The organism is Gracilibacillus oryzae (assembly GCF_009498735.1).
GTDB classification, from domain to species: Bacteria; Bacillota; Bacilli; order Bacillales; family Amphibacillaceae; genus Gracilibacillus; species Gracilibacillus oryzae.
Map to the genome: position 1 here is coordinate 13591 of NZ_ML762444.1, position 49698 is coordinate 63288.

Annotated in this window: 46 protein-coding genes and 1 pseudogene; 37 read left to right on the plus strand and 10 right to left on the minus strand. The window is 40.5% G+C overall.

The window, feature by feature from the left end; genetic code table 11:
- Window positions 1-1377 (minus strand): efflux RND transporter permease subunit (locus F9U64_RS23175; RefSeq protein WP_228275790.1); only part of this gene is annotated, 1377 nt, incomplete at its 3' end.
- A gap of 212 nt (window positions 1378-1589) precedes the next feature.
- Here F9U64_RS23175 and F9U64_RS18150 point away from each other — a divergent pair.
- Together F9U64_RS18150 and F9U64_RS18155 are read left to right on the plus strand one after the other, a co-directional pair.
- Window positions 1590-2822, plus strand: coding sequence for an aminopeptidase (locus F9U64_RS18150; protein ID WP_153406324.1), 1233 nt, complete (start codon window positions 1590-1592; stop codon window positions 2820-2822).
- A gap of 182 nt (window positions 2823-3004) precedes the next feature.
- Window positions 3005-4027, plus strand: coding sequence for an acyltransferase family protein (locus tag F9U64_RS18155; protein ID WP_153406325.1), 1023 nt, complete (start codon window positions 3005-3007; stop codon window positions 4025-4027).
- A 332-nt stretch (window positions 4028-4359) separates the two neighbouring features.
- On the opposite strand, the gene F9U64_RS18160 is transcribed toward F9U64_RS18155, so the two are convergent.
- The gene (locus F9U64_RS18160) at window positions 4360-5217 is read right to left on the minus strand and encodes a fructosamine kinase family protein (RefSeq protein ID WP_153406326.1); all 858 of its coding nucleotides are present in this window, start codon (window positions 5215-5217) and stop codon (window positions 4360-4362) included.
- An 89-nt stretch (window positions 5218-5306) separates the two neighbouring features.
- Here F9U64_RS18160 and F9U64_RS18165 point away from each other — a divergent pair, with 89 nt between their 5' ends.
- The 3 genes from F9U64_RS18165 to F9U64_RS18175 are packed head-to-tail and all read left to right on the plus strand — an operon-like array spanning window position 5307 to window position 7326.
- Window positions 5307-6644 carry a sodium-dependent transporter gene (locus F9U64_RS18165; protein ID WP_153406327.1) on the plus strand — a complete coding sequence of 446 codons (1338 nt, stop codon included), beginning with the start codon at window positions 5307-5309 and terminating at the stop codon, window positions 6642-6644.
- A gap of 28 nt (window positions 6645-6672) precedes the next feature.
- The gene (locus F9U64_RS18170; RefSeq protein WP_153406328.1) at window positions 6673-6942 is read left to right on the plus strand and encodes a DUF5327 family protein; all 270 of its coding nucleotides are present in this window, start codon (window positions 6673-6675) and stop codon (window positions 6940-6942) included.
- A 15-nt stretch (window positions 6943-6957) separates the two neighbouring features.
- The gene (locus F9U64_RS18175; RefSeq protein ID WP_153406329.1) at window positions 6958-7326 is read left to right on the plus strand and encodes a DUF423 domain-containing protein; all 369 of its coding nucleotides are present in this window, start codon (window positions 6958-6960) and stop codon (window positions 7324-7326) included.
- Here F9U64_RS18175 and F9U64_RS18180 read toward each other — a convergent pair.
- The 3 genes from F9U64_RS18180 to hemQ form a co-directional block, all read right to left on the minus strand.
- Window positions 7319-7564 (minus strand): hypothetical protein, encoded by a 246-nt coding sequence (locus tag F9U64_RS18180; RefSeq protein WP_153406330.1) that lies wholly within the window; start codon window positions 7562-7564, stop codon window positions 7319-7321. The two genes, F9U64_RS18175 and F9U64_RS18180, sit on opposite strands and share 8 nt — an antisense overlap.
- A 79-nt stretch (window positions 7565-7643) precedes the next feature.
- Complete coding sequence (gerQ, locus tag F9U64_RS18185) at window positions 7644-8111, minus strand: spore coat protein GerQ (RefSeq protein WP_153406331.1); 468 nt, start codon at window positions 8109-8111, stop codon at window positions 7644-7646.
- 208 nt (window positions 8112-8319) lie between these two features.
- Entirely contained in the window at window positions 8320-9066 is a 747-nt protein-coding gene (gene hemQ / locus F9U64_RS18190; protein WP_153406332.1) for a hydrogen peroxide-dependent heme synthase, read from the minus strand.
- Window positions 9067-9283: 217 nt separating this feature from the next.
- Here hemQ and pta point away from each other — a divergent pair, with 217 nt between their 5' ends.
- Both pta and menC read left to right on the plus strand, forming a co-directional pair.
- Window positions 9284-10255 (plus strand): phosphate acetyltransferase, encoded by a 972-nt coding sequence (pta, locus tag F9U64_RS18195; protein WP_153406333.1) that lies wholly within the window; start codon window positions 9284-9286, stop codon window positions 10253-10255.
- An 898-nt stretch (window positions 10256-11153) separates the two neighbouring features.
- Window positions 11154-12269 carry an o-succinylbenzoate synthase gene (menC, locus tag F9U64_RS18200; RefSeq protein WP_153406334.1) on the plus strand — a complete coding sequence of 372 codons (1116 nt, stop codon included), beginning with the start codon at window positions 11154-11156 and terminating at the stop codon, window positions 12267-12269.
- On the opposite strand, the gene F9U64_RS18205 is transcribed toward menC, so the two are convergent.
- Window positions 12262-13083, minus strand: a complete 822-nt coding sequence (locus tag F9U64_RS18205) for a lipoate--protein ligase family protein (RefSeq protein ID WP_153406335.1) — start codon at window positions 13081-13083, stop codon at window positions 12262-12264. The genes menC and F9U64_RS18205 overlap by 8 nt on opposite strands.
- Window positions 13084-13160: 77 nt before the next feature.
- Here F9U64_RS18205 and F9U64_RS18210 point away from each other — a divergent pair, with 77 nt between their 5' ends.
- Window positions 13161-14456, plus strand: a complete 1296-nt coding sequence (locus F9U64_RS18210) for an HD domain-containing protein (protein ID WP_153406336.1) — start codon at window positions 13161-13163, stop codon at window positions 14454-14456.
- Between the two features lie 14 nt (window positions 14457-14470).
- A complete protein-coding gene (locus tag F9U64_RS18215; protein WP_153406337.1) occupies window positions 14471-14965 on the plus strand; it encodes a YwgA family protein in 495 nt (164 codons plus the stop codon).
- Between the two features lie 648 nt (window positions 14966-15613).
- Here F9U64_RS18215 and F9U64_RS18220 read toward each other — a convergent pair.
- A complete protein-coding gene (locus tag F9U64_RS18220) occupies window positions 15614-15805 on the minus strand; it encodes a DUF4083 domain-containing protein (protein ID WP_153406338.1) in 192 nt (63 codons plus the stop codon).
- A gap of 85 nt (window positions 15806-15890) precedes the next feature.
- Entirely contained in the window at window positions 15891-16073 is a 183-nt protein-coding gene (locus tag F9U64_RS18225) for a 2-hydroxymuconate tautomerase (protein WP_153406339.1), read from the minus strand.
- A 160-nt stretch (window positions 16074-16233) separates the two neighbouring features.
- On the opposite strand from F9U64_RS18225, the pseudogene F9U64_RS18230 reads away from it, so the two are divergent.
- Window positions 16234-16746: pseudogene (locus F9U64_RS18230) on the plus strand (YwhD family protein).
- A gap of 601 nt (window positions 16747-17347) precedes the next feature.
- Here F9U64_RS18230 and F9U64_RS18235 read toward each other — a convergent pair.
- Complete coding sequence (locus tag F9U64_RS18235; RefSeq protein WP_153406340.1) at window positions 17348-19492, minus strand: transglycosylase domain-containing protein; 2145 nt, start codon at window positions 19490-19492, stop codon at window positions 17348-17350.
- 176 nt (window positions 19493-19668) lie between these two features.
- On the opposite strand from F9U64_RS18235, the gene speE reads away from it, so the two are divergent.
- The 5 genes from speE (at window position 19669) to argS (ending at window position 24993) form a co-directional block, all read left to right on the plus strand.
- Window positions 19669-20511, plus strand: a complete 843-nt coding sequence (gene speE / locus F9U64_RS18240) for a spermidine synthase (RefSeq protein ID WP_153406341.1) — start codon at window positions 19669-19671, stop codon at window positions 20509-20511.
- 1 nt (window position 20512) lies between these two features.
- Window positions 20513-21388, plus strand: coding sequence for an agmatinase (gene speB, locus F9U64_RS18245; RefSeq protein ID WP_153406342.1), 876 nt, complete (start codon window positions 20513-20515; stop codon window positions 21386-21388).
- 399 nt (window positions 21389-21787) lie between these two features.
- Window positions 21788-22837 (plus strand): AimR family lysis-lysogeny pheromone receptor, encoded by a 1050-nt coding sequence (locus F9U64_RS18250; RefSeq protein ID WP_153406343.1) that lies wholly within the window; start codon window positions 21788-21790, stop codon window positions 22835-22837.
- A 42-nt stretch (window positions 22838-22879) separates the two neighbouring features.
- Entirely contained in the window at window positions 22880-23311 is a 432-nt protein-coding gene (locus tag F9U64_RS18255; protein WP_153406344.1) for a YwiB family protein, read from the plus strand.
- Between the two features lie 14 nt (window positions 23312-23325).
- Window positions 23326-24993 carry an arginine--tRNA ligase gene (gene argS / locus F9U64_RS18260; RefSeq protein ID WP_153406345.1) on the plus strand — a complete coding sequence of 556 codons (1668 nt, stop codon included), beginning with the start codon at window positions 23326-23328 and terminating at the stop codon, window positions 24991-24993.
- A 40-nt stretch (window positions 24994-25033) separates the two neighbouring features.
- On the opposite strand, the gene F9U64_RS18265 is transcribed toward argS, so the two are convergent.
- The gene (locus tag F9U64_RS18265) at window positions 25034-26191 is read right to left on the minus strand and encodes a phospholipase D-like domain-containing protein (protein WP_153406346.1); all 1158 of its coding nucleotides are present in this window, start codon (window positions 26189-26191) and stop codon (window positions 25034-25036) included.
- 188 nt (window positions 26192-26379) lie between these two features.
- Here F9U64_RS18265 and F9U64_RS18270 point away from each other — a divergent pair, with 188 nt between their 5' ends.
- The 22 genes from F9U64_RS18270 to F9U64_RS18375 all read left to right on the plus strand — a co-directional run bounded on the left by F9U64_RS18270 (window position 26380) and on the right by F9U64_RS18375 (window position 49331).
- Complete coding sequence (locus F9U64_RS18270; protein WP_153406347.1) at window positions 26380-26967, plus strand: P-loop nucleotide/nucleoside kinase family protein; 588 nt, start codon at window positions 26380-26382, stop codon at window positions 26965-26967.
- A 622-nt stretch (window positions 26968-27589) separates the two neighbouring features.
- Entirely contained in the window at window positions 27590-28153 is a 564-nt protein-coding gene (gene rpoE / locus F9U64_RS18275) for a DNA-directed RNA polymerase subunit delta (RefSeq protein ID WP_153406348.1), read from the plus strand.
- A 238-nt stretch (window positions 28154-28391) separates the two neighbouring features.
- Window positions 28392-29990 carry a CTP synthase gene (locus F9U64_RS18280; protein WP_153406349.1) on the plus strand — a complete coding sequence of 533 codons (1599 nt, stop codon included), beginning with the start codon at window positions 28392-28394 and terminating at the stop codon, window positions 29988-29990.
- A gap of 251 nt (window positions 29991-30241) precedes the next feature.
- Complete coding sequence (locus F9U64_RS18285; protein ID WP_153406350.1) at window positions 30242-30622, plus strand: response regulator; 381 nt, start codon at window positions 30242-30244, stop codon at window positions 30620-30622.
- Between the two features lie 218 nt (window positions 30623-30840).
- On the plus strand, window positions 30841-31695 hold the full coding sequence (fba, locus tag F9U64_RS18290; protein WP_153406351.1) for a class II fructose-1,6-bisphosphate aldolase: 855 nt from the start codon (window positions 30841-30843) through the stop codon (window positions 31693-31695).
- A 448-nt stretch (window positions 31696-32143) separates the two neighbouring features.
- Window positions 32144-33430, plus strand: coding sequence for a UDP-N-acetylglucosamine 1-carboxyvinyltransferase (locus F9U64_RS18295; RefSeq protein ID WP_153406352.1), 1287 nt, complete (start codon window positions 32144-32146; stop codon window positions 33428-33430).
- A gap of 454 nt (window positions 33431-33884) precedes the next feature.
- The gene (gene rho, locus F9U64_RS18300) at window positions 33885-35168 is read left to right on the plus strand and encodes a transcription termination factor Rho (RefSeq protein WP_153406353.1); all 1284 of its coding nucleotides are present in this window, start codon (window positions 33885-33887) and stop codon (window positions 35166-35168) included.
- A gap of 136 nt (window positions 35169-35304) precedes the next feature.
- Complete coding sequence (locus F9U64_RS18305) at window positions 35305-35550, plus strand: type B 50S ribosomal protein L31 (protein ID WP_153406354.1); 246 nt, start codon at window positions 35305-35307, stop codon at window positions 35548-35550.
- A gap of 153 nt (window positions 35551-35703) precedes the next feature.
- The gene (locus tag F9U64_RS18310; protein WP_153406355.1) at window positions 35704-36276 is read left to right on the plus strand and encodes a thymidine kinase; all 573 of its coding nucleotides are present in this window, start codon (window positions 35704-35706) and stop codon (window positions 36274-36276) included.
- Window positions 36277-36761: 485 nt separating this feature from the next.
- Window positions 36762-37871, plus strand: a complete 1110-nt coding sequence (locus F9U64_RS18315; protein ID WP_153406356.1) for an SDR family oxidoreductase — start codon at window positions 36762-36764, stop codon at window positions 37869-37871.
- A 388-nt stretch (window positions 37872-38259) separates the two neighbouring features.
- A complete protein-coding gene (prfA, locus tag F9U64_RS18320) occupies window positions 38260-39330 on the plus strand; it encodes a peptide chain release factor 1 (protein ID WP_153406357.1) in 1071 nt (356 codons plus the stop codon).
- 1 nt (window position 39331) lies between these two features.
- Complete coding sequence (gene prmC, locus F9U64_RS18325) at window positions 39332-40213, plus strand: peptide chain release factor N(5)-glutamine methyltransferase (RefSeq protein ID WP_153406368.1); 882 nt, start codon at window positions 39332-39334, stop codon at window positions 40211-40213.
- Window positions 40214-40336: 123 nt separating this feature from the next.
- On the plus strand, window positions 40337-40951 hold the full coding sequence (gene spoIIR / locus F9U64_RS18330; protein ID WP_153406358.1) for a stage II sporulation protein R: 615 nt from the start codon (window positions 40337-40339) through the stop codon (window positions 40949-40951).
- Between the two features lie 56 nt (window positions 40952-41007).
- Complete coding sequence (locus F9U64_RS18335; protein WP_153406359.1) at window positions 41008-41427, plus strand: hypothetical protein; 420 nt, start codon at window positions 41008-41010, stop codon at window positions 41425-41427.
- An 856-nt stretch (window positions 41428-42283) separates the two neighbouring features.
- Entirely contained in the window at window positions 42284-43294 is a 1011-nt protein-coding gene (locus tag F9U64_RS18340; RefSeq protein WP_153406360.1) for an L-threonylcarbamoyladenylate synthase, read from the plus strand.
- Between the two features lie 71 nt (window positions 43295-43365).
- Window positions 43366-43905 carry a manganese efflux pump MntP gene (locus tag F9U64_RS18345; RefSeq protein ID WP_407647344.1) on the plus strand — a complete coding sequence of 180 codons (540 nt, stop codon included), beginning with the start codon at window positions 43366-43368 and terminating at the stop codon, window positions 43903-43905.
- Window positions 43906-43960: 55 nt separating this feature from the next.
- A complete protein-coding gene (locus F9U64_RS18350; RefSeq protein WP_153406362.1) occupies window positions 43961-44524 on the plus strand; it encodes a low molecular weight protein arginine phosphatase in 564 nt (187 codons plus the stop codon).
- A gap of 24 nt (window positions 44525-44548) precedes the next feature.
- Window positions 44549-45847 carry a methyl-accepting chemotaxis protein gene (locus F9U64_RS18355; RefSeq protein WP_153406363.1) on the plus strand — a complete coding sequence of 433 codons (1299 nt, stop codon included), beginning with the start codon at window positions 44549-44551 and terminating at the stop codon, window positions 45845-45847.
- A 29-nt stretch (window positions 45848-45876) separates the two neighbouring features.
- A complete protein-coding gene (gene rpiB, locus F9U64_RS18360) occupies window positions 45877-46317 on the plus strand; it encodes a ribose 5-phosphate isomerase B (RefSeq protein WP_153406364.1) in 441 nt (146 codons plus the stop codon).
- A 24-nt stretch (window positions 46318-46341) separates the two neighbouring features.
- Window positions 46342-46884 (plus strand): TIGR01440 family protein, encoded by a 543-nt coding sequence (locus F9U64_RS18365; protein ID WP_153406365.1) that lies wholly within the window; start codon window positions 46342-46344, stop codon window positions 46882-46884.
- 181 nt (window positions 46885-47065) lie between these two features.
- Window positions 47066-48304: a serine hydroxymethyltransferase gene (gene glyA, locus F9U64_RS18370; RefSeq protein WP_153406366.1), complete on the plus strand. Its 1239-nt coding sequence runs from the start codon at window positions 47066-47068 to the stop codon at window positions 48302-48304.
- A 100-nt stretch (window positions 48305-48404) separates the two neighbouring features.
- Window positions 48405-49331 (plus strand): nuclease-related domain-containing protein, encoded by a 927-nt coding sequence (locus tag F9U64_RS18375; protein ID WP_153406367.1) that lies wholly within the window; start codon window positions 48405-48407, stop codon window positions 49329-49331.
- Window positions 49332-49698: the final 367 nt, after the last annotated feature.

Sequence of the window (49698 nt, forward strand, 5' to 3'; positions counted from 1 at the left end):
GATAGGAAGTGCTCTGATAAACTCCCCATTACTTCCTGATAAAAAGGTTAACGGGAAGAAACTGAAAACAATTAACAAAGTAGAAGATATAATAGAAGCCCTGACTTCTTTTACTCCCTGTTTTGTCCCATCCAAAGCATTATCGCCAAGCTGATAACGTCTCGTAATATTATCATTTACAACAATCGCATCATCAACTAGAATACCAATCGCGACAATAATACCGATGATCGATATCTGGTTTAAATCGACACCAGTGTAAGGAAGCGGGATTAATCCAATGATGATGGAAACAGGAATGGCAAGACCTACTACAATTGCTGATGAGATCGGCAGCCCAAGTACCATAATCACAATAACGGCAAAGAATGAAATCGCAAGTGAAACCAATAAACTATTATAGACTTCACTAATAACCGTGCTTTGCGAGTAAAATTGGTCAACAGATACATCTGCTGGCAAGTCTTCAGCTAATGTCTCGACCTCTTGATCAATCTTGTTTTGTAAGCTTGTTATATTACTGGCATCCTCTGCAAAAACCGTGATCGAAACAGCTGCTTTGTTTTCATATGTAATCATATCTGTCAGTGCTTCTGTTTCCAGGTTTATTGTTGCAATATCAGACAGATACACTTGCTCATTGTTCTGATTTGATGCAATGAACAGGTTGTTTATTTTCTCCATATCCTCTGGTTCAGCAAGATTTAGTAAATAGTTCCGTTCATCTGTTGACTCTGTGCCGAGAGCGGCAGGGCTGAATTCTGCAGAAATGGCGTTTATCACCTGATCTGGTTGAATTCCTGCATCAACTAATAGATTCTGATCAAGGGAAATCAATACTTTTTGGTCAGGAATCCCTTTAATTTCCACACTGTCAACACCATTTATTTCTGTTAAAGATTCTTCCCATTCTTTGATTTGGTCCCGTAATGCAAGAAGGTTAGATCTGTCTTCACTTAATAAATGATAGGTAGCAACACTTGAAGTTACCAGATCTGTTTTGACAGTTGGTGACATGACTTCATCAGGAAAAGATTCCTGCACACTTTGAACAGTCTGTCTTATAGCAGAATAGACAGAATCTGAGTCTTTTGAGTCCTCTAGTGTAACCGTTATGGTTGAGAAGCCATTTGTTGAAGCGGAAGTTACCTGGTCTATTCCTTCCACATTCATAAGCTCATCTTCTATTGGACTTGTTACCATTTGTTCCACAATTTCAGGATTGGCACCAGGATAAACAGTGGAAACAGATGCGATATTTTGACTGATCTCCGGAATGTCCCGTTTTGGAATTTGTATGTACGTAAATATTCCGACAGTAATAAGTAATAAAAGTAAGATCCAGATGATTTTTTTATATCTCAGCAAAACTTCCATTCATACACCTCATTTCAATCGATATAGAGGATGTTCAAAAAGTCACGCAGACTTCCTGAACACGCACTTCTAATATTATTATGTTCTTCCATACCCTCTTAAGCAATAAATATGCAGAGAAAATAGCCAGTTTAACAAAAATAATGAAGAAAGCATTCGGCTTGACTTCTTCGGCAGAAATACTATCCTGTTAACAGAAGGAGGAATAGATAATGAACAATCAATTAGAAAAGTATGCAGACTTAGCATTGCAGACAGGTGTGAATTTGCAAAAAGGCCAAGGGTTACTGCTGCAAGCACCAATTGAAGCAATCGAACTTGTTCGTATTGTTGTAAGAAAGGCATATGAAATGGGTGCGAAAAATGTTCATGTTGAATGGAAAGATGATGAACTTACATATTTAAAGATGAAGCATGCACCGATGAGTGTGCTGGAGACTTTTCCAGAGTGGCGCAAAGAAGCAATGACAAGCATGGTGAAAGAAGGATATGCTGTATTAAACATATATGGAGAAAATCCCGATCTATTACAGGATATTGATGGAAAAAGAATGGCTGCAGTAATGAAAGTAAGTTCTGAAGCATTGAAAGAATACCGGGATTATATGATGAATGATCGTGCGCGCTGGTCCATTGTCGGTTATCCGGCAAAAGACTGGGCAGTAAAAATTTATCCAGAGCTTGAACTGGATGAAGCACAACAGAAGCTGTGGCAGGAAATATTCCGCATTGCGCGTGTCGATCAGGAAGATCCAATAAAAGCATGGGAAGACCATAATCAGACATTAAGAAATGCGAGAGAATATTTAAATGAAAAGAAATACAAAGAGCTGCATTTTACTGCTGAAGGAACGGATCTGACTATTGGATTGACAGAAGGGCACATTTGGCATGGCGGGGCAGCGAAGGCAACAGATGGTGTGTCATTTAATCCAAACATCCCGACAGAGGAAGTATTTACAATGCCGCACAAATATAAGGTAAATGGAACGGTAGCAAGTACGAAGCCATTAAGTTTCCAAGGCCAATTAATCGAGAACTTCACATTAACTTTCAAAGATGGAAGAGTAGTCGATTATACTTGTGAAAAAGGGGAGGAAGCTCTGAAAAATCTGTTAGAAGCAGACAGTGACGGTGCTGCCCGTTTAGGTGAAGTCGCTCTTGTGCCGCATGAATCACCTGTATCACAATCAGGACTGATTTTCTTCAATACCTTATTTGATGAAAATGCTTCCTGTCATATTGCGCTTGGAAAAGCATATCCGACGAATATCGAAGGCGGTTCAGACATGGATGAAGCAGCGATGGATGCTAATGGTGTTAATGACAGTATTGTTCACGAAGACTTTATGATCGGTTCAGAGAAAATGAATATTGACGGAATTACAGAAACTGGTGAACGTGAAGCAATCTTCCGTAATGGAACATGGGCATTTAAACTGTAAAAAGGTGGATGACCAATAATGACTGGAAAATGAAAAGCAGCGAGTTGTAACAGCAAAGAAACAATATTTCTTCTGCATTACGACCAACTTACATTCCAATAACAATAGGGCAAATGCAGTTTTGATGGATATGCTCCCGGGGTATGATAAAGGAAAGTGCAAAAAAAGGGAGAGCGAAAATTATGCAGCGAGAAGCCTATTTTGATAATGCTAAGCTCCTTTTCATTTTTCTAGTCGTGTTTGGACATTTAATCCAGCCATTAAAGCATGATATTGCGGTGGTGGATGCATTGTATCAGACCATTTATTTGGTGCATATGCCTGTGTTCATTCTGATAAGCGGCTTTTTTGCCAAAGGAGCAAGTGACAAAGGTTATCTAGTGAAATTAATGAAACGAATCTTATTGCCTTATTTCTTATTTCATATCTTTTATTCGGTTTACTTCTATGTAATCGGTAAAAGTAACTGGGATTCAACGATTTATGATCCTCATTGGGGATTATGGTTTTTGCTGAGTTTATTCAGCTGGCATTTATTGTTGATTGTTTATAAAAAAATCCCGCCATTTATCGGGATCACGCTGGCTTTTGCTATTGGGATATTGGCTGGCTATATTCCTTATATCGGGGAAGCATTCAGTCTTTCACGGACATTTGTCTTTTTTCCGTTTTTTCTTATTGGTTACTGGTTAACGAAAGAAAGAATTTTCAGGTGGAAAACTCGTCTAACCCAATCGGTTTCGGCCATTTTTCTGGCGGCAGTCTTTCTGGTAAGCTATGTAACTCCGAAAATACCTGCCCACTGGTTATTTGGATCAGTTTCGTATCAAGGATTGGATATGCCTGTATACGGAGGTTTGGCTCGTATTGCTTTATATGGTGCGGCAATAATGATGGTCTTTGCATTGTTAATGATTGTGCCAAGGAAAACGTATTCCTTCACAACTCTCGGCAAACAGACAATGTACGTTTATTTACTTCACGGTGTAATTATTCAATATGCCCGCCAGGCCAATCTGCTCCAGCTTGATCACAATCTCGATACAATTGGTTTGGCAGTTATTTCCGTAGCCATAGTCTGGTCCTTATCATCCAAATGGGTCATGACATTTACACAGCCTATTGTGGAAGGGAAAACAGAGCTGTTTAATGGCTGGACAGAGGGAAGAAACAAAAGTTATCGATATGAAGAAAAGTCATCTTAAGATGGCTTTTTTTCTGTGTCAAAATAAGTTTATCCTGCGTGTTTTGATACGTTGACTAGTGTTGAGGGAAATTTAAAATATTCCGGGAGATGAAAAACTGAAGAAAGTAGCAGTGAGTGTAAATTTATCCGGTATATTAGCATTTTCGGTTTGGACAGGAATAAATCTGACAGTTGAATACGGAGCCGTGCCATGAGATTTGTTTGTAAAGCCAATATAATCGACAAATCTTGGGCGCTGACATATGAGATTTGTTCCTGGTCACCTATCAACAAATAAATCTCAACTGCTGATCCCAAGATTTGTTCTTATCCCCTCAAGAAACACCTCATTCACACATATCTTCCAACAATCCGATCAACTGAACCGCCGTATCCTTCGCCAAACAGGTTCAGGTGCACGAGTAAGTAGAATAATTGATAGAGCGGTTTCACTTCTTCATAATAGTCTGCTAATGGGAAGGAGTCCTGATAGCTTTGGTAAAAATCTGCCGGAAATCCGCCGAACAATTCGGTAAAGGCTATTTCAAACAAATGGTCACCATAAACTACAGAAGGATCGATTAAATAAGGTTCGCCGCCAGGTCCAGTGATCCAGTTTCCGCCCCACAAGTCACCATGAAGTAATGAAACTCGCGGGTTTTTCGGTATATAATTTTCGAGCTTCATCAATAGTTTTTCCAATTGCTTCCGACGTTCCCCTCGAATGGTTCCATTTCTTGTCCCCAATTCCAGCTGAGCTCCTAACCGCTTCTCACGATAATAATAAAGCCAGTCATCATCCCAGTCATTCTCCTGGGTGATTTCACCAACAAAAGTAGTACCACTCATTCCATATAATCCATCCGTTTCGCTTAAATGAAGCTCTGCCAGTTTCTCGCCTAATATTTTACCTGTCGCAGTGCTTTTTTCGCCTCCCACCCATTCCATGATTAAATAAATCTCTTCATTTCCTGAAGCAATATCAACATGATAAACTTCTGGAACGCGAATGGTTTCTGTTGCCCGTAACCGCTCTAATCCGTCCGCTTCTATTTTGAAAAAATCTGCTGGTACATTAATATTTTTTTTTACAAAATATTCTCTTATTTCTGTCTTCACATAAAAAGCCTTGTTAATATCACCACCGGAAATGGAGGTGATCTCCTTAATATCTGTATTGTCACCAATTTGCTTAAGCCTTGCTTGCATTGTTTTTCCTCCTTCCGCACAAAGTATAGCATGACTTCTATCAAGTTTTCATGTAAAATAGGTAACGTTTGAAAGAAAGAGGTGTAAAAATGCAAAGAGAAAATTGGGCTTCTCGACTTGGTTTTATGTTGGCTGCGATGGGATCAGCTGTTGGCTTAGGAAACATCTGGCGCTTTTCTTATGTGGCTGGTGAAAGTGGCGGGGGAGCATTCCTTATTTTATATATAATTAGTGTGCTCGTCATTGGTATCCCTCTATTATTAGTAGAGGTAAGTATTGGAAGAAAGGCTCAGCAGGATGTTGTTGGTTCTTATAAGAAACTTGTGCCAAACAAACCCTGGTTTATGGTTGGTTACTTAGGTGTTTTAGGTACAATGTTAATTTTGAGCTTTTACAGTGTGGTGGCAGGCTGGTCACTTTATTATTTGTGGGGGTATATAACAGGTGCGATGGTGCCGATGCCGGAAAATGGGTATGGTGCAGCATTTGATTCTTTTATCACACAAGACTATGCGCCGATTTTTTGGCATGGACTGTTCTTAGCGTTAACCATGCTGATTGTTTTGGTCGGTATTAAAAATGGAATTGAACTTGCTAACAAAATATTAATGCCTGTTTTAGCATTATTAATGATTGGATTAGCTGTATACTCTGTCACGCTTCCTGGAGCTGGTGAAGGGCTCGCCTTCTTATTTCAGCCGGATTGGTCTGTGTTAAAGGATCCATCTGTCTATTTTTCAGCAATGGGACAGGCATTTTTCTCCTTAAGTCTTGGAATCGGGACAATGCTGACATATGGCAGCTATTTATCAAAATCACAAAAGCTTCCAGGTCCAGTAGTGGGGATTGGGGTACTGGATACACTATTTGCGATAATTTCAGGGGTAGTTATTTTCCCGGCGGTTTTTGCTTTTAATATTGATCCAAGCTCTGGTCCGACATTAGTGTTTATTACATTACCGGAAATATTCCATCAGATGAGCTTTGGACATGTAATTGCCATTATCTTTTTTACAGCATTAAGTTTCGCAACTATCTCTTCTTCTATCTCTTTACTGGAAGTTCCGGTGGCTTATCTTATGCGTGCAGCGAAATTATCCCGTCCGCTTGCTTCCTTTCTTGTCAGTATTGTGATCTTTATTCTTGGTGTGACCGTATCGCTAGGAATGGGGAAATGGAGTGGCATAACGCCAATTGGCGATCGTAATATTCTAGATTCGATGGATTATATCGCATCTAACATTTTTATGCCTGTCGGGGGCTTGACAATGGCACTGTTAATGGGCTGGTACTGGAACAAAAGTGAGGCACTTTCTTCTACCGATTTATCCGAGAAGAAGATTGGAGATGTGTGGTATCTGCTGATAAAATTCAGTGCTCCAATTCTTATCCTAATTATTTTCTTAAATCAGATTGGAAATGTATAATGATAGTAAATGATCGGGAGGAATAAGAATGGCCATTACAGATAAACAGATTTTAACAAAAATCATCCGTGAATGTGAACAGGCATTGCAAAATGGTAAAACGCGGGAGCATGCGAAAGCTGTCCAATCATTGGCTGATCTGCTGCTTGACAGCACTGAACAGCAAATAGAAACAACCAGTGTAAATGAGCAAATCTCAGCAAGCGAATGGCGGAAGATGGTAGGGGACAAACCATTAAAACGCACATCAAATGTGGAGCTCGATGAAGAGAATAGTGATTCTTTACTTGATTTTTAGAGAGGAGAGAGTAGGTTGAAAATTTTTCTATTATTAGGGATTATTAATGGATTTCTTGCCGTAGCTTTAGGTGCATTCGGGGCACACGGTCTTGAAGGTAGATTATCAGAGAAACAACTGGCAACATATGAAAAAGCGGTGCAGTACCAGATGTTCCATACAGTGGCGCTGCTTGCTGCAGGTTTTCTTATGCAAAAAATTTCAGCAGCAAGCATCTCCTCTGCCGGTTGGTTCTTTTTTGCCGGAATTGTATTGTTCTCAGGCAGTCTCTATATTTACTCAACAACCGGAATAAAAACGTTTGCCATGATTACACCCGTCGGCGGTCTGGCATTCTTAATCGGCTGGGTTCTATTAGGCTATGCTGTAGTAAAATTTATCTGAACATAAAAAAGCATGTAATAAGGATAATGCCAATTCCGCGTAACAATTGCTGAGAGAAGGCATATTTATCGTTTTTAAGGTATGCTTGTACTGCTTCCAATACGAGAATAGCAGCGATCATCAGAAAAGAACAGAATAAGAGTATGCTGGATTGCAATTGCCATCCAACGAAAAGAAAAGGTATTGTCAATATGATGAAAGAAGTTGCAATATCGTTTATATTCGCTTTTTGCTTCAATGCAGATCGCCTCCAAAATACAGAAAAGCACAAGTGTGAGCGCTTGTGCTTTTTCTCATAATGATGTATAAGGAAATGTCTATCTAGGAGAATAGTTTACCATTGGCTGATTATATGGATATTCATACTCAATTTCTTCATCAAACGTAATGTAATCTAAGTATACCATTAATAAAATATATCGCTTGCCTGTCTCAGGATCACTTAAAATAATATGGTCACGCCCAGCCGCTTCAATAATTCCTTTAAAAATTTTTGCATTCCAGCGTTCGTTGTTTTCAAATGTCATATAAACTGTGGCACGCTTTCCTCTGTTTAACCGTAAAATATTCTCAATATAAGATTGTTCGACAGGCAGCATTCCTGGTACATCGGATACATTTGGCTGCTGGCCTTGCATCTGCATCTGTCCCTGCATCGGGATCTGAGCTGGTGTTTGATAATAAGACTGCTGGGGATACCCGCTTTGCATGCCATAATAATTTTGTGGATTATATGTCATCCCGGCTCCTTGTTGTTGTCTCACCTGACTTTGCTCTTGATTCATTTCATCGAACTCCTCTCTAGTTCAGAAAATTTATCGTGCTTTTCCATTTTCCTACTAGCCATATGTATGCACAGGATGAAACAATCATGCATGAAAAAAAGAAAAACTCGGCATAGCGAGTATCGAACTTTTTCCTATACATTATACTTTCTGAGTGAATTCCCGCTTCCCTTAAAGAATAAAAAAAGCACACGAAAAAGACGTGTGCTTATACATGTAAATATGCTGGAATTTTTTCAATTGGCAAAATGTTGCCGACATAGAATTTACCGAATTCGCCATAGCGGGCGCTGACTACATCAAAGCGCATTTCATAAACGATTTTCTTTAATTGGAGAACATCTTTGGCGAATAAGGTAACACTCCATTCCCAATCATCGAAGCCCATGCTACCTGTAATAATCTGTTTTACCTGGCCGGCATATTTACGGCCTGTGAAGCTGTGTTCATACATTAACTGACGTCGCTCATCGAATGGGAGCATATACCAGTTGTCATTACCTTCCCGGCGCTTGTCCATTGGATAAAAACAGATATGTTCCCAGTCAGGCAATTTCGGCTTCAGACGTGCACGAACGCCAGGATTTTCTTCCGGAACTTCGCCTTCTTTTGTCATATATTTGGATAACTCTACGACAGATACGTAAGAATAGCTTGGTTTCGTAAACTCAGCAAATTTTGATTTATTAAACGTAAGTTCAATCTCACCAAGTTCCTGCATTGTAGGTCTTAAGATCATCAGAAGGATATCTGCTTTCTGTCCCATTATCGAATAAAAGGCATGGCTTCCTTCGCGGGCTTCCGCAACTTCTTCCCATGATTCAAGCATGGACTGCAGCTCTTTTGTCGCCTGTTCACGTTCTTGTTCTGTTGCCTGTTTCCATTTTGCCCAGTCAATTGTTCTAAGGTCATGCAAACAATACCAGCCATCCATTGTTTCTACTGCTTCTGGCATGATTCATCTCTCCTTTTCCATCCAACTCTAGTTTTAATATAACATATTTAGGGAAAAATAAGCACAAGATAGAGCAGTGATACTGATTTGAATTTGTCAGAAATATGAACAAATAAAAATTTTAAAGCTTTAAAACGCATTCATATAAGCTTTTGCTTTTATTATTACACAAAATGGCGTAGTATATAATACAGATGAAAAATTGGAGGGTTTATTAATGAGCGATTTATTTACAGATGTGAAAAACAAATTAGCTGGAACTTCAAGAAAGATCGTATTTCCTGAAGGTTTAGATGAACGGATTCTGGAAGCTGCAAGCCAATTGGCGACGGAAGGAATAGTGGAACCTGTACTAATCGGAAATGATGAAAAAATAGAACAGAAGGCGAAAGAATTAAAGCTTGATATTTCTAATGCTACCATTATCGACCCAAATAATTATGGAGAATTCGAGCAGATGGTCACAGCATTTGTTGAACGCCGTAAAGGGAAAGCAACAGATGAAGAAGCACGCAAGTTTTTAGTTGATGAAAACTATTTTGGCACAATGCTTGTTTATATGGACAAAGCAGACGGCTTAGTAAGTGGTGCAGCACACTCTACTGCAGACACGGTAAGACCTGCTTTACAGATCATTAAAACAAAAGAAGGTGTGAAAAAGACATCTGGTGTTTTCATTATGGTGCGTGAAGAGGAGAAGTATGTTTTTGCTGATTGTGCAATCAATATCTCGCCAGACAGCCAGGATCTGGCAGAAATCGCGGTAGCAAGTGCAGAAACAGCACAATTATTCAACATCGACCCACGTGTAGCGATGCTGAGTTTCTCAACAAAAGGTTCGGCAAAATCACCGGAAACAGAAAAAGTAGCAGAAGCAGTTACTGCTGCAAAAACGTTCGCACCAGATTTAGTAGTAGATGGCGAATTCCAATTTGATGCCGCATTTGTTCCCTCAGTAGCAGCGAAGAAAGCACCAGACTCTGTGATCAAAGGTGACGCAAATGTATTTGTATTCCCAAGTTTGGAAGCAGGAAATATCGGCTACAAAATCGCTCAGCGCCTAGGCGGATTTGATGCAGTAGGCCCGATCCTACAAGGATTAAACAAACCAGTTAACGATTTATCCCGCGGCTGCAGTGCAGACGATGCTTACAAATTAGCGCTTATTACAGCAGCACAAGCACAGTGAGTTTTTACTCGCTGTGTTTTTTTCTGTGCAGTGATTGAGAGTGTTGGAGGGATGGAGAGGGATTCTGAATGCCGTGAGTGGGGATCTTTTGAGGAGTGAAGGAATTGAGAAGGAGTCTGAATGCCATGAGTGTTGACTTTGTGCAGAGTGAAGGAATTGAGAGGACAGCTGAATGCCAAGAGTGTGGGATTTTTGAGGAGTGAAGGAATTGAGAGTGGGGCTGAATGCCATGAGTGTTGACTTTGTGTAGAGTGAAGGAATTGAGAGGGCAGCTGAATGCCAAGAGTGTGTGATTTTTGAGGAGTGAAGGAATTGAGAGGGAGTCTGAATGCTAAGAGTGTCGGATTTTTGAGGAATGAAGGCATTGAGAGGGAGTCTGAATGCCATGAGTATTGATTTTGTGCAGAGTGAAGGAATTGAGAGGGGCAGCTGAATGCCAAGAGTGTGGGATTTTTGAGGAGTGAAGGAATTGAGAGTGGGGCTGAATGCCAAGAGTGTGGGATTTTTGAGAAGTGAAGGCATTCAGAAGGAGTCTGAATGCCATGAGTGTTGACTTTGTGCAGAGTGAAGGAATTGAGAGGGCAGTTGAATGCCGTGAGTGTTGACTTTGTACTGAGTGAAGGAATTGAGAGGGAGTCTGAATGCCGTGAGTGTTGACTTTGTACAGAGTGAAGGAATTGAGAGGGAGTCTGAATGCCGTGAGTGATGACTTTGTGCAGAGTGAAGGAATTGAAAGGGCAGCTGAATGCCGTGAGTCCAGCTTTTTTCCAGACTCAAAGCATTGAGAGCTAGTTTAAAATGCCAAATGTGACGCAAGATCACCACACCAAGTTTAACAGTTAAAATCACTTATGCTACTATAACAATAACACTCTGAAAAAATCAGGAGGAACCAACTATGATCCAAGTCCAGCAGCTTATCCTGCATCGGCTAAAGATGCCGCTTCTCCAGCCATTTGCGAACAGCAGACATACCGTAACAAGCAAAGACTTTTATATAATCGAACTGATCGATCAAGATGGCTATCGAGGGTACGGTGAAACAGTTGCATTTGATTCCCCGTGGTATACGGAAGAAACAACCAGCACAGCCAGGGAAACTATCGAGCGGGAACTGGCACCACTGTTAAAAGAACCAATCGATCACCCGAGCACATTTACCACCACAAGAACAAATAAAATCAGACGTCACCATATGGCGAAATATTCAATAGAAGGTGCATTATGGGATCTATATGCAAAAAGACAGAATAAACCATTATATAAAGCAATCGGCAGTAACAGAAATCAGATTGAAGTCGGTGCTGCAATTGGCCGAAAAAAAGATATCCCGACATTGCTTGATGCCATCCGAACAGCCGCTCACAATGGTTACAAAAGAATCAAACTGAAAATAGGCAGAGAAAATGATATACATATCCTGGATGCCGTCCGCTCACATTTTCCAAAACTTCCATTAATGGTTGATGCCAACTCAGCTTATTCGCTAAATGACATCGATCATCTCAAGCAATTTGATCAATTTCAGCTTATGATGATCGAACAGCCTTTTGCCCATGACGATTTTGTCGATCATGCTAAACTTGCGCAAACAATCGAAACACCGATTTGCCTTGATGAAAGTATTCACACACTAGCAGATGCCAGGACGGCGATTGCACTGAACAGCTGCCAAATAATCAGTATCAAGCTGGGGCGAGTTGGCGGCTTCCACAACGCACTTGCCATCAACAGCCTATGCCAAGAACATCATATCCCAACATGGAGTGGCGGCATGCTCGAAGCTGGAGTAGGGCGGGCCCAGAGCCTTGCCATGGCAACAATGCCGAATTTCATTTTCCCTGCAGACCAGGCAGCATCCGACAGATATTGGCAGAATGATATCATCACACCAGCAATCACAGCACAGAGCGGCACCATCACATTACCAGACAAACCAGGCATCGGCTATGAAATCGACCAGGAAGCGCTCGAATTTTTCCGGACAGAACGAAAAAGCATTCCAATTACTTGAATGCTTTTTCGTTTCGATCCACCATTTGCTTCATTCTTTTTTCAAAAACAGGCAGCTCTGCTGCTGTAATGTCCTGTTCATACCAGTCGCCCAGCAGATCAAGAACACGCCGCTTCCCATCCTCAACAGTTAACGGAACACCAACAAGATCAGCCAAAGACCGCATCGTATCAGGTTCCACCACAGGATAATCAAACCGCTCATCAAATGCAGCCTGACCCCGCACATAAAATTCCCGCACCAAATCCGCACGAGCCTGTCCGCTTCCTTCGATGCACAGATAAATTTGCACCGCAATCCCGTTTTTCACCCTGCGCTGCGAAATTCCGGCAAACTTTTTCCCGCCAATACTCAAATCATAATCACCAGGACAATACGAACCAGTCACCTCAAACGCCTCAATCTGATCCGTCACATCCCGATACATCTCCTGCACGAACGCCGTCATCAGCTCATACCCAGAATGAATCCCCATCTCCTTCGAATCAGGCAGAATCAGCGAGAAGTTCAGCACACCACGATCAAGCACAACCGCAAGCCCGCCGGAATTCCGGACAACCGCCTTAAACCCTTCTTTTTGTAAAAACGCAACAGCCTCCGCCAGATGCGGCAATCGACTGTCAATAATCCCGAGTACAACCGTATTGTCATGCACCCAGAACCTGCACGCCACCGAATCAGATGTTCGGCCGACACTCTCGCACAACGTATCATCCACCGCAAAAGAAGCGATCGCTGTCCCGAGTGAGGCAGGATCACTATGATCAATCATTCGGATTTTTTTGTCATTAAAAAAATTTTGCCAATCCTTCATTTTGTTCCTCCGTCCATTTTGCTTTCACTTAGATTTATATTATACTAATACTAAGAAAAAAGAGGAAGGTTTTTGTGATGGCTTATAGAGATGAAAAGTTGCATGAGGAGAAAGTATTTAAAGATCCTGTCCATCGTTATGTACACGTCAGAGACCGCGTGATATGGGACTTGGTCGGGACAAAGGAATTCCAGCGATTACGACGGATAAAGCAACTTGGGACAAGCAATCTTACTTTCCATGGCGCTGAGCACAGCCGGTTCAATCATTCATTAGGTGTTTATGAAATCGTCAGGCGGATTCTGATCAATTTTGCTGACAGACCAAACTGGAATAAGGAAGAGCGGCTCTTGTGCATGTGTGCAGCATTGTTGCATGATTTAGGTCATGGTCCTTTTTCCCATTCGTTTGAAAAAGTTTTTAAATTAGATCATGAAGATTATACTAAACAAATTATTTTAGGGAATACAGAAGTAAACCAGGTATTATTGCGAGTAGGTCCGGATTTCCCGCAAAAAGTAGCAGATGTGATTAACAAAACTTACAAGGACAAGCTTGTTGTCAGCCTGATTTCCAGTCAAATTGATGCTGACAGAATGGATTACCTGCAGCGTGACGCTTATTTTACCGGAGTAAGTTACGGTCATTTTGATATGGAACGGATTCTGCGTGTGATGCGGCCATATGAAGACCAGGTTGTTGTGAAAGAATCAGGCATGCATGCGGTGGAAGATTATATTATGAGCCGCTACCAGATGTATTGGCAAGTCTATTTTCATCCAGTGACAAGAAGTGCAGAAGTGATTCTGACCAAGATTCTTCATCGTGTGAAAGCATTGTATGAGGAAGGATATCAATTCAAAATGGAGCCGACCCATTTTATCTCATTTTTTGAAGAAAAAGTTTCTTTAGAAGATTATATACGATTGGACGAAGCAGTGGTATACTATTATTTTCAAATGTGGGCGGACGAAGAGGATTCCGTCTTAAAGGATCTGGCGTACCGTTTTATTAACCGGAAATTATTTAAATACGTTGAATTTAATCCAAACCTGCAAATGAAGGAATGGATGGAGTTATATCAATTATTTCATAAGATTGGCTTAGATCCTGATTACTATTTAGTAGTAGATTCCTCATCTGATTTACCTTATGACTTTTACAGACCGGGAGAAGAGGAAGAGCGGCTGCCGATTCATTTATTAATGCCAAATCGGGAATTAAAGGAGCTCTCCCGTCAGTCAGATATTGTGGAAGCAATTTCAGGAAAAAGACGAACTGATCATAAATTATATTATCCACGAGACACGATCCTGAAGTTAAGTGATGATCGTCCAGAGAAAAAGAGAATATTTGAATTATTATATCAATAATAGGGGTGTTATCATTGTTAGACAATCATGCAAAGTTGGTTAAGGTGATTGCTTCATCTGCGGGAATCGTTGGCCGGAAAAAGCTGCAGAAGATCATTTATATAATGAAAAAGCTAGGCTATCCTTTTGAAGAGAAGTATACCTTTCATTTCTATGGTCCATATTCTGAAGAATTAAGCTTGCGGATGGAAGAACTGACAAATCTGGGGTTTGTATCAGAAGTGAAAGAAAAGAAAAGCAATTATTATCAATACCGTTATCAAGTAACAGAGCAGGGGGAAGATTTCTTAACACACTCCCCTGTCAAAATACCAGAAGTGGACGAAATCGTGAGCAATATGAAAGAAAGAAGCTCCCGATTCCTCGAACTAGTCGCAACAATGCTATATTTCGATGACTTATCAAAAGAAGAAGTCGAAGCAAAAGTGCAGGAAGTAAAGAAAAAATCAAACTATACAATAGAAGATATGCAGGAAGCCTGGCGTTTTATTCATGAATTGAAGCATTAATGTAATGATGGTGCTCGGTTTTTGTTTTAAGGCACAATCTTGTTAAAGGTTCACCAGGGACAGATTGGCAGTTTTATTAGTAAACTTTCTAATAGACGCAATCTGTCTGATGGTGAATTTTTTTGTCTGCAACCTGGACTGAATATAAAGTGGAAAACAAGAGAGTAGCGAGAGTCGATTTCCCGTTAATCGGGATATAAAGTGGAAAACAAGAGAGTAGGCAGTCGAGATTTCCTGTTAATCGCAATATAAAGCGGAAATCAGGAGAGTAGCGAGAGTCGATTTCCCGTTAATCGGAAAATAAAGCGGAAATCAAGCGGATGGCCAGAGTCGATTTCCCGTTAATATGGATATAAAACGAAAATCAGGAGAGTAGCGAGAGTCGATTTCCCGTTAATCGGGATATAAAGTGGAAAACAAGAGAGTAGGCAGAGGCAATTTCCCGTTAATGTGGATATAAAGCGGAAAACAGGAGAGTAGGCAGAGGCAATTTCCCGTTAATGGGGATATAAAGCGGAAAACAGGAAAGTAGCCAGATTCGATTTCCCGTTAATCGCAAAATACAGCGAAATCTGGTGTATGACCAGACAAGAATTCACCTATATCACTGTAAAAAAAGACGACAGCCTCCGATTCTTCCAAGCAAGGCTATCGTCCTTTTTCTTTTAATACCTGATCAAGTTTGTTCTCGATCCGTTCCAATTGCTCTCTTTTACTCTTTCTCCGGAATGTAATAATCAATTCAGTTATACTGAGAATAAAAGCCAGAAATATAAAAAACGCAAAAAGCATATCCCCAATCCGAAAACCGCTGATTGATGCAAAAAGGGTTTGAAACATTTCATTCACATCCTTTTACCAGAATTATACCACGAATGGAATAATGAAGAAATGGCCAGACAATAACTGTTCTGACCATTTTTCATTAATCAACTAATCTTTTTCCGCCAACACCATAATTACGTTTGTCGATATCTTCTACAAAAACAACAACTTTCTCGCGTGTAGCACCTGTTGTTTCAACAACAGCGTCTGTCACTTTTTCAATTAGTGCTTTTCTTTGTTCATCTGTTCGTCCTTCAAGCATTTGAACTGTAACATAAGGCATATGTATCTCTCCTTTGTGGAAATATAATTTTAACCCTTCATTATCGAACGTAAGACCCCTGAAAATGGAAGTCTCACTTAATTGTACCTGCAAAAATGAAATTAGCAAAACAAAATGCTACAATATGGTTACACCGTAAAGGAAGTAGGAGGTTTTTCCAATGAGTGAAGAAAAAAAACAAAAGAAATCTAATCCTTTTACCATAATGAAAGATGATTCAACAGATGGTCACGGCGGTTATGGAGTAGGTTCGATCAGTTTAGAAAATATCTCTCCTGTCATAATTGACCCAAATGAAGATCGTGCGTTTGTTGATATGGGTGCGATGCATGCCAGAAGTGAAGTAGAAAGACGCGTGAAATTTCTTCCCCACAAAGAAGAAGTGCCAAACGGAAAGTTATACTGGATTGTCTGGGTAACCGTGGAGCGCGGGGAAAATGGACCGTATTATTATGGAGTTGCAGGAAGTGAAATCCGTGTGGACCGTTCCATCAAGCGTGCTTATAAATAAATGCCGGAACATGTCAATCACATGGATAAGTCGATGAAAGGCCACTTTATTGTAGAACATATGGATGAAAAATCGCAGAAATTGCTGGGTGATTTTCTGAAACAATACAAGCCGGAATTATGGGAAAACTCATCTGATGAATTAAAGAAAATTTTCCCATAATGATGAATATTCTGTGAACATTTTCTGACAATTATTGTTTTAACTTGTACAAAAAGCGCTTTATTATTAAAATAAAACTCACATGGTAACTCTTATGTTGCTAGGACTGGAAAAAGGCCGGGCGAATGTCCGGCTTTTTTTCATGGATAAAAAATTCCGTCTGGTCAAAGCAGTTTTTTCGGAAGAGAGCGGAAACTCGCAAGAAGCGCGCCCAAAGTCGCAAGAAGCACGCCCAAACTCGCAAGAAGCACACGCAAACTCGCAAGAAGCGCACCCAAAGTCGCAAGAAGCACACGCAAACTCGCAAGAAGCACCCCCAAAGTCGCAAGAAGCACCCGCAAAGTCGCAAGAAGCACGCCCAAAGTCGCAAGAAGCACCCGCAAAGTCGCAAGAAGCCCCCGCCAAGTCGCAAGAAGCACCCGCAAAGTCGCAAGAAGCGCCCGCAAGCTCGCAAGAAGATCGCCAAACTCGCAAGAAGCACCCGCAAACTCGCAAGAAGCCCCCGCAAGCTCGCAAGAAGATCGCCAAAGTCGCAAGAAGCACCCGCAAACTCACAAAAAAAGCAGGAAACCGAAAAATACGCCTTCCCGCTCAAAAACAACTATTGCTCTTCCACACCCTCAGGCGCTTCTTCTCCAAGCCACAGCCATTGCCACCATTTTTCAATAAATGGGTCATCTGTATTCACTTCTTCTACATCAATAATCTCTTCCGAATTTTCTAAGTCGCCTGTACATTGTTTTTCCGGCTCTGTGCCTTTCACAAAAAGCATGGGATAAGATTTTCCGCAGCTGTCTGATGCAAGCAGTCCTGTACTTAAATCAATATTTGCTTCGACAATATTATCTGGCCTGACCATATGGGTGACAGGTACGTTTTCATGCGCTTTTTCCATAAAACTTGCCCATATGTTCTTGGCAAATTCATGTTCGGCCGTTTTGACCATTTCCCTGTTATCATCATAACCAATCCATACCCCTGCTGTAACGGAAGGGGAAAAGCCGACCATCCAGCTGTCCGAATTCGTTGTTCCGGACTTGCCGGCATATTCGTGTGTTAACTGATTGGAAATGGAAGCACCTGTTACACTCATATAGCCGTTTAATTCCTGTTGGAACATCCCTTTCATCATATCTGCCAGGATATAGGTAAGGTCTGCTCGCAATACTTGATTATCATCTTTCTGCCGGGAGAAAAACAGGAATCCGCTGTTTTCTTCTTCTTCCTTTTCTGCTTCTTTTTCTCTGTCATAAAGGACATTGCCTTGTGAATCTGTCACTTTATTAATGGTATACTCATCGACTTCCTTGCCGCCGTTCGCGATCATGCTGTAAGATGACACCATTTCTTTCATACTGACAACTTCTGTCCCTAAGGCAAGTGATGCGACTGGTTTCAGTTTGCTTTCAATATGAAACTTCTCTTTTGCAATTCTGACAAAACGTTCTGGTGTTACATATAAGTTGGTTTTTACTGCAAAAATATTATCAGACAGTGCCATTGCCTGTGTCATGGTAATTGGTTCGTTCGCATAATAATTGTTAAAATTACTTGGCTGATAACTTTGTCCATCTTCCAGTGCAAAGGTTGTCGGTTTACTCATTAAGGCAGTGGCCGATGTCATGCCATTTTCCAGTGCCGCATAATAGAGAAACGGCTTAAACGATGAGCCTGGCATCCGCTTTGCCTGCACCGCACGGTTATACGAAGATTCCTCATAGTTTTGGCCGCCGATTAATGCCGTGATGGCGCCAGAGTCTGGTTCCATTGCCATTGCGCTGACTTGAATCTCACTATTGGTAATCGTAGACTCTGTCGATGTCTGCAATGCAAGCTGCTGTTGCTCATTTAATGTTGTGTAGACCTGATAGCCGCCAGATCTTATTGTTTCCAAGTCTATTTCTAGTAAATCTTGCAACTCTGTTTCGACAACATCGAGAAAATAGGGCGCAATACTGTTTTTGACAATCATTCTGTCATCAGAGAAATTAAGCTCCTCATTTACTGCTGCAAGATATGTCTGTTCATCAATGACCTCTTTATCGCGTAAATTAGCTAAAATAATGCTTTGCCTTTCTTTAGCATTTTCCAGATTATGAAATGGGGAATAGATCGACGGTCCTTTTGGGATTCCTGCAAGGATACTAGCTTCCGCCCATGATAGATCGGAAGCGGATTTATTAAAATAATATTTGCTTGCTGCTTCAATACCGTACGCACCATGACCGTAATAAATGGTGTTTAAATATCCTTCCAGCAAATCGTCTTTATCATAAAACATTTCCAGCCTGATCGTGTAAAATGCTTCATAGATTTTCCGCTTCCATGTTTTTTCATGGGAAAGAAAGAGATTTCGGGCATATTGCTGTGTGATCGTACTTGCACCCTCTTTTAATGACATTGTCTGAATATCTTTGAGAATAGCGCCAGCCATCCGTTTGAAATCAAATCCGAGATGCTCATAGAATTTCTGATCTTCTGTCCAAATCGTTGCATCTATTAATTTTTCATCTATGTCCTCAAGTGGCACCCAATATCTTTTCTCTTTGCCGTATTCTTCACCGATGACATTGCCGCCCGCACTGTAATATATCGTATTTTGTTCCCGCTCTAATGAAGGAGGACCCAGTACAAAACTGGCACCTAATAAGAAAACGACAAATGATCCACTTAAAAAAATCAGAAAAAGAGTGAATTTGATCAGTCGTCTTATCTTCTTCCTTTTTCTTTGTCTCCTTCTTTGCATGCTGATTTCCTCCCGATTTTTTTGTTTCTATTTCGTATTATGGGGAAAAAATAAGTAGAATAAACATCCGTAAAAGAAATACTTGCTTTTTTACAAAAAATCTCTAGAATAGTATTGTTTACTGTATATAAAATAAAATGGACAATGTTTAAATATAGATAGGAGAAGATGAAAAGATGGGTTTATGGTTCACGGAAAAACAGACAGATAATTTTGGGATAACAATGAAAATCAATCGTACATATCACTCAGAACAAACAGATTTCCAGAAGCTTGATATGGTGGAAACAGAAGAGTGGGGCAATATGCTCTTGTTAGACGATATGGTAATGACAACAGAGAAGGATGAGTTTGTTTACCATGAGATGGTGGCACATGTTCCATTGTTTACCCATCCTAATCCTAAACATGTTCTTGTCGTTGGCGGTGGCGATGGAGGGGTAATTCGTGAAATTTTGAAACATCCATCTGTTGAGAAAGCGGTCTTAGTGGATATTGATGGAAAAGTAATCGAGTTTTCAAAAAAATACTTGCCAACAATTGCAGGGAAATTAGAGGATCCAAGAGTAGATGTGCAGGTTGCCGACGGATTTCTGCATATTGCGGAAAGCGAGAAAGCATATGATGTGATTATGGTTGATTCCACAGAGCCTGTAGGACCTGCTGTTAACTTATTTACCAAAGGATTTTATTCAGGGATTGCTAATGCGTTAAAAGATGATGGCATTTTTGTCGCCCAAACAGACAATCCGTGGTTTAAAGCAGATTTAATCCAGCAGGTATTTCAGGATGTTGCTGAAATTTTTCCTGTGACAAGACTGTATACTGCCAATATTCCAACATATCCAAGTGGACTGTGGACATTTACATTAGGAAGCAAAATTCATGATCCATTAAAAGTGAAAGAAGAGCGTTTTACGGAAATGGAGACAAAGTATTATACAAAAGCACTCCATTTTGCTAGTTTTGTTTTACCTAAATTTGTAGAAGATTTGACGAAGAAACAGGGAGGAAAGTAAGATGCGCTTTGATGAAGCTTATTCTGGTAAAGTGTTTATCATGTCCCGCGACACGCATGAAGATGCGGATGCAATCATCTACGGCATGCCAATGGACTGGACTGTCAGCTTCAGGCCGGGCTCGCGTTTTGGTCCGAACAGAATCCGTGAAGCATCGATTGGACTGGAGGAATACAGCCCATACCTTGATCGTCATTTAGAAGAAGTGAAATATTTTGATGCAGGTGATATTCCGCTTCCGTTCGGTAATGCACAGCGCAGCTTAACAATGATCCGTGACTATGTCCGCGAGATTATTGCAAAAGATAAATTTCCGCTCGGACTTGGTGGTGAGCATCTTGTCAGCTGGCCGATTTTTCAAGCAATGTATGAGAAATATCCGGATATGGCTGTCATTCATATTGATGCCCATGCCGACTTACGACTGGAATATGAAGGGGAGGAGTTATCCCACTCGACGCCAATCCGTAAAGTTTGTGAGAATTATGGTGCAGAAAATGTCTATTCTTTTGGAATTCGCTCAGGTATGCGGGAAGAATTTCAATATGCGAAAGAAAGCGGCATGTATATGGCAAAATATGAAGTGGCTAAACCTTTGGCAGAAGTTTTGCCAAAATTAGCAGGGCGCCCTGTTTATGTGACAATTGATATTGATGTATTGGACCCTGCCTATGCACCAGGCACAGGAACAGCGGAAGCAGGTGGCATTTCATCAAAAGAATTGCTTGAAGCGATCCACTTAATTGCAAACGCAGATGTGAAGGTAGTTGGAGCAGACCTTGTCGAGGTTGCGCCAGTTTATGATCCGACAGAGAAAACACCGATTGCTGCAAGTAAATTTGTGCGCGAAATCTTGTTAGGCTGGGTGAAGAAGTAAGCAGCGGATCCCCTATTTTCCATTAGCAGATATGCCACTAAAGTGAAACTTTGATCAGTGGGGGATTCGGATCCCCACTGATCATTAGCGAAACGTATCAGGATGTGTAGTGTCTGTTTATCACCCAATTACTCCATTGCGTTACTTGAAGCTATGGGGTTATTGCAGACGGTTAGCACTGTGATAAATCATAAAATATGATAGAATATGATAAAAGAGGTTATTCAAAAAGTCCGGTAAAAATGACATATCGTTTCTTCGTTGGCCTGGTTATCCGCAGCTCATGAATGAAAAAGTACGTTCCGCTGCTCAAACCTGCGCCGCCTTGAACTCCTCGGTCCTTTTTATCTTCCTTTTTGAACACGCACTAATAGAAAAAGAAAATAGGGGATAATATTGATGAATCATGAACAGGCATGCAATCATATTGTCGAGCAATTCCTGACTAGTGAGGAAGAATTGCCGCTTTATGTTGTCTACTATCAGTTAAAAGGAAGGCCGGACGAATTAGAATCAATGCGTCTTCTTTCCATACATTGCAAAAGTGAAGCAAATCAGCGCGTGGCAATGGAATTTTTGTATAATAATGGATTTTTCAGTGACCTGCTTTCATTAATTGAGAAAAACGAGCAATCTCTTAACATAAGGAATAAAAGCAGGGCAATTGCGTACAGAATTATGTATGACCGCAAAGCATTGCCAAAAAAACAGCTTAAACCGGACACTCCGGCAAACTATCTTAATCAAATTACTCAAGTAGAGTCGTCATCAGATGATGAGGCTTTTCTTATATTAAAAGACCTGATTCATATTTATTGCTATTTTGATATGCACCAGTATGGCAAGATTGGTACATATAATGAAAGATTGAAGCAGCGTATCGATCAATTGCAGGATCCATTATTACAGCAGTTATTGGAAGCGAGATTAACGGAATCCCTGCTGATTTATCATTGGAAACGAAATGAAGTCATCTTAGCAAGAAAATATGGCTTTACATTGCTTTCGGCAACAGAAAATAAAAGAAAAAAAGTAGATCTTCACAATATTCTGGCACAAACCTATTTATTTGAGAGTTATCAGCAGGCGATCCAGCATGCCTTTTTTGCTCTCGAACTTGCCCGCGAAATGGACGATGAGCGCGCAATATACGGGTTGAAAAACTACACGATTCCATTTATCTCATCCCACTTTTCAAAAACGGATGGAATTCATACAGAAGATAAGGCAGAACAAGCCCACCAGGCATTAGCAAAGGGTGAACGAAAGATCTGTATTGATATACTGGAGGAATTCCGCTCACTGACACCATTCCAGCAATATTATCTAGGAGCAGCTAAAGAAGATAAGCAATTGCTTCAGACAGCTTACAGACGCTTTATTGTGGAACGTGATGACTACTTTTATGCAAGACTTCCACTTAAAGTATTAAATGCACTCGATCAATAGCTTCAGGATGTCTCCTGTCTGTGCAAAAAGGATGATGAATCAATGACAATAAAAAGCCCGGTCTCATTAAAAATGACGATGGAAATAAATGATCGTGGTACAAAAGATGTAACAATTATTGAAGAAAAAGGACAGCTGCTGGAAAAAGACACAACAGCCATCCTTACATTCAGTGAATCGAATGAAAATGACGAGCAAATTCATTCATTTATTACAATTAAACCTGATAGTATCAGTGTCAAACGGTCCGGTGCGGTGAATATGCATCAGAAGTTTATCAGAAAACAAATCACTGAAAATGTATATCGCCATGAATTCGGCACAATACATATGGAAACAACAACTGATCAAATTATCTATCAGCCTCCTGAAGGTCAGAAACAAGGCAAACTATTTATCAGTTACAGCACAAGTTTAAACGGAGATACCCCAAGAAGGCACAGACTTACAATAACATTGAACAAACAATCATAATGGAGGTAACTAATATGAATGTCATGCAAGAGATGCAGGAAAAATTAAAGCAGGCCATCAAGCAGGCCGTTCTGGATGCTGATTTGGCAAATCAGGACGAAATTCCTGACATTATTCTGGAGAAGCCAAAAGAAAAAGCGCATGGAGATTATGCAACAAATATCGCCATGCAGTTAGCTCGTGTAGCGAAAAAGGCACCACGCCAAATTGCGGATGATATTGTCGCGAAGCTTGACCATTCCAAGGCAGTAATCAAAAGTGTAGAAATCGCAGGCCCTGGGTTTATCAACTTTTTCATGGATAATCAGTATTTAACCAATTTAATCCCGACAATCTTAAAACAGCAGGAAGCGTACGGTTCTTCTGATACAGGTAAAGGGGAAAAAATTCAGGTCGAGTTTGTGTCGGCAAATCCTACTGGTGATCTTCACTTAGGACATGCCCGCGGTGCGTCTGTTGGTGACAGTCTCTGTAATATTCTTGATAAAGCAGGCTACAATGTATCACGGGAATATTATATCAATGATGCGGGAAACCAGATCAATAATCTGGCAGCATCAGTGGAAGCTCGTTATAACCAGGCGTTAGGCAAAGATTTCCCAATGCCTGAAGATGGTTATCATGGGGCGGATATTAAAGAGATCGGCAAACAGTTAGCCGCAGAACATGGGGAAGAATTGTTAAACAAAGCACCAACAGAACAGCATGCATTTTTCCGTGAATACGGGTTGAAATATGAGCTGGACAAGTTAAAAACAGATCTAGAGCAATTCCGTGTTCGTTTTGATAACTGGTTCTCTGAAACCTCGCTATATCAAGAAGAGAAGATCGTTCCAGCCATCGAAGTATTGCGCGAAAAAGGCTATATCTATGAAAAAGATGGCGCAACATGGTTCCGCTCAACAGACTTCGGTGACGATAAGGACCGTGTGTTGATTAAACAGGACGGCTCTTACACCTATTTATCACCAGATATTGCTTATCATAAAAACAAGCTCGATCGTGGTTTTAATACGTTAATTAATGTATGGGGAGCAGATCACCATGGTTATATCCCGCGTATGCGTGCAGCAATCCAGGGACTTGGCTATGATGCCGACACATTGGAAGTGGAAGTTATTCAAATGGTCAACCTTTTTGAAAATGGCGAAAAGGTGAAAATGAGCAAACGGACAGGCAAAGCTGTAACATTACGCGAATTAATGGAGGAAGTGGGCATTGATGCCATGCGTTATTTCTTCATTATGCGTTCCGCTGACTCACATTTGGATTTTGACATGGATCTAGCCAAATCACAATCAAATGATAATCCTGTCTTTTATGTTCAATATGCACATGCCCGGATTTGTACAATGTTGAAGCAGGCAAAGGAAAAAGGAATTGATTTTACTGATTATAATGCAAGTCTGCTGCAGTCAGAAAAAGCAGAAGAACTGCTGAAAAAGCTTGGTGACTTTACACAGGTAGTGGCAGATGCAGCCGTAAACCGCCTGCCACACCGGATTCCGCAATATCTTTTTGACCTTGCATCAAGTCTGCACAGCTTCTATAATGCAGAAAAAGTGATTAATGAAGACAATATAGAAGAAACAAAAGCAAGACTGGCACTGATGGAAGCTGTTCGCATCACATTAGCGAATGGAACGAAATTAATCGGAGTAGAAGCACCAGAAAGTATGTAATAGGAAAAAGCCAGTGCAAAATTGCGCTGGCTTTTTTTGGTTATAGAAACGGGCGGATGAAAGTGGTGACGAACGTGAGTGTTTTCATCCACAGCGGCTGTTTCTGTTTCCACTGCAAGGTGAATGGTTTACTTTCAGACAGATCATGATCATACAGTATGCGCATCTTTTTATATAACGGATGCTCCTGATGGACAACGAGATTCACTTCCTGATTTAATAAGAAACTCCGCTGGTCAAAATTACTTGTCCCCATATCACAGATTTTTTGATCAATAAACAACACTTTGCCATGAAAAAAACCATCAAGGTACAAAAAGACTTGCACACCATGCTGATGAACAGTCTGAAGAAAAGGCATCGCACCAGCTTTTGTTAACAGATGATCCCCTTTTTCCGGGATTAATATGGTTACTTCTACACCACGTTTTCTAGCCTGAAGCAATGCATCAAGCACCTTTTTCGTTGGAATGAAATAAGGCGAACCAAGCTCAATGGAAACTTCTGCACTATCAAGCAATTGAACCATATGATCTTCTAACACCTCAGCCTCTGTTTTCACAATCTCGATCTGATCACCTTCGACAGGCTTTTTCTCCAATACCGTTCCACTGCCATTCCAATCTTTTAAAAAAATATGATCGAATATGTTTACGGCTGCTCCCGTTATTCGCACATGATAATCACGCCATTTCCCGAGCTTTATGTCATTGCCAAGATACTCATCGCCAAGATTGAAGCCGCCTGTATAGGCAATTTCCTGATCAATAATCATGATTTTGCGATGATTTCTTTTTTGCAGATGATAGAAGAAAGGCGGTTTCGGCGGATTGATTTTCTTAAAGTCAAACTGATGTTTGACCCACTTTCGTTTATAACCAAAACTTCCGACCCAATCTGCGGAAAACCGGACTTTCACGCCTTCTTGCTGTTTCTGTTCAAGTAATGTATAGAAATGATTGCTGATTTTATCATTGCGAATGATATAGAACTGCAGATCAATGGATTTTTTAGCATCCCGGATATCTTTTTCCATTTGCTCGAAAAGCTGCTGACCATCACCAAATACTTCAATATCTTCCGTTGCTGAGATCCATTTCTTACTTTGTTTTTTATTCTTGGTTATTGTGCTGCCGAGCTGATAATCAAGTATAAGCAGCGCAATAATGATAATTGCCAGTCCGATAATATATATCATAAAATTCCTCTTTTCTTTACGATTAATTTGCCCGAAAAGGGGTGGATCTATAAGTTTGTTTTCAAAAGTCGGCAAATCATTTGGTGACTTTGGACCATCCTCTATAAAAAATATTTTTTTCGTGCGTTTTTATTGGGGATAGGTTAACATAAATAAAGAATACATAATAGTTAATTTGAGGTGGTAGAATGCAAAAATTAGTATTTTATGTCGGAGTAGCAGGTACAGGGAAAACAACTGTTGCCGAAAAAATTGCTGCAAAAATCCCGTGTGCTTTTCTTGACCGTGATACGGTAGGCGGTCGTTTTGTTGAGCGCTTTCTCGAAATGAATGATTTAGATCCAAATGATCGTGACTCTTCCTTCTATAAAGAAAACTTACGTGACTTAGAATATGATACAACAAAGGATATATGTATTGAAAACTTGCGCGTTGGACAGAATGTATTCATGATATCTCCTTTCACAGCAGAGCTCAAGAATAAAGACTGGATCGAAGAAGTAATTACAGCGAGCGGCAAAACAAAAGCAGAGATTGATGTAAAAGTAGTTGTGGTGACATTACAGGATATTGAACAGCAGCGTAACAGAATAGAAGAGCGCGGAACAGTACGTGATACATGGAAACTCGATAACTGGGACCAGTACGAAACAAGAGTCGACTTTGTACCAACGATCAACTGGGATATCCCGCAAGATGATATTCTCGTTTTTGATAACTCAGGTGAACTGACAGAAGAAAAAGTGAACAGCCTGGTTTCATTTATTAATCAATAATCGGAAACGGGAAGGACTCCTGGTGGATATGATAAGAAAAATGCTTTTACCTATCAAAAGTAGGACAAGCTTAGGTGGATTTGATAGGAAAAACGGTTCTACCTATCAAAAGTAGGACAAGCCGAGGGAGATTTGATAGGAAAAGTGGTTCTACCTATCAAAAGTAGGGAAAGTCAGTGGAGATATGATAGGAAAAGCGGTTCTACCTATCAAAAGTAGGGAAAGTCAGTGGAGATATGATAGGAAAAGCGGTTCTACCTATCAAAAGTCGGACAAGCCAATAGAGATATGATAGGAAAGCGACCTTGTGTAAGCAAATCGCTCCTGCGTCGCCGTGTCGCCTTTATCTCCTGCGCTTCAGTCCAAGGCTTACGTTTCTAAACGGGTCCGCTTCGCTTTTCTTGTGATCCAGCTCAGCGGACCTGCCCCTCGAGGTCATAAGCCTAACCATTCTGTGTCAGAGACCGACACGACATGGTTTTGCTTATGCTTGTCGGGGCAAAACGGTCCGCTTCGCTTTTCTTGTTGCATTTCGTGTTGTGAAACCATATAATGTTATGGTAGTACGGAGGCTTACATATGTTTAGTTGACATAGATTTTACGATAAAGGAGTGCTAAGTCGTGAGAGTAAAGGATTTATCCCAGGAACAATTAGAAGAAATGGCGATGATCGATATTGCTGCAATGATACTGGTAGATGAAAATAAACCAATGGATTTTCGCGAAGTTTTTGATCGTGTTACAGCATTAAAAGGAATTAATGAGGATCAAAAAGATGCCATGCTTGTTCAGTTCTATACTGACTTGAATATTGACGGACGTTTTATGACAAAAGGTTCCAACCTTTGGGGATTAAAACGCTGGTATCCTGTTGAGGAAATTGATGAAGATATTACAACAGCTCCGAAGAAGAAGAAAAAGAAAAAAGCAACGAAGAAAGCAGCTGTTGAGGAAGATCTTGAGATAGATGATACATTGGATGAAGACGATGACTTAGTAGATGAAGACATCGAAGATTTTGATGATGAAGATCTGGATATTGAAGAAGTTGATGATGACGAGGAAGATTTCGACTTTGATGACGATGATACGGATGATGATTTAGCGGATTCGGATGATGATGATGATGAATTTGAAGACGAAGAGTTCGAAGACGAGGATTTAGAAGAAGACGAAGAAAAATAACGGGAAATCATACTTGACTTTCTATGCCGATCTGAGTACAATTTTACTTGGGCTCCATAATTGATTGGATAATATAGCGTTCCCCTGCTACGGGGAGCGCTTTTTTATTTTGCTAATAAAAATAGGAACGTTTATTTTTACAGCATTCATTACAATAACAGCCTTTCATGCTTTGTATGTTTTTTTCATAGGAAGCTCACTATATAAAATAGCTACTAAAAAAGAAAGAGGGATAATTGTGACTAAATACATCTTTGTAACCGGTGGTGTTGTATCTTCAATTGGGAAGGGGATTACAGCAGCATCTTTGGGCCGTTTATTAAAAAATAGAGGATTAAAAGTAACGATTCAAAAATTTGATCCATACATCAATGTTGACCCTGGTACAATGAGCCCATATCAGCATGGGGAAGTTTTTGTAACAGATGATGGTGCGGAAACGGACTTAGACCTTGGCCACTATGAGCGCTTCATTGATATTAATTTAAACAAATACAGCAACATAACAACAGGGAAAATTTATTCAACCGTTATTCGAAAAGAACGCCGCGGAGATTATTTAGGCGGAACGGTACAAGTTATCCCGCATATTACTAATGAAATTAAAGATAAAGTATTTCAGGCTGGTAAACAGACAAATGCTGATATTGTTATCACAGAAATCGGGGGAACTGTAGGAGATATCGAATCCCTTCCGTTTATTGAAGCAATCAGACAAATTAAAAGTGACATCGGCCGTGAGAATGTTATGTACATTCATTGTACATTGGTGCCATATATTCAGGCTGCAGGCGAGCTCAAAACAAAGCCGACACAGCACAGTGTAAAAGAATTACGTTCATTAGGTATTCAGCCTGATGTGATTGTCTTAAGAACAGAACATAGCATCAGCCAGGAAATGAAAGAGAAGATTGCCTTATTCTGTGATATTGATGAACGAGCGGTAATTGAATCAGGAGATGCTGATACACTTTACCATGTTCCACTGGCAATGCAGGAACAGAAACTGGATCAGTTAACATGTGATCATTTCGGATTAGATTGCGGACAAGCAGATATGACAGAATGGAATGAATTAGTTGAGCGTGTATTAAATTTATCGAAAAAAGTAACGATCGGCTTAGTAGGGAAATATGTGGAACTTCCAGATGCTTATATTTCTGTAGTAGAAGCATTAAAGCATGCAGGATTTGCACATGATGCAGATATTGATGTGAAATGGATCAACGCAGAGCAATTATCCGAGGAAAATGTTATTGCAGAATTAACAGATGTTGATGGTATCTTAGTGCCTGGCGGATTTGGTGATCGCGGGATTGAAGGGAAAATCGAAGCAATCCGTTATGCTAGAGAGAACAAAATTCCGTTCCTTGGAATTTGTCTTGGTATGCAGTTAGCAACAGTGGAATTTGCACGAAATGTTCTAGGATTAGAAGGGGCACACTCTGCAGAAATTAATCCGCAAACAGAACATCCGATTATTGATTTATTGCCAGAACAGAAAGATATCTCTGATCTTGGCGGTACATTACGACTTGGTTTATATCCTTGCCGTTTGAAAGATAACACAAAAACAAAAGAAGTTTATGGTAACGAAGATGTTGTCTATGAGCGTCACCGTCACCGTTTTGAATTTAATAATCAATATCGTGAGCAGATGGAAGAAAAAGGATTCCTTTTCTCTGGAACTAGTCCTGATGGAAAATTGGTCGAAATTATTGAAGTTGCAGATCACCCTTGGTTTGTTGCCTCACAGTTCCACCCGGAATTTAAATCAAGACCGACAAGACCACAGGAATTATTCAAAGGATTCATTGGTGCGATCATCGAAAATTAAAAAAAGCAATCAGCGGTGTGAATAATTCCCCGCTGCTTTTTTTATGAATAAAGAGCCTTTAATCAGTGGATTTATTAGTGCGTTGAACATCCTCTATAATAGATATTTACCACTCTGAGGAAAGATGTATTGGAAATACATGTAACATTTCCCGTTTTCTTTTCCTATTGTTGCAGGATTTTTTCTAAATATACCGAACTATTTTAATACAGGATTCTATTTTTTTTACATAGCGAAAGTGAGGGTTTCATATGTCGAAAACAGTGCTAGTTGTTGATGATCAAATAGGAATTCGACTATTATTGCAAGAAGTGATTTCCCAGGAAGGATATACGGTAGAATTAGCAATGAACGGTCAGGAGGCATTAGACAAAATTAAAATATCTCTGCCAGATCTTATTATGTTAGATTACAAACTGCCAATTATTGATGGGCATGCATTGGTGAAACTTTTAGTAGAAGATGGAGTACAAGTACCTATTGTGGTAATGAGCGGCTTGCCAGATCAGGCTGAAGAGAAAATGAAACAATATCCAATTGTGGAAACAGTAATAGGCAAACCATTTCAGTTAAATGATATCCGACTATTGCTAAAAAGTATTATAGATGGAAAAAATGAACAGGCCAATTAAATATATTGCAGGAATTTTGCGAAGCAACCGCTTTCTTGGTGTTGCGGTGTTGCACCTTTCGTAAGGAATTGGTATTCTATAAAAGGATACAATCAATCAAAGAAAAGATCGGTTGTTATACAAAGTATTTTCTATACTATCATGGCAGATAGTATAAATGAAACTGGGCTTTTTTTAGTCAGGTTTTGTAATACATACCTTAAAGGAGGAAGTAAGCAATGGCATTAGAATCAATGAAAGACATGCTGATTAAAGCTAACAAAAATAGCTATGCTGTAGGTCAATTTAACATTAACAACCTGGAATATGTACAAGCAATTCTTCAGGCTGCAGAAGAAGAAAAATCTCCGGTAATCCTTGGTGTATCTGAAGGTGCAGGAAAATACATGGGTGGTTTCAATGTTGTCGTAGCAATGGTGAAAGCAACTATGGAAGCACAAGGTACAACTGTTCCTGTAGCAATCCACTTAGATCATGGTTCAAGCTTCGAAGCTTGTGCAAAAGCCATTCATGCAGGTTTCACTTCTGTCATGATCGATGCTTCTCACGATCCATTCGAAGAAAATATTGCAGTAACTTCTAAAGTAGTAGAACTTGCTCATTTCCATGGTGTATCAGTTGAAGCTGAGCTTGGTACTGTAGGTGGCGAGGAAGACGGCGTTACAGGTGGTATTATGTATGCTGACACGAACGAATGTAAAGAGCTTGTGGAACGTACTGGAATTGACTGTCTAGCTCCAGCATTAGGTTCTGTACACGGTACTTACCAAGGTGAGCCTAACTTAGGTTTCAAAGAAATGGAAGAAATCAATACAGTTGCAGGTGTGCCATTAGTACTTCACGGTGGAACTGGTATCCCTGTTAAAGATATCCAAAAAGCAATTTCTTATGGTACTTCTAAAATCAATGTAAACACTGAAAACCAAATCCAGCAAACAAAAGTAGTTCGCGAAGTATTAGCTGCGAACCCTAAAATGATCGATCCACGTAAATACTTAGGACCAAGCCGCGACGCGATTAAAGATACAGTAATCGGCAAAATGCGCGAATTCGGTTCTTCAGGTAAAGCGTAAGAATAGAAATATGGAAAAACTGCTCTTATTAAACAAGAGCAGTTTTTTTGTTATGGTGGAAGAATCTTTGACAGTCTTGCTATAACTAATCCAATAAAACATCTATTACGATCTTCCTGTAATTTCAGATGCCTGCTAGTACATATCCACCATTTTTCTTTTTTCAGCTGTATCCTGCTATAATTCCCGCTAATCCCTATGTATAATAAGGATGGAATACTTCACATTGAGCCTTCAAATAAAGAAAGGTAAGTGATCTGCTCCTTTCCTTCACACAAAAATAACTAGTGGTGTCATTCAGGTCGTATATAAGTTATAATGAAATAGATTGCTTTTTATTTAAAGTAATTATTGCATGAATTTGGAAAAATAGTACAAACTATAGATGGAAAAAATAACGAACGAACAGGTCGTTGGAAAATACCTTTGAAAAAGAGAGGGATTATAGATGCAAAAGTTGCTTGTTGAAGGTGGACACTTATTAAATGGTAAAGTAAGAATAAGTGGTGCAAAAAACAGTGCAGTTGCTTTATTGCCAGCATCAATTTTGGCTGACTCCAAAGTTATCATTGAAGGGTTGCCAGATATTTCGGATGTAGACACATTAAGTCATTTATTAGAAGAGATCGGCGGAACAGTGGAAAAGCGTGGGCAAACCTTACATATTGATCCGGAGAATATGACAGCAATGCCATTACCGAACGGAAGAGTAAAGAAATTGCGTGCCTCCTATTATTTTATGGGAGCAATGCTCGGTCGTTTTAAAGAGGCTGTCCTTGGCTTGCCTGGAGGCTGCTATTTAGGGCCACGCCCGATTGACCAGCATATCAAAGGGTTCGAAGCACTTGGTGCAAAGGTGACAAATGAGCAGGGTGCTATCTACTTACGCGCAGATGAGTTAAAGGGTGCGCGCATTTATTTAGATGTTGTCAGTGTCGGTGCGACGATTAATATTATGTTGGCAGCAGTGAAAGCAAAAGGAAAAACAATTATTGAAAATGCTGCAAGAGAGCCGGAAATAATTGATGTTGCAACACTACTAACAAGTATGGGTGCGAAAATTAAAGGGGCAGGTACTGATGTGATCCGAATTGAAGGTGTGCAGGAATTGACCGGATGTATGCATACCATCATCCCAGACCGGATTGAAGCAGGTACTTACACGATTATGGCTGCAGCTCAAGGGGAAAAAGTTCTGATTGATAATGTCATCCCACAGCATTTGGAACCATTATTAGCCAAGTTAAGAGAAATGGGTGTACAGATTGAAGAAGGGGAAGAGCAACTGCTCATTCACAGGGGTGGACGATTAAAACCTGTTGATATCAAAACACTTGTTCACCCGGGATTTCCTACCGATCTTCAACAGCCATTTACCGCTCTTTTGACAAAGGCAGTTGGTACAAGTGTTGTCACAGATACCATCTACCAGGCCCGATTTAAGCATATTGATGAATTAAGAAGAATGAATGCACAGATTAAGGTAGAGGGCGGGTCTGCGATTGTTTCAGGTCCAGTCCAGTTAGAAGGGGCAAAAGTCAAAGCTAGTGACTTAAGAGCAGGTGCTTCTTTAATCGTTGCAGGATTAATGGCGAATGGAGTTACAGAAATAACTGGTTTAGAACATATCGATCGAGGGTATTCTCAAATAGCTGAGAAATTATCCAATCTAGGTGCAAACATTTGGCGCGAAGACATGACAGAGCAGGAAATCATCCAATTCCAAAATCTGTAATGCTAAAAATCACCTTCATTTCACAGTGAAGGTGATTTTTTAAAAATTTTTCTAAAAGTGTGTGTTTAGAAATTTTATCAAGAATCTACTAAAATCATAGCAAAAATCTCCTAAAAAAGATTATCCGAATGAGTTTTTCTAAAATATTTGTTGAATATCTACTACGAACAATGTACTATATAGTAAGGATAGATATCTACTATACAAATTGCTTCATTGCTTTCCTTTGAATGAAGATAAATCCAGCTTCCATCTCATACTCTTCTTGAGATTAATTCAATAATCTCGGTACTCCTTTTTTGAGTTTCCAAGCATTGTTTGTCCATATATCAAGTTCTTAATAGTTTGAATTTATTTAGTGAGTTATCCATCATTTACTGTAAATTCAAGTAAAAGTTGAGGATGGAACCGTTTCATACAAAAAAATATAAATAAACATAGGTGTGGTGATTTTGTGAGTGAAGTAACGATCTCAGAACTAGAACAAATGACTTTAAAGGACCTTTATGCAAAGGCAAGAGGTTTTAAAGTATCATATTATGCGAAATTAACAAAAAAAGAACTGATCTTTGCCATTTTAAAAGCACAGGCAGAGAAAAGCGGCTATTTATTTATGGATGGAATTTTGGAAATTATTCCGACAGAAGGTTTCGGCTTCCTGCGTCCCATCAATTATTCGCCAAGTGCGGAAGATATTTATATTTCTGCTTCACAAATCCGTCGTTTTGATTTGCGTAATGGGGACAAGGTATCAGGGAAAGTACGTCCACCAAAAGAAAACGAACGATATTACGGCTTATTGCATGTAGACGCAGTAAATGGAGAAGATCCGGAGGCTGCAAAAGAAAGAGTGCATTTTCCTGCTTTAACGCCATTGTATCCAGATCGTCTGATGAACCTGGAGACAGAAACAAAGCAGATTTCAACAAGAATTATGGACTTGCTGACACCAGTAGGTTACGGTCAGCGTGGATTGATTGTGGCACCGCCAAAGGCTGGTAAAACAATGTTATTGAAACAGATTGCCAACAGTATTGCAACAAATCATCCGAACACAAAACTGATTATTTTATTAGTTGATGAAAGACCGGAGGAAGTAACAGATATTGAGCGCTCGGTAGCTGAAAATGTCGATGTTGTCAGCTCCACTTTTGATGAGGTGCCTGAAAACCATATTAAAGTAGCTGAATTAGTGCTGGAGCGGGCAATGCGTCTTGTTGAGCACAAAAAAGATGTTGTCGTATTAATGGATAGTATTACAAGACTTGCGCGTGCCTATAACTTGGTTATCCCGCCAAGTGGACGAACACTTTCCGGCGGTATCGACCCTGCGGCATTCCACCGTCCGAAACGTTTCTTCGGTGCAGCCCGTAACATTGAAGATGGCGGAAGTTTTACGATTTTAGCAACAGCTTTAGTGGAAACAGGTTCACGTATGGATGATGTAATTTATGAAGAATTTAAAGGAACAGGGAATATGGAGCTTCACCTTGATCGTAATTTAGCGCAACGCCGTATTTTCCCTGCGATCGATATCCTGCGTTCAAGCACAAGAAAAGAAGAACTGTTATTATCTAAACCTCATTTGGATAAAATGTGGGCAATCCGCAAAAGCATGCAGGACTCGCCAGATTTCTTAGAACGCTTCTTACGCAAGCTCCGTTCAACGAAAAATAATGAAGAGTTCCTTGAAGTATTAGAGAGTGAAATGAAACGAAAAGGAACGGCGAAGAAATAGGAAAACATTAATATAATATAATATTCTCTTGCATTCCTATTGTGAGATTGGTATAATTCATCTGTATGAAAAAATGCGTTTATCGCATAATTAAACTCTGTTTCTTAAGGATTCAGGGCAAAAGGAGTGGACAGACATGAAACAAGGCATTCATCCAGAATACCGTAAAGTTGTATTTCTTGATACAAGCTCTGACTACAAATTTCTAGGCGGATCAACAAAGACTTCTGATGAAACAATTGAGTGGGAAGATGGAAATTCTTACCCATTAATCCGTGTAGAGATCAGCTCAGCTTCACACCCGTTCTATACTGGTAAGCAAAAAGCTGATAAAGTCGGTGGACGTGTGGACCGTTTCAAGAAAAAATACAACCTTGGTTAAGGTATATTTTTCTCGAACAAACACTAACAGGATACAAAATCCGTTTAAGACAGGCAAATCTAATAATGGTTTGCCTGTTTTTTATATTTTATTTGAGAGATGATGAGCAATACTACTGTATAGGGAATTGAAAAAAGAAGGGAAAGAAAGTGAGTGGCACAATTATTTTTTAAATATGGAGCAATGAACAGTGGAAAATCAATCGAAATATTAAAGGTCGCCCATAACTATGAGGAACAAAATAAACCAGTATTGATTTTCACTTCAGGATTAGATGACAGGGATGAAATTGGCTATGTGTCCAGTCGGATCGGGCTACGGCAAAAGGCCTTACCAATTTTTGAGGAAACCAACCTTTTTGAAGTAGTCCAGACTGTTGATCAGAAGCCATATTGTATCCTTGTCGATGAAGTGCAATTTTTACATAAACACCATGTATTACAATTGACGAAAATCGTTGATGAGTTAAATATTCCCGTAATGGGATTTGGGCTGAAGAATGACTTCCGTAATGAGTTGTTCGAAGGCAGCAAATATTTCCTCCTATATGCTGATAAGATAGAGGAAATGAAAACAATCTGCTGGTTTTGCCATCGAAAAGCAATTATGAACTTACGGGTAAATGAAGACGGTCAACCAGTCTATACAGGAGAACAAATTCATATCGGCGGGAACGATGCCTATTATCCAGTGTGTCGCAAATGTCATGCTAATCCGCCGCTTTAGTAGCTGATATGATTATAAAAGAAGAGATTTCCTTAACTAGTGAGGAGCTCTTCTTTTTTTTCATTCGCTTCAAGTGAGGGAGGGGCAGATTTGTTCATGAAAGGGAAATATCAAACAAATCTAAGGCAGGAGAGGGGTAGATTTGTTGATAAAAGTAGATAATCAACAAATGTGAGGCAAGGGAGGGAAAGATTTGTCGATAAAATGGATAATCAACAAATGTAAATCAAAGAGAAGCAGATTTGTTCATAAAAACTGACTTATCACCAATTCCAGATTACAAAGCAGTACATTATCCCCGGCCAGTTCCAACCATTCAGTTTGATGTAGTTTCAAATTCCCTCTAATTCTGTCCTCATCGCCCGCTTTATTATAAAAAGATACCAGCATAATTTTGTGAAAATAAGGAATCTTAAATAATGGTATGGCAATAGCTATCATTCAGCATTTATTTTTCTATAAAATCACAGAGTGGGAGAGATACGATGGTACAAGATCAGACTGAGCCGAACCGCAACAACTTTCCACAGGTAAAACAGACGAATACAGCAGAGCTGGAAAAAACACTCATAAACTTGAATATGATGAAAGATATCAATCTGAAGAATCTAGAAGATCAAGTCATCGTTATCACGGGAGCATCGAGCGGCATTGGATTGGTTACGGCAAGGATGGCTGCAGCAAAAGGAGCCAAATTAGTGCTTGCCGCAAGAAATGAAGAAGCATTACATCAATTAGTGGAAGAATTAAGAGCAAAAGGGCATGACGCTATTTATGTGATAGCAGATGTAGGCAAAGAAGCAGATGTCAATAAAATAGCAGAATCCGCATTAGAAGTTTATGGACGGTTTGATACATGGGTGAATAATGCTGGCGTATCGATCTTTGGTCATGCAATGGATGTTAGCATTGAAGATATGAAGCGCATGTTTGATACAGTTTTCTGGGGTGTGGTCTATGGGTCAAAAGTGGCTGTAAAACATTTTAAGGAAAGAGGGGGATCTGGCGCCCTTATTAATGTTGGCAGTCTCTTTGGTGATAAAGGAACAGTCCTGCAATCCACATATGCCGCAGCTAAATACGCTGTACATGGTTGGACAGACAGTTTAAGAATGGAACTGGAAAAGGAACAAACCCCGATTTCTGTTACCCTGATCCATCCAGGCAGAATTGACACACCATATAACGAACATGCAAAAAGTTATTTAGACAAACAGCCAACACACAGAGGAATGATCTATCCACCTGAAGCCGCTGCAGAAGGCATTCTTTACGCTGCTGAAAACCCGAAGCGAGACATGTATATCGGATCACACGCCAAACTATTCGCACTTCTTGGAACGTTATTACCAAGATTGACAGATAAGATAACGGAATGGGATCTCTACCCTACAGCCCATGATAACAGGCCATCGAAGCCACCAGCAGAAAGTGCTCTGTACCATCATGGATTTGGCCTGCATGAAAGAGGAACAAGCCATGGCTGGATCCGCTCCAACAGTATGTATGTAAAAGCAAGCAAACGTCCCATGCTCACACTCGCAATTGCCGGAGGGGCAGCACTTGCCATTAAAGCACTGAGAAAAAACAGATAGCTCAGAATAAACGAATTCGAATTAACATAGACGAATTCGTTTGTTCTTTTGTTGTTTTAAGATAGTGTGAAGTGAGTCATGATAATTATTTCATAATCTATTAGGTGGTTATTATTACTATTTCGGAGAACTGTAAACAGCGAAGGAAAGGTACGGAGACTCCTATGTAAACAGCGCGAGCTGAAAATCCACTTGGCAAAGCGGTTTTCATTACCAAGTTAGTTGAAGCCGTGCTCATGGAAAGCGTAGTATCTTTCCGTAGCGATGCCATACACTCATTTTAAAGAGACTGTTAGAAAATTAACATAAATCAAAGAGTTCTTTGACTCCATTCCCATTCCTATAATATAATGTACTTACTGTCTTAGATGAGAAAGAGGTGGAGAACGTGTTAGATCGATTAGAATCGTTAGAAGCGCGTTATGATAAGTTAAATGAACTTTTGAGTGATCCAGAGGTTATTAATGATAGCAAAAAGTTACGTGAATATTCCAAAGAACAATCCGATTTGCAAGATGTGATCACTGCATATCGTGAATATAAAGATGTTACAGCACAACTGGACGATGCCAAAGAAATGCTTGAGGATGATCTAGATGATGAAATGCGTGAAATGACCAAAATGGAAATCACGGAACTTTCAGAACAAAAAGAAGAACTGGAAGCAAAATTAAAAGTATTATTGTTACCAAAAGACCCGAATGATGACAAAAACGTTATCATGGAAGTACGTGGAGCAGCAGGCGGAGATGAAGCAGCAGTGTTCGCCGGCGACCTTTTCCGCATGTATTCCCGTTATGCTGAATCAGAAGGCTGGAAGATCGATATTATGGATTCCAACTCAACAGGTGTAGGCGGCTATAAAGAGATTGTCTTTATGATTAACGGAAATGGCGCTTACTCTAAGCTCAAATTCGAAAACGGAGCCCACCGCGTGCAGCGTGTACCAGAAACAGAATCAGGCGGCAGAATCCATACATCCACTGCAACGGTTGTCGTTATGCCAGAAGCAGAGGAAGTAGAAGTAGATATCCATGAAAAAGATATCCGTGTCGATACATTCGCATCAAGCGGACCAGGTGGACAAAGTGTTAACACAACAATGTCTGCAGTAAGATTAACACACATGCCAACAGGAACTGTTGTATCGATTCAAGATGAAAAATCACAAATCAAGAACAAAGAAAAAGCAATGAAAGTACTTCGTGCCAGAATTTATGACAAGTTCCAGCAAGAAGCACAGGCGGAATATGACCAGACAAGAAAGTCAGCGGTAGGGACAGGAGACCGCTCCGAGCGTATCCGTACTTACAACTTCCCGCAAAACCGTGTCACAGATCACCGCATCGGCCTGACAATCCAGAAGCTTGATCAGATTCTGGAAGGAAAACTAGCCGAAGTAATCGACGCACTGATTATCGAAGAACAAGCACACAAAATGGAACAAATCGGTGAATAAGATGACAGCAACGACAATTTACGAAGCTCTGAAATGGGCTTCTTCTTTTTTGGAAAACGCATCCCGCGAACCCAAAGTTGCAGAGATCCTCATCAAGCATGAGCTCAGCATGACTCAGGCTCAACTAATCAGTAGCTTACGCGAGAACATGGCTTCACACACGTTCCGCTCCTATAAAGCTAAAATCGAACTACATGCACAAACCGGAATTCCCGTTCAGCACTTAACTGGTGAAGAAACATTCTTCGATCGAACTTTCCAGGTAAATGCCGATGTGCTGATCCCAAGACCGGAAACAGAGGAACTTGTCGACCATGCGATCCAAACAGTGAAGAAAAAAGACTGGACAGACCTCACTTGTGTAGATGTTGGAACAGGCAGCGGCATTATTGCGATAACATTAGCACTGGAGCTTGGTGATACTGTGGAGAAAATGTATGCAACAGATATTTCCGATAGCGCGCTGATGATAGCGAAAAAAAATGCCGGCATTCTGAATGCACCTGTCGACTTCTTTCAAGGAAATTTCCTTAGCCCACTGATTGATCAGGGAATAAAGGCAGATATCCTTGTTTCCAATCCGCCCTATATTGACAGGGGAGAGATCGGGCAAATGGCTGACACGGTAAAAAACTTCGATCCTGAGTTAGCCTTGTTTGCCGAAAATAAAGGATTGCTCGCATATGAAACGATCCTGGAACAGGCAAAAGCAATATTGACCGAAGAGGCAGTCATTCTGTTCGAAATCGGTTATCAACAAGGCGAAGCAGTCACTGACATTATCCACAGCACTTTTTCCAAAAGTAATGTGCAGGTGTTGAAAGACATTAATGGCAAAGATCGTGTGGTACTTGCCGAAGTGGAAAATACAGTGAGACTTTGATCTGAGGGGTTGACCCCAATGATCATTAGCGCTGTGATAAAAAATAATAGATTGATTGTTTAAAAGTTTTCGTATTTGTCCACACTGTGACTAACAAAGATTAGTTACAGGGGGAAATCAAAAATGCGAAAACTATTTTTATTAGCTGTCCTTATATTTATCATTATCGGTTTTTTTCCACAAAAAATAGCGAGTACGGAAACGGCGTCTTCGTTTCAGGTTATTCCGGATGATGCGATTCGTCTGAGGATTCTGGCCAACAGTGATTCGGAACAGGATCAGGCCTTGAAGCATAAGGTGCGGGATGAAATCAATAAAGAAGTAACCAAATGGGTCGAGAAGATGGATGATATTAACGAAGCGCGCGCGCTGATTGCTTCGCGCATCACTGAATTAGAGGCGATTGTGGATAAAGTGTTAGCAAGCGAGAATTCCAATTACACCTATAATGTGGAGTACAGTAAAAGCGTCACTTTTCCAACGAAATTGTATGGTGATTATTTATATCCTGAGGGCGAATATGAAGCAATTTTAGTGACACTGGGTGAAGGAGAAGGCTCTAACTGGTGGTGTGTCGTGTTCCCGCCATTATGTTTCCTTGATTTCTCGTTCGGGACAACAGTGGAAGCAGCAGAAACGGAAGAGCCAGCAGAAGAAGTAGAAGAAGAACCTGAGGAAGAGGAAGAAGTAAAATATACTTTCTTCTTTGTGGAATGGTTTCAATCATTTTTTGCATAAATCTATCATTTGTTTCATAGAATATAATAAAAGACAAATTGATAGAGGTGATAGATTTGAATTTGCAGGCAACGAATTCGTTATCAGAGCAGGCATTTGCCGACTTTTTCGGTCAGGAAACATCGATAATCAAAGAAGCAGAGATGAAGCAGTATGGATATTTTCTTTATCAAAATAAGCGGGTGATTGCATTCTTCGCACTCTTCCCTGTTGATAAGATGAGTTATTGGTTAAGAGCCTTCGTCATGAAACAGAGCGCACCGATTACTTTGCCGATGACCATCATCCAATCAGCGGAACAATTAACAACAAACTATGGTGCAGATCAATTATATATTCACAGTAAGTCAGAAGCTGTGGATGATTTATTAACACAATTAGGTTATCAACAGGCAAAAAAAGGACCTGGCAACATTTCTGAAGGAACATGGTGGATAAACAACACCCTAATCGTGGATAAATGCAGCACTTATTAACAATTCACCACCCAAATGTGGATAAAATAAGCGAAAACTGTGGATAATGGAATTTTATCCACAGTTTTTAATTGCGTGAGCGGGGAAATTTTATATTATCCTGAAGTCAGGGGGCTCAAGGAATTGAGAGTGAGTCTGAATGCCAAGACGCTCGGGGAGAGAGTAGCTGAAGGAATTGAAAGTGAGTCTGAATGCCAAGACGCTCGGGGAGAGAGTAGCTGAAGGAATTGAGAGCGAGTCTGAATGCCATGACGCTCGATGAAAGGGTAGCTGAAGGAATTGAGATCGAGTCTGAATGCCGTTACGCTCGGAGACAGAGTAGCTGAAGGAATTGAAAGCGAGTCTGAATGCCAAGACGCCCGATGAAAGAGTAGCTGAAGGAATTGAGATCAAGTCTGAATGCCAAGACGCCCGGGGAGAGAGTAGCTGAAGGAATTGAAAGTGAGTCTGAATGCCAAGACGCTCGGGGAGAGAGTAGCTGAAGGAATTGAGAGTGTGTCCGAATGCCAAGACGCTCGGGGAGAGAGTAGCTGAAGGAATTGAAAGTGAGTCTGAATGCCAAGACGCTCGGGGAGAGAGTAGCTGAAGGAATTGAAAGTGAGTCTGAATGCCAAGACGCCCGATGAAAGGGTAGCTGAAGGAATTAAGATCGAGTCTGAATGCCAAGACGCCAAGAAAAAGAGCAGAACAAGGCATTCAGAGTAGCTCTGAATGCCAGAACAAGTGAAAAACCTCCCCGCAGGATCAAGAGTTTTCGCCAAGCTTCCTTACACTAATTTACGATAAGAGAAACTTGCACATTCAAAGAATTCCATCCATAATAATGACAAGAACATCAAACAATTGAGGGATACTAATGGAAACAAAAATCTACAGCACAGATCAGCAAGCATTACAGGAAGCTGCAGACCAGATAAAAAAGGGAGAGCTTATTGCTTTTCCGACTGAAACGGTTTATGGTCTTGGAGCAGATGCGACCAATGAAGAAGCCATACAGAAAATTTATCAGGCGAAAGGCCGGCCTTCAGATAATCCGCTGATCGTTCATCTGGCAGATAAAAATCAAATCAGCGAATTTGTTAAAGAAATTCCGCCACTTGCAGCAAAATTAATCGATGAATTTATGCCAGGCCCTTTTACGATTATCCTGGAAAGCAATGGAAAAATCGCGCCTGCAGTCACGGCAGGGCTTGATACGATTGCGATAAGAATCCCGAATCACTCGATCGGCCGGGCGTTTATTCGTGAGACGAAACTTCCGATTGCCGCACCAAGTGCCAATATTTCCGGAAAACCAAGCCCGACAAAGGCGGAGCACGTGGCAGATGACTTAACAGGCAGAATTGCAGGGATTATCTATGGCGGGGCAACAGGAGTTGGAGTGGAGTCGACGGTTGTTGACGGAACTGGCGAGATTCCTGTCATCCTGAGACCTGGTGGCATCACATTAGAAAAAATTGAAGCAATCGCCGGCATTGTGGACAGTCCTGCCATAAAGGAAACGGAAAAACCGAAAGCGCCAGGGATGAAGTATAATCATTATGAACCAGATGCCCCCATGTTTTTAATTGATGGGGACGATGCCTTTTTCCAGGAACAGCTCAATCATTTCAGCAATCAGGGTAAAAAAGTGGCGGTCATTGCGAGTGATGAACTGGCAAGCGAGCTTGACGCAAACCATCTCTATAAATGTGGATCGCGGAACAATTTGAGTGAAATTGCTGTTCATTTATATGAAGCATTACGTTATTTTAAAAAGTCGGATGTTGATATGATTCTGATGGAAACTTTCCCTGACAGAGGCATCGGCCAGGCGATTATGAACAGACTGAGTAAAGCTGCTGCAGATCGAATCGAGCAGGAATAAGTTAACATAACCCCCTTTGAGGCTGCATATGCATAGAAAGAATGCATGTCCAGCGAAGGGGGCTATTTAATTTGGCACTAGGCGATTTTATTTCCATTGTGTTTATGGCATTTGCGTTAGGGATGGATGCCTTTTCGGTAGGATTGGGGATCGGGATGCAGGCCATTCGTTTAAAACGGATTTTTATAATCGGGCTGACTGTCGGTATTTTTCATATCGTGATGCCCTTTATTGGATTAATCCTTGGAACCTATATTTCCCATAATATAGAAGGGATCGCGATATTGGCAGCAGGTCTTTTATTGTGCGGAATTGGACTGCAAATGATTATCCACACTTTTTTAAAAAAAGACAGTCCATTAGCGCCCGTAGGTTTCGGTTTGTTTGTGTTTGCATTTACTGTCAGTCTTGATAGTTTCTCTGTTGGATTGTCATTAGGGTTATCAGGTGTTGAGACAGTATTAGCAATCATTCTGTTCGGACTTTTCAGTACAATCTTAACATGGACAGCCCTGTTGATCGGCCGCAGAACACATCATTTACTTGGCACATACAGTGAGATACTTGGTGGCTGTATTTTGTTTGGTTTCGGCTTGAATATATTATTCTGATCAATATATGATATGCTTAAGTGAGAATTTTAGATAATGGGGGCATCAATTAGCGATGAGAATATTATTTGTATGTACAGGCAATACATGCAGAAGCCCGATGGCGGAAGCAATGTTAAAGGAAAAAACGAATCATGAGGTGATCTCAGCCGGAATCATGGCAGCAGACGGATTCCCGGCATCTCAGGCAACAGTAGAAGTATTGCGCAATAAAGGAATCAGGCTTGATCATCAGTCAAGACAACTGAACCACGAGCTGATCCAATGGGCTGATCTGATTTTAACAATGACAGCAGGCCACAGGGACAGCATTAAGCACCAGTTTCCTGAAGTAAGAGAGCGGACTTTTACATTAAAAGAGTACACCATTCCTGAATATGAGACGGCATGGCAGAAACTGAAACAAGCTTATGCCAAACTGGAAGAAGCAAAGGTAACAGCCAGTCCGGTAAAACAACGGGAAATGGCCGAAGAAATTACAAAATTAGAAGCAATGGTACGAGATACAGATATATCCGATCCTTTTGGGTCTAACGTCTCAATATACGAAAAAACTTATGACGAATTGGAAAAACATCTTGCTATATTAGTAAAAAAGTTGGAGAATATAGATAGATAATTTGTCATATTTAGGAGGCGTCATATGGGGGAAAAAAGGAAGGGATTAAGTTTGCGGTTAAAGCTGGTTATCTTTACAACAACACTGGCTATTGTTACTTATTCCACAAGTGCTGTCTTTATTTATTTTTTACAAGAATTAATCACACCGTTCGTGCCAATTTCAGAAGTATGGTATGTGCTGGCGGTCTTACTGCTCGGGATATTCTGGTCAGGAGTGCTGGCATTTGTTGCGTCAGGCTTTATCACAAAACCACTCGTTGTATTGAAAAATGTAGCTAAAAAGGTGGCTGAAGGTGATTTAAATCAAACAATCGAAGCACCGAAAACAACAGAAGATGAAATCGGAGCATTGACAATCTCTTTTCAGCAGATGGTAGATCATTTAAAGACAGTCATGACAGATATTGAGAAGCATGCATCTGAAACAACCGATTCTGTACATAAAATGAAAGAAGCAGCATCCCGTTCCAAACAACAGACAGAAGCACTGGAAGAAACGATTGGGCAAATTTCCCAGGGTGCGGAAGAATCAGCAGAAGCAATTCAGCAAACGGCAGAGTCTGTCGGCAATTCAACTGATCTTGCTTCACAAGTGGATGGAAAAGCAGAAGAGTCTCAGACAAAGTCGAACGAAATGGTCAACCAGCTTACACAGTCCAACCAGGTTATCCAGGAACTGGTCCAGGGAATCATGCAAATTGCGGAGAACCAGGAAAATGCGCTAGGCGATGTGAACAGGCTTTCCCAAAAAGCGAAAGAAGTGGAAAATGTTATCTCCCTTGTTGGTGATATCAGTGAACAAACGAATTTACTGGCATTGAATGCTTCGATTGAGGCTTCCAGAGCAGGAGAGGAAGGCAGAGGATTTGCCGTTGTTGCGGAAGAAGTGCGAAAATTGGCGGATCAGAGTTCACAGGCAGTCCATAGTATTACCGATCTGATCAAAGGAATGCAAAAAGATGTCGAACTCGTTGTTGGTAATATTCAGGAGCAAGTGAATCAGACAAGAGGAGAAATGTCAAAAGGTGAGCAGACGACAAAAGTCCTGGAAAGCATGACAGGCTCTGTACACAGTGTCGCTGAAGCAATTAAAGAAATTTCCGGTCTTGTAGCAACACAGGTAAAAGAAATCGAGTCAGCACAGTCCCAGTCACAAAATGTTGCGGCAATAGCCGAAGAAACATCTGCAGGTGCAGAGGAAATCCGGGCAACTATTGAGGAACAGGCGGATTTTGCCGAAAATTTAGAAAATTTAGCGATTGGGCTCGAAAAACAAGCACAAAACTTGAAAATTCAAATGGAGCAATTTAAGCTGAATTAAACAATACTTTTTCAAAGGAGATCATCTTCATGAAAGTCATTTTAGCGTCAGACCATGGTGGTATTAATTTATCGAAAGAGATTGCTTCATTATTAGAAGAATTACATATCGAGTTTGAAGATACTGGCTGTAACTGTGAGGATTCTGTTGATTATCCGGACTACGGCATCCCGGCAGCAGAACGTGTGGCGAACGGCGAATTTGACCGCGGCATTTTAATTTGCGGTACAGGAATCGGCATGAGCATTGCTGCCAACAAAGTAAAAGGTATCCGCGCCGCATTAGTGCATGATGTATTCAGTGCCAAAGCGACACGTGAACATAATGATTCCAATATGCTGGCAATGGGTGAGCGAGTAATTGGTCCAGGGCTTGCACGAGAAATTGTGCAGACATGGTTAGGCACCGATTTTCAAGGAGGTCGCCATGCCAATCGTATCGGCAAAATGGCAGATTATGAAAACAAATAAGTGACGAAGGGAGGACATTGAGCGATGCAGCTGGAGCAATGGGCAAAAGAATTAAGAGAGATTGTAGATGAATGGCTAACGCTTGATCTCCTTTCTGAAGGTGACTTGTTTGTAGTTGGCTGTTCCACAAGTGAAGTTGCAGGTGAACATATTGGAACAGCAGGCAGTGAAGAGATTGCCGAAATGATTTATCAAGAGCTTTCCCGCCTGGAGGAAAAAACAGGTGTGGCTCTAGCATTTCAATGCTGTGAACATTTAAACAGAGCAATCGTCATGGAAAAAGCAGTAATGCGTGAACGGAGACTGGACGAAGTGACGGTCATCCCTGTTCGGAAAGCAGGTGGCTCAATGGCAGCACATGCCTACAAACAATTCCAGGAACCTGTCGTTGTTGAGGCAATTGAGGCAGATGCCGGTATGGATATCGGGGAAACGATGATTGGAATGCATTTAAAAAGAGTGGCGATTCCGCTTCGTTTAAAGCAGCGTTATGTTGGCCATGCACGTGTAAGCAATGCAAAAACTAGACCAAAATTGATCGGCGGACCTCGTTCCGTTTACTGCTAACAGTTATGGAAATATGCACCTTTATTTTGCTAATCACGAATAAAGGTGCATGTTTTTTACTTTTTATTCGTAAAAACTCTAGAATTTTTTCCAAGTTAATGTTATTTTAGATATACATATTGGAAATAACGAATATTAAAGGAAAGTAATACACCAAAAATGGTTGAGGGGGAAGCAAATAATGAAGCATTTGCAAGAATTTGATCCAGAACTTTTTCAATCGATGGAAGATGAAAGAAAACGTCAAAATGACAAAATCGAATTGATCGCATCAGAAAACTTTGTCTCAGAGGCAGTAATGGAAGCCCAAGGATCTGTATTAACAAACAAATATGCAGAAGGATACCCAGGCAAACGTTACTATGGCGGCTGTGAGTATGTCGATATTGCGGAAGATTTAGCTCGTGACCGTGCCAAAGAATTATTCGGTGCAGAGTATGCGAACGTGCAGCCACACTCAGGTGCACAGGCAAATATGGCTGTTTACTTTACTATACTTGAGCCAGGTGACACTGTGCTTGGTATGAACTTAAGCCATGGTGGACACTTAACACACGGAAGCCCGGTTAACTTCAGCGGAAAACTTTTCAATTTTGTGGACTATGGCGTAAACGAAGAGTCAGAACAAATTGATTATGATGCTGTGTTAGCGAAGGCGAAAGAAGTAAAACCGAAATTGATCGTAGCTGGTGCGAGTGCTTACCCTCGTCAAATCGATTTTGCTAAATTCCGTGAAATCGCCGATGAAGTTGGCGCATACCTAATGGTCGACATGGCGCACATCGCGGGACTTGTTGCAACAGGTTTGCATCCAGCCCCAGTGCCGCATGCACATTTTGTTACAACAACAACACATAAAACATTACGCGGACCTCGCGGTGGGATGATTTTATGTAAAGAAGAATTCGGTAAACAAATTGACAAAACAGTATTCCCGGGAATGCAAGGTGGCCCGCTAATGCACGTAATCGCTGCAAAAGCTGTTGCCTTAAAAGAAGCATTACAGCCATCTTTCAAAGAATATGGCGAGAACATCATCAAAAATGCCAAACGTTTCGGCGAAGTGCTTCAATCAGAAGGAATCCGCATCGTTTCGGGTGGAACGGAAAACCACTTGTTACTTCTTGATGTTCGCGGTCTGAACCTTACTGGAAAAGACGCAGAAGCAGCATTAGATGAAGTTGGCATCACAACAAACAAAAACACGATTCCATTCGATCCGGAAAGCCCATTTGTCACAAGCGGTGTACGTGTTGGTACAGCTGCCGTTACAACTCGCGGCTTTGGTGAGGAAGAGATGGAAGAAGTGGCGAAAATCATCGCTTTCACATTGAAAAATCATGAAGATGAAGCAGCACTGGAAGAAGCACGTCAACGAGTTTCTGCATTAACAGCTAAATTCCCATTATATCAAAGATAACTATAGGCTTATGAATCCTCTTGCCACTATGGTGAGAGGATTTTTTCTGTTGACGAGCTGTGGTTTGTGGCATAAAATGGTAGAGAAAGGAAGTGATCAATTGATAGTAAAAGCAAGACAAAAATCGGAAGAGCATTTGATGTTGGAATCATTACATGCGCGAAATGGCCTCACTGAGAAAGACAAGCAGTATTACTATGGATTAGAAAAAGGCTATCAAGGCGAACTGTTATTTGATTCATGGATGGAGGAACTGAAAGTAGATTGTCTGATTTTGAATGATGTACGCTTAAAACAGCGAAATAATCATTTTCAGAACGATTCACTGATGCTTCTTGCAGGAAAACTGTTTTTGTTTGAAGTGAAAAATTTCGAAGGAGATTATTATTACGAAGCAGGACGCTTCCTTCAGAAAGATAAGGAAGAAAGAAATAATCCCCTGATTCAACTCGAAAAAAATGAATCACTGCTGCGCCAATTGCTGCATACCCACAACATTCAAGCCCCTGTTTTCGCCTATGTCGTTTTTGTTAACCCCGCATTCACCTTGTACCAAGCTCCAATGGACAAACCCATCATTTACCCAAGCCAGATCAGAAGATATCTCCAACAATTCAACCAGCTGTCAACACCTGTATCAATGAGAGAACGCCAACTGTCAGAAAAACTGACCGCGCTTCATAATGAAAAATCACCCTATTCTCAGGTGCCGGATTATGAGTTTGGACAGTTGAAGAAAGGAATGTATTGTGCGGGGTGTCGAAAGTTTACTCTTTTGGAAAGAAGAGAAAAACTATTTTGCCCCAAATGTAATTGGGCCGAATCAGTTGAAAGTGCCGTAATACGGAATGTTAAAGAACAACAACTTCTCTTCCCAAACAGAAAAATAAGAACGATTGAAACCTATGAATGGTGTGGGAAAATGATAGACAAACAGAGGATTTACCGAATTTTGTGTAAGCATTTGAATAAAAGGTATCATGGAAAAATGACCTATTACGAATTCGAGAATCCAGAAGATATTTGAGTAACATACAGTTAAAAAGGAATATTTAGATTTCCTAAACATCAAAGTGAGGATTGGAGTCCCAAGCAATAAGAATAAGAGGAGTTAAAACATCAAGCGAATGCGGGGAGTAGGACGCAATGAAGAATAATAGGAGTTTAAACATCAGGCGAATGCGTGGAGTAGCACGCAATGAAGAATAAGAGTAGTTTAAACATCAAGCGAATATGTGGAGTAGCACGCAATGAAGAAAAAAATGAGTTTAAACATCAGCGGAGTGCGAGGAGTCCCGCGCACTGAAGAATAAGAGGAGTTTAAACATCAAGAGAATGCGAGGAGTCCCGGGCAATGAAGAATAAAAGTAGTTTAAACATCACCGGAATGCATG

What these genes read in the sequence shown, in the direction of transcription:
- F9U64_RS18150 (WP_153406324.1), top strand. Translation starts at nt 1,590, where the DNA reads ATGAACAATCAATTAGAAAAGTATGCAGACTTAGCATTGCAGACAGGT.
- F9U64_RS18155 (WP_153406325.1), top strand. Translation starts at nt 3,005, where the DNA reads ATGCAGCGAGAAGCCTATTTTGATAATGCTAAGCTCCTTTTCATTTTT.
- F9U64_RS18160 (WP_153406326.1), bottom strand. Translation starts at nt 5,217, where the DNA reads ATGCAAGCAAGGCTTAAGCAAATTGGTGACAATACAGATATTAAGGAG.
- F9U64_RS18165 (WP_153406327.1), top strand. Translation starts at nt 5,307, where the DNA reads ATGCAAAGAGAAAATTGGGCTTCTCGACTTGGTTTTATGTTGGCTGCG.
- F9U64_RS18170 (WP_153406328.1), top strand. Translation starts at nt 6,673, where the DNA reads ATGGCCATTACAGATAAACAGATTTTAACAAAAATCATCCGTGAATGT.
- gerQ (WP_153406331.1), bottom strand. Translation starts at nt 8,111, where the DNA reads ATGAATCAAGAGCAAAGTCAGGTGAGACAACAACAAGGAGCCGGGATG.
- hemQ (WP_153406332.1), bottom strand. Translation starts at nt 9,066, where the DNA reads ATGCCAGAAGCAGTAGAAACAATGGATGGCTGGTATTGTTTGCATGAC.
- pta (WP_153406333.1), top strand. Translation starts at nt 9,284, where the DNA reads ATGAGCGATTTATTTACAGATGTGAAAAACAAATTAGCTGGAACTTCA.
- menC (WP_153406334.1), top strand. Translation starts at nt 11,154, where the DNA reads ATGATCCAAGTCCAGCAGCTTATCCTGCATCGGCTAAAGATGCCGCTT.
- F9U64_RS18205 (WP_153406335.1), bottom strand. Translation starts at nt 13,083, where the DNA reads ATGAAGGATTGGCAAAATTTTTTTAATGACAAAAAAATCCGAATGATT.
- F9U64_RS18210 (WP_153406336.1), top strand. Translation starts at nt 13,161, where the DNA reads ATGGCTTATAGAGATGAAAAGTTGCATGAGGAGAAAGTATTTAAAGAT.
- F9U64_RS18220 (WP_153406338.1), bottom strand. Translation starts at nt 15,805, where the DNA reads ATGTTTCAAACCCTTTTTGCATCAATCAGCGGTTTTCGGATTGGGGAT.
- F9U64_RS18225 (WP_153406339.1), bottom strand. Translation starts at nt 16,073, where the DNA reads ATGCCTTATGTTACAGTTCAAATGCTTGAAGGACGAACAGATGAACAA.
- F9U64_RS18235 (WP_153406340.1), bottom strand. Translation starts at nt 19,492, where the DNA reads ATGCAAAGAAGGAGACAAAGAAAAAGGAAGAAGATAAGACGACTGATC.
- speE (WP_153406341.1), top strand. Translation starts at nt 19,669, where the DNA reads ATGGGTTTATGGTTCACGGAAAAACAGACAGATAATTTTGGGATAACA.
- speB (WP_153406342.1), top strand. Translation starts at nt 20,513, where the DNA reads ATGCGCTTTGATGAAGCTTATTCTGGTAAAGTGTTTATCATGTCCCGC.
- F9U64_RS18250 (WP_153406343.1), top strand. Translation starts at nt 21,788, where the DNA reads ATGAATCATGAACAGGCATGCAATCATATTGTCGAGCAATTCCTGACT.
- F9U64_RS18255 (WP_153406344.1), top strand. Translation starts at nt 22,880, where the DNA reads ATGACAATAAAAAGCCCGGTCTCATTAAAAATGACGATGGAAATAAAT.
- argS (WP_153406345.1), top strand. Translation starts at nt 23,326, where the DNA reads ATGAATGTCATGCAAGAGATGCAGGAAAAATTAAAGCAGGCCATCAAG.
- F9U64_RS18265 (WP_153406346.1), bottom strand. Translation starts at nt 26,191, where the DNA reads ATGATATATATTATCGGACTGGCAATTATCATTATTGCGCTGCTTATA.
- F9U64_RS18270 (WP_153406347.1), top strand. Translation starts at nt 26,380, where the DNA reads ATGCAAAAATTAGTATTTTATGTCGGAGTAGCAGGTACAGGGAAAACA.
- F9U64_RS18285 (WP_153406350.1), top strand. Translation starts at nt 30,242, where the DNA reads ATGTCGAAAACAGTGCTAGTTGTTGATGATCAAATAGGAATTCGACTA.
- fba (WP_153406351.1), top strand. Translation starts at nt 30,841, where the DNA reads ATGGCATTAGAATCAATGAAAGACATGCTGATTAAAGCTAACAAAAAT.
- F9U64_RS18295 (WP_153406352.1), top strand. Translation starts at nt 32,144, where the DNA reads ATGCAAAAGTTGCTTGTTGAAGGTGGACACTTATTAAATGGTAAAGTA.
- F9U64_RS18305 (WP_153406354.1), top strand. Translation starts at nt 35,305, where the DNA reads ATGAAACAAGGCATTCATCCAGAATACCGTAAAGTTGTATTTCTTGAT.
- F9U64_RS18315 (WP_153406356.1), top strand. Translation starts at nt 36,762, where the DNA reads ATGGTACAAGATCAGACTGAGCCGAACCGCAACAACTTTCCACAGGTA.
- prmC (WP_153406368.1), top strand. Translation starts at nt 39,332, where the DNA reads ATGACAGCAACGACAATTTACGAAGCTCTGAAATGGGCTTCTTCTTTT.
- spoIIR (WP_153406358.1), top strand. Translation starts at nt 40,337, where the DNA reads ATGCGAAAACTATTTTTATTAGCTGTCCTTATATTTATCATTATCGGT.
- F9U64_RS18340 (WP_153406360.1), top strand. Translation starts at nt 42,284, where the DNA reads ATGGAAACAAAAATCTACAGCACAGATCAGCAAGCATTACAGGAAGCT.
- F9U64_RS18350 (WP_153406362.1), top strand. Translation starts at nt 43,961, where the DNA reads ATGAGAATATTATTTGTATGTACAGGCAATACATGCAGAAGCCCGATG.
- F9U64_RS18355 (WP_153406363.1), top strand. Translation starts at nt 44,549, where the DNA reads ATGGGGGAAAAAAGGAAGGGATTAAGTTTGCGGTTAAAGCTGGTTATC.
- rpiB (WP_153406364.1), top strand. Translation starts at nt 45,877, where the DNA reads ATGAAAGTCATTTTAGCGTCAGACCATGGTGGTATTAATTTATCGAAA.
- F9U64_RS18365 (WP_153406365.1), top strand. Translation starts at nt 46,342, where the DNA reads ATGCAGCTGGAGCAATGGGCAAAAGAATTAAGAGAGATTGTAGATGAA.
- glyA (WP_153406366.1), top strand. Translation starts at nt 47,066, where the DNA reads ATGAAGCATTTGCAAGAATTTGATCCAGAACTTTTTCAATCGATGGAA.